The sequence below is a fragment of the Sulfurimonas sp. HSL3-1 genome, assembly GCF_039645995.1.
GTDB classification, from domain to species: Bacteria; Campylobacterota; Campylobacteria; order Campylobacterales; family Sulfurimonadaceae; genus Thiomicrolovo; species Thiomicrolovo diazotrophicus.
In genome coordinates, this window is record NZ_CP147920.1 from 1 (window position 1) to 55,472 (window position 55,472).

Consider the following 55,472-nt stretch of genomic DNA (forward strand, 5'->3'; position numbering starts at 1 on the left):
GCATTAAGCCTCAAATTCTCTGCTATAATTCACATCGTTATTCACATTGTGGAAATTATAGCGAACGGGAGCTGCGATGACGATCGGCGATACGATTCTGGAGATGCTTAAAGAGGAGATCAGCGAGGTCGAATACAACCGCTACGTCAAACAGATGAGCTTTCTGTCCAAAGCGTCGCGCAGCGACCTCGCTGTCTTTGAAGTGCCGAACCCCCTCATCGCGAGCTGGATCAAGAACCGTTACGCCTCCAAGATCGCCCACCTCTTCGAGATCAAAACCGGTACCGGAAGGGAAGTCAATATCCGAGTCAAAAAGGCCAAAGGGGTGGCGGGCAAAAGCGGCCCGGCCGCGACGGTCGCCCCTTCCGAAGGGCCCAAGCACTCCATGCTCAACCCCGCCTACACCTTTGAAAACTTCGTCGCCGGCAGTTCCAACCAGTTCGCCTACGCCGCGGCCAAAAGCGTCAGCGAACGGCCGGGACAGGTCTACAACCCCCTCTTTATCTACGGCGGGGTGGGTCTGGGAAAAACCCACCTGATGCAGGCCATCGGCAATGTCATGCTCCTGCAGGGCAAAACCGTCGTCTACACCTCCGTCGAACAGTTCGTCAACGACTTTACCCGCCACCTGCGCAACCAGACAATGGACCGCTTTAAAGAGAAGTACCGCCAGTGCGACCTGCTGCTGATCGACGACGTCCAGTTCCTCAGTAATAAGATCCAGACGCAGGAGGAGTTTTTTCACACCTTCGAAACCCTGCGCAGCGAGGGCAAACAGATCGTCCTTACCTCCGACAAACCCCCCAAGCGGATCGCCGGGCTTGAAGCGCGGCTGCAGAGCCGCTTCGAATGGGGGCTCGTCGCCGATATCCAGCCGCCGGAGCTGGAGACGAAGATCGCGATCATCAAGAAAAAATGCGAGATCAACCGGGTTATTCTCGGCGACGACGTCGTCAACTATATTGCCACCGTCATCGACAACAACACCCGGGAGATCGAGGGGATACTCTCCAAGCTGCACGCCTACTCCCAGCTTATGCACCAGGAGATCACCCTCGATTTCGCCAAAAACGCCCTGCGCGAACAGCTCCAGGAGAAGAGCGACAACATCTCCATCGACGGGATCATGAAGACCATTGCCAAAGAGCTCAACGTCAAACCGAGCGAGATCCGCTCGAAAAGCCGCAGCCGCAACATCGTCGCCGCCCGCCGCGTCGCCATCTACCTTGCCCGCGAACTCACCCCGATGTCAATGCCGCAGATCGCCCAGTATTTCGGGATGAAAGACCACAGCACCGTCAGCCATACGATGAAAAAAATCCACCAGCTTCTCGAAGAGGATGAGAACTTCAAGGTCAAGATCAACGAACTGCATAATAAAATCACCGCCATGCCGCCGGAGACTGTCTAAAAAAGCACCCTTTATCTATATTTTCTTTGCCAATAAAAAAAGATATAATGTGCCAAGTGAACAAATGTGAAGAAGGCATTCGACTTTATTCACATGGGAAAAGCCCCAAAAGTAGGGATGTTTTCTGCTTTTTCACAAAAAAACGGCAGACTACTATTATCTACTAAAAATTTAAATATATAACAGGAGCTTCGATGCAGTTCGAGATCGCCAAATCCGTGTTGGAAAATATCCTGATCCACACACAGCCGTTTCTGGAGAAAAAAGATCTCTCTCAGATCACATCCCACCTCTACTTCGAAGCGACTGCATCGAACACATTGACCGTCAAAGCCACCGACTATGAAATCGGTCTTGTGATTGAAGCCGGCAATATCAACGTCATCGAACCCGGCATGGCAACGGCCAACGGCAAAAAACTCCTCGACATCGTCCGCATCCTCAGCGACGGCAACGTCAACCTCAATACGAAAGACGGCATGCTCGACATCACCCAGGGACACTCCGACTTCCAGCTCCCCATGTACAATGCCCAGGAGTTCCCGGCTTTTGCCTCTATTGAGAACAAACCCGGTGTCGAGATCGATTCGGGTCTGCTGATCAACTCCCTGAAAAAGATCACCCCTGCCGCCGATACGAACAATCCGAAGTTCGAGCTCAACGGTGCACTCATCGATATCAAATCCGACCAGATCAACTTTGTCGCTACGGATACCCGCCGTCTCGCCATCATCGCCATTCCGCAGACCAACGGCAGCGAACTCTCCCTGATCATTCCCAAAAAAGCGATTATCGAGATCCAGAAACTCTTTACCAGCAATATCGACATCTACTACGATGCCACCCATCTGCTGATCAAATCCGACCAGTACACTTTCTTTACGAAACTGATCAACGGGAAGTTCCCCGACTATAACCGCATTATCCCTGCATCGACACGCTACAACCTCACCCTGCCCAAAAGCGACATCGTCAATGCCATTAAGCAGATCACGACGATCTCGAATGATATGAAACTCACTCTGGAAAGCGGCCGTATCCTCTTTGAAAGCCTTAGTGACGAGAACAACAAGGCTACAACAGAGATCAATGTCGATACCGGGATCGATTCCTCTTTTGTTTTTGCCGTCAACAGCCGTTATATACTTGACTTCCTCGGGCAGATCGATCAGACCCATTTCACCCTCGGACTCAACGAACCCAATATGCCGTTCATGCTGCAAGAAGAGGAGTTCAAAACGATCGTCATGCCGATTGTCATCTGACCTGCGCTTCTCTTTTTTCGCAGGCAGAGCCTGCTCCCCTCTCCTATAAGCCCATAAAATTAATTTATTAGCCCTTTTTAGATAAAATTAAACCCATTTAGCCTACTGGAGCGATCATGGAACAAAATTACGGTGCTGGCAATATTAAAGTCCTCAAAGGACTCGAGGCCGTACGTAAACGTCCGGGGATGTATATCGGTGATACGGGCCATCGCGGTCTGCATCATCTCGTTTACGAAGTCATTGACAACTCCATCGATGAAGCGATGGCCGGCTACTGTGACACGATCAACGTAACGCTTACCAAAGCGGGTACAGCGGTCATCAGCGACAACGGGCGCGGTATTCCGACGGATATGCACCCGACCGAAAACATCTCAGCGGCAACTGTCGTTCTGACCGTTCTGCACGCCGGGGGAAAATTCGACAAGGATACCTACAAGGTCTCGGGCGGTCTGCACGGGGTCGGGGTCTCCGTCGTCAACGCCCTCAGCAGCAATCTGCACATGACAATCTACCGTGACGGCAAAGTCCATGAACAGGATTTCAAGCAGGGGATCCCCCAAGAGGCCCTCGCTATTACGGGCAATACACGCAAACACGGTACGACGATCGAATTCGCCCCGGATCCCTCTATCTTCACCGAAACGGTCATTTTCGAGTACGACTACCTCGCCAAGCGTTTCAAAGAGCTCGCCTACCTCAACCCGAAAATCAAGATCATCTTCAAGGATGAACGTGACGGCAAAGATGAAACCTATCACTTCGAGGGGGGTATCACCCAGTTCGTACAAGACCTCAATAAAAAAGAGCAAGTCGCAGCGCCCTTCGAATACAGTGCCAAAATCGAGGACATCGAAGTCGATATCGCGCTGATGTACAACGAAACCTACGACGAGAAGGTCTACAGCTTCGTTAACAACATCCGCACGCCCAATGGCGGGACGCACGAAGCCGGCTTCCGCGCGGCGCTGACCCGTGCCATCTCCGTCTACAACTCCCAAAACGGCAACGCGAAGGAGAAAGACGTCAAGATCAGCGGAGATGACGTCAAAGAGGGGCTCATCGCCATCATCTCCGCCCGCGTGCCGGAACCGCAGTTCGAAGGGCAGACCAAGGGCAAGCTCGGGAACACCTATGTGCGTCCGCTGGTTCAGAAACTCTCCTATGAGCAGCTGGCGAAGTATTTCGAAGAGAACCCCATCGAGGCCAAGGCGATCGTGCAGAAAGCGCTCCTCGCCGCCAAGGGACGCGAAGCGGCGAAAAAAGCGCGCGACCTGACCCGCCGCAAGGACTCCATGAGCGTTGGCACCCTGCCGGGGAAACTGGCCGACTGCCAGAGTAAAGACGCGACGATCAGCGAACTCTACCTCGTCGAGGGCGACTCCGCGGGCGGTTCGGCCAAGCAGGGGCGCGACCGCGTTTTCCAGGCGATCCTGCCGCTCAAAGGTAAGATCCTCAACGTCGAGAAGGCGCGTCTGGACAAGATCCTCAAATCCGACGAGATCACGAACATGATCACGGCACTGGGCTGCGGGATCGGTGAAGAGTTCGACGAAGAGAAGCTGCGCTACCACAAAATCATCATCATGACCGATGCCGACGTCGACGGTTCGCACATCCAGACCCTGCTGCTGACCTTCTTCTTCCGCTACTTCCCGACCATCGTCGAGAACGGGTATCTTTACCTGGCGCAGCCGCCGCTCTACCGCTACAAGAAGGGCAAGAAAGAGATCTATTTCAAAAACGACCGGGTCATGAACGACTTCCTGATCGAAAACGGCGTCGAGTCTCTTGAGATCGAGGGAATAGGTCATAACGACCTTGTCTCCTATTTCAAGATGGTCGACCACTACAACAGCAGCCTCGAAGCGCTGGAACGCCGCTACTCCCTTGTCAGCCTGATCCGCCACTTTATCGAGAACCCCGATATCATCGGGCTGGATTCGGAGAAAATGTACGCCGAGGTCGAACGTTTCCTCGCCGAACGCGGCAACAACATCCTCTCCAAACTGGTCAGCGAGGATGAAATCCATCTCTTCGTTCAGACGGGAGAGGGGATGGAAGAGCTCCGCATTAACGACGAGCTCTTCAGTGCCCCGCACTTCAACGAGGCGCAATTCGTCTTCGACAAGATGAAAGAGTGGGGCATCGCTATCGGCGGCGATCCGCTCGAGATCCTTGAGGAGATCAAGGAGTATGCGCGTAAAGGCTCTTACATCCAGCGCTACAAAGGGCTTGGTGAAATGAACCCCGAACAGCTGTGGGAGACGACGATGACACCGGAAAACCGCGTGCTGCTTCGCGTCACCATCGAAGATGCCGAAGCGGCGAGCGATGCCTTCAACCTCTTTATGGGCGACGAAGTCGAACCGCGCCGTAACTACATCGAGACCCACGCCAAGGACGTCAAACACCTTGACGTATAACCTATGAGTCTATTCTATCCCGAAGCCAAAGAGCGCGAAAACCGCTTCAAACTTGCCCTGCGAATGGGGCTCCCTGTTTTTGCGTTGGCAGTCATCACCACGGCATCGGTAATGCTGCGCTATTTCAATACGATTCCCAACACCTTTATTATCGTTGCCTTCAGCATGCTGGGCATTATGGTCTACTACCTCTTTTACCTGATCTACCAGGGATTCAACGAGCGGATCACGGATCCGATCAGCCATGCCTTTACCCGGGAGTATTTCAGCACGCTGATGCAAAAAGAGCTGAAAAGAAAGGATTACACTTTCTTTCTGCTCAGCGTCGTCAACCTCGACGACATCAACCATCAGTATGGGTTTGCAAACGGGGACAAAGTGCTCTACAGTGTCGCCAACAGGATCGCCGCCTATCTGAACGAGCAGAAGATGTACCGCGTACCGATCGCCCACTTCAAAGGGGGGGACTTTATCATCGCGCTCGAAGGGACGCAGGAGGAGTACAGCTCAATGATGGAGCTGCTCTGCGTGAAATTCCAGCACTACAGCCTTGAGGAGATCGAAATCGACATTCTCGGCTCAATGACAGATACAAACCATTCGCGTTCCATCGAGAAACTGGTCGACTGGCTGTATGAGCTGCAGGGTGAGAATGCGAAAATGCTCAAAACCGACGGGGAGGAGATCGACCCGGACACGGTGGAGCACCTGGTACTTGAAGCGGTCAACGCACGCTCCTTTTCCTATGCGTACCAGGCCGTGTTCGAGGAGGGGAAACCTCTGCTTTTCGAACAGGCCTTCAAGCTGGTCACGGGGGAGGGAAAACTCGTTCACCAGAAGCGCTTTATGCCGGTGATCAACCGTCTGGGACTGCTGCGCCGTTTTGACGAGATTCAGACCGAAGCGGCGCTGGCCGAAGTTGATAGCCTCGAACCGGGGCAGATGATCGCCGTCGATGTCTCCCCATCCTCGCTGCGAAACCCGCTTTTCCTGGAGCACATTATGATGCTGCTTTCCAATAACGACAAACTCCGCAACCGGCTGGTGTTCGTCATCAGCGAAAGCAACTTCTATCACCAGACGCCGCAGTTCAATACGAGGCTGCAGGCCTTCCGCCGGGCGGGGATCTATATCGCGCTTGACCGCCTGGGCGGGATACACGCTTCGCTGCGCTATCTGCAGGATCTCGATGTGGATTTCGTCCGTTACGAAAGCACGCTCGGGAAAAGCATAACGCAACCGCGGGTCCGTGCGCTGGTCGAGGGGCTGCAGCAGACGGTGAAAACGCTGGGGTACCGCAGCTGGATCCGGATGATCGAAGACGAAGCCGCCTATGATGCCGCAAAGGCGGTCGGGGTCGACATGATCCAGGGGAACTACCTCAGCCCCATTGATACCATCAAGGAGAAATAATGAAATACGGTGAAGAGATTATCGCAAACTTCGATGTGGAGAAGGATCTCGAGATCTGGCCAAACGAGCACAAACGCGACTATGTTATCAAGATGACCCTGCCGGAGTTCAGCTGCCTCTGCCCGCGCAGCGGCTATCCGGATTATGCGACCATCTACCTGGAATATACACCCGATGAATGGGTCGTCGAACTCAAGGCGATCAAACTCTACATCAACTCTTTCCGCGAGCGTCACATCTCCCATGAAAACAGCGCGAACGAGATCTATGGAGTCCTCGAGCGCAAGCTCAAGCCCAAATGGATGAAAATCACGGCGGACTTCAACCCCCGCGGGAATGTTCACACGGTCATCGAGATCGACAGCAGCCGAATAACAAAATAAATCATATAAATAATATTAATATTATCGTGCCATATTATTTAACGATTCTGTGGTAAAATTCTGCCCTATATTCCATGAGGAGACGGGGGAGAAAATGCAAGAGTCATTAGCGGACTTTTTTCAGACGCAGATGGAGCGTCAACTGGCCAAACGCAGCGGCGACGGTGCAGAGGCGATCATGATGGACATGCGGGACGACGGCATCGATTTTTATGCCGTGCTCAAACAGGATAAGCCGCTCTGCTTCTTCTGCCGTGGCATCCGGTACTTCAAATCCCCCGACGGAACCTTTACGATGCAGGCGGCAGACGGCACGGGGCTTCCCATTGATGAGAACGAATACCGCAGCCGTCTGGATTATGCGCTTTCGTGCATCGGCGCCAGTTCCGAAACGGGCGTCGGCGTGCTCGTCAAGAAACATATCAAAACCCTCTGATGCGTACGTTGACACTGATGCGGCATGCGAAGTCCTCCCGGGACGACCCGGCCCTCGGTGATCACGAACGCCCACTCAATTCCCGCGGCAAGAAAGCGGCCAAAACCATGGCGCAGCGCCTTCACGCCGAACACTATACCCCCGATCTTATCCTGGTCTCTTCCGCCCGGCGTACCCGGCAGACGGCGGCGGCATTGCAAAAAGTTTATGACGGGGCGTTAGCCGTTCAAACGGAACCGTTACTGTACGAGGCTTCGTCCGAAACCTACGCCGAGGTGATCCGAAAGGTCGATGACGCCGTCGACGAACTGATGATCATCGGACACAACCCGACCATAGAGTGGATAGCCGAAACCTTGGGCGGAAAAGCCGTCCACATGCCGACCGCGGCCTATATCCGATTCGAGATCCCCTGCAGCTGGTCGGCGTTTCAATTCGAATATTATGAAACCCTCGCCTACGATTATCCCAAATCCGACAGATAATCCTTCAGCCACGCCTTCGCACCTTCCTCATCCGAGAACGCGCCCTCAAGCTGGGCGTCGTAGGCCGCATCCAGAATCGTTTTAAAACGGGGGGAGGGTGATAGCCCGGCGGCGATCAGCGCCTCTCCGTTCAGCAGGGCGCTCCTGGGTGCATTCAGTACGCCCAGTCTCTCCGCCTTGTGCAGCAGCCATACCACGGCATCGCTCGTCTCTGCGGCGGGGTGGCGTCCACGGTAGCAGGCTTCGGCAACGGCGGCGATCGTGTCGATCCGCACGTCCCTTGCCAGGCGCATCACCTCCGCGTCCGGCGCCGCTTCGGCGTAGAGCCGTTCGGGTTGGCCGTGGTACTTTACATAATCAAGCACGTTCAAAACAAGCCGTTTGTCATCGGTGAGTGATGTGAGAAAGGCGTTTGGATCTTGCATACCGATGCAGAGCGGGGCGAACATCATGGCAAGAGGGTCGCTGTTAACGCGGCGGCGGATGACTGCCATCGTATCGAGCGCCCGCAGCACGATGTCCCAGAGATCGGTCGCTACCAGTGCGGCCAGTTCGGGAAAGAACGGGGTAATGTGAAGAAGATGCATCGTCCGCAGGCCGACGGAGGGGGTGTCGGACTTGAGGAGGAGCTTTTTGAACTCTTCGAAGATGCGCTCTTTGGGCAGTTCGGCGAGCATCCCTTGTGCCATCATCGTGTGTGCCAGGCGTATGAGATGCGGGTCCGGGATGAGACGGAAACGGGCGGAGAACTGTACGGCGCGTAGCAGCCGCAGCGGGTCTTCGACGAAGGTGCTTTCGTTGACGCAGCGCAGGGTCTGCGTCTCCAGGTCCCTCTCTCCGCCGTAGGGATCGAGGAGTTCCTTTTTGACCGGATCGTAGCCGATGGCGTTCACGGTGAAATCGCGTCGTTTGGCCGCTGTTTTAAAATCAAACGTCTCAAACGTCGTGACGGCAAATCCCGTATGGCCCGGCCCGGTTTTCGTCTCGACCCGGGGGAGGGAGAGGTCGAGGTCGTAATCGCCCAGGCTCAGTTTGAGAACGCCGAAGGATTTGCCGACGCTGTTGACGCTGCCGAAGGGGGTTAGCAGTGGGATAAGGGCCTCCAGGGAGCCGGCGCCGAAACACTCGATATCGATATCTTTGCTGGGAACCTCCAGCAGCGCATCGCGCACATAGCCGCCGACGAACACGGGGCGCACCCCCTGCGCGGCGAGGGCGTCAATGAGCGGGGCGAGGGCATCGGGGAGTGCGGGCATCGGCTTCATACCGTTATTGTAGCGAAGGCTTTTGCTATAATTGCGGAAACAAAAGGGGAGACCCCCTGTAAAGAGGATACGATGGGTAGAGCGTTTGAGTACCGCCGCGCGGCGAAAGAGAAGCGCTGGGGCAATATGTCCCGGATTTTTCCGAAACTGGCCAAGACGATCACGATGGCGGCCAAAGCGGGGGGACCGGACCCCGATATGAACCCGCAGCTGCGTCTGGCGATTCAGACCGCCAAAGCGCAGAACATGCCCAAGGACAACATCGAAGCGGCGATTAAACGCGCCAGCGGGAAAGACGCTGCCGACATCGCCGAGGTCAACTTTGAGGGCAAGGGGCCGCACGGCGCGCTGATCTTCGTCGAGTGCGCGACGGACAACAACAACCGCAGCGTCGCCAACGTGCGCAGCTACTTCAACAAAAGCGGGGGCGAACTGCTCAAAACCGGTTCGCTCGAGTTCATGTTCGACCGCAAAGCGGTCTTCGAATTTGAAAAAACGGACGCGATGGACCTTGAAGAGATGGAGCTTGAGCTGATCGATGCCGGCCTTGAAGAGCTGGACGAGAACGAGGGGACCGTCTACGTTAACGGCGACTATACCAGTTTCGGTTCACTCCAGGAAGCCCTGGAGGGGATGGGAATCGAAGTGAAAAAAGCCTCCCTGCAGCGCCTTCCGAACAATCCGCAGAGCTTCACCGAAGAGCAGATGGAAGAGGTCGAGAAACTGATCGATAAACTCGAAGAGGATGACGACGTCCAGGCCGTCTACACAAACATCGAATAACCCCCCGCGGGGGCCCTACTGCCTCCCCGCTGACCACCTACTGCCTTTTTTGTAATCATTCTGCTACTGTACCGCGATACGATTTTGGTTATCATAGTTTCAAGAATGCCATTTCCGGTCTGCGGTCCGGAGACGTGTTTTGGCGCAATGTCCGGAAGGACTCGGAAGGATTGCGATGAAAAAACATACCAAGATTCTGGCGACCGTGGGCCCGGCCTGCGAAGACGTCGACACACTGGAACAGATGATCCGTGCGGGCGTCAATGTCTTCCGTCTCAACTTCAGCCACGGGACCCACGACTACCACGAAGCCAATCTCAAACGCATTTACGAAGCGGCGGGCCGCTGCGGTCTGATCGTTGGCGTCCTGCAGGATATCAGCGGACCGAAGGTGCGTATCGGCCTCATCGACGGCATCGTGACGCTCTCCCCCGGCGACAGGATCGAGTTTACGGCCGAAGAGAGTGACGGCGTCTTTATCGAGCCGGGACGCCTGCGCCTCAGCCTCAACCACCCTGAACTGTTGGCCAAGGTCAAGCAGGGGGAGGCGATTTATTTTGCCGACGGCTCCCTGCGCACCACGGTCGTCGCGACGGGCGATACCGTCGTCTGCGAAGTACAGAACAGCGGCCAACTCAGCTCCCGCAAGGGGGTCAACTTCCCCCACACTTCCCTGGGACTGGAGGTCCTGACGGCGAAGGACCGCGAGGATATCGCCTGGGGGGTGAAGAACGGGGTCGATTTCATGGCAATCTCCTTTGTGCAGACGGCAAAGGACATGGAGGACGTACGGGCCGAGGTCGAGCGCCACAACGGTAAGGCCCAGCTGATCGCGAAGATCGAAAAGTTCGACGCCGTCGAAAACATCGATGCGATCCTCGAAGCCAGCGACGGGCTGATGGTGGCGCGGGGGGACCTGGGAATCGAGGTCCCTTTCTACAAGGTACCGACGCTGCAGAAGATGCTCATCCGTAAAGCCAACGAAAAAAGCAAACCCGTCATTACCGCCACGCAGATGCTCCTCTCCATGACCCAGGCCGAACGGGCGACGCGGGCGGAGATCAGCGACGTTGCCAACGCCGTGCTCGACGGTACCGACTGCGTGATGCTCTCCGAGGAGAGTGCCGTGGGCGCCTACCCGGTTAAAGCGGTCGAAACGATGACGGAGACGATCCGCGAGACGGAGAAGATCTACCCGTACCACAAGTTCGCGCAGTTCGAATGTTTCGACGAGATGGACGTGATCGACGAATCGGCGGTCCTGTTGTCGCAGAAGATCGACGCCGAGGCCATTATCGCGCTGACGGCGTCGGGGCAGTCGGCGAAAAAACTGGCGCGCTACCGCCCCGAGAACCCCATTCTGGCCGTGATGCACAGTGACCGCGTAGCGCGGCTTCTGACCCTGGTCTGGGGAGTCGTCCCGGCGTTTCTGACGCGGACGACGAGCGTGGACAAGATGCTGATCGAGGTGGTGCAGAGCGGACTGGCGCGGCAGGTGCTCAACCGCCACGCCATGTACATCGTCACCGCGGGTGATCCCATCGGCGTGCCCGGTACGACAAACGCCATCCGCATACTGCGCGAAAACGAGATGGAGTATTTCGCGTCGGCGGCGCTCAAAAAGCGCTCCAAGAAGATGCCAGAGGGTGCAGCAACCCTCTTTTAATAAAGGACGACCGTTATGAGTGAAACCGCCAACGTTTGCGATATTGTTATTTTCGGAGGGCACGGGGATCTCTCCCTGCGCAAGCTCATTCCCGCCCTTTACCATCTCTGCAGCGACGGCTACGTGGCCCCGACGAGCCGCATCATCGCCACGAGCCGCCACGAGGTGTCGCGCGAGGAACATCTCGCCCTGGTCAAGGAGAAGCTGCAGCTTTTCCTGAAAGAGGGGTGCTTCGAAGAGGCGCACTGGGAGAGCTTTGCCCGGCAGCTGGAGGTCGTCACCGTCGACCTGGGCGTGGAGGAGAGCTACGGCGCTCTTGCTGCAATGCTCGGGGAACAGCCCGACCGCGACCGCGTCAACTACCTCTCGACGGCGCCCACCTTTTTCGGCCCGATCTGCAAAGCGCTCAACCACTGGGGACTGATCACGCCGGTCAGCCGCGTGGTGCTGGAGAAGCCGATCGGTCGGGACCTGGCTTCCTCCCAGGAGATCAACGACGAGGTTGCCCTCTATTTCGAAGAGCAGGCGATCTTCCGGATCGACCACTACCTGGGAAAGGATACCGTTCAGAACATTCTCGCCCTGCGCTTTTCGAACATGCTGTTCATGCCGCTGTGGAACGGGCAGGACATCGACCATATCCAGATTACGGCGGCCGAGAGCGTCGGCCTGGAAGGGCGTCACAGCTACTACGAGGATTACGGCGCCTTCCGGGACATGATCCAGAACCACCTGATGCAGCTGCTCTGCCTCGTGGCGATGGAGCCGCCCTGTTCGCTCGAAGCCGACAGCATCCGTGACGAGAAGGTGAAGGTGCTGCGTTCGCTGCGCCCCTTCGCCTCCAGCGACGTGAGCGAAAAAACGGTCCGCGGCCGCTACACGGCGGGAATCATCAACGCTGAGAAGGTGCCGGGCTACCTGGAGGAGGGGGTTCCCCCCGATTCGACGACCGAGACCTTTGCGGCAGTGCGCGCCGAGGTGGACAACTGGCGCTGGCAGGGGGTGCCTTTTTACCTGCGGACCGGCAAGCGGATGAGCAAGCGCTACACGGAGATCGTCGTGCAGTTCAAGGAGGTCCCCTACCAGATCTTCGCGAACAAGGGGCGCTGCATCTCTCCCAACCGGCTGGTGATCATGCTGCAGCCCGAGGAGAGCATCAAACTCAAGATCATGACGAAGATCCCGGGACTCTCCGAGCAGATGCACCTGCGGGAGATGGCGCTTGATCTTAACATCCCGGAAAACGCGCCGCGCACCCCGGAAGCGTACGAACGGCTGCTGCTCGATGTCATCCGAAACAACGCGACGCTCTTTATGCGGCGCGATGAGGTCGAAGCGGCGTGGCGATGGGCGGACCCCATTCTCGAAGAGTGGGAAGGGGGCGCGGTCGGCCTCAAGAGCTATGCGGCCGGGACCGACGGACCGACGGCGGCCATCGCCATGATCGAGCGTGACGGCAGGAGCTGGTATGAAGAGCACTGAGACCGTTTTTCACATCTACGATTCGCTGCCGACCCTGCACAAGACGCTCGCCTACAAGGTGGCGCGGGACCTCGACGCGGCCATTGCCGCGAAAGGGAGCGCCTCGCTGCTGCTCTCGGGCGGCAATACGCCCCGTCCCTTCCTCGTACAGCTCGCCGCCGAGAATGTCGACTGGAGCCGGGTGACGGTGGGGCTTGTGGACGAACGCTGGGTCGACCCGGAATCGGGGGCGAGCAACGAGAACCTGGTCCGAAGCGAACTGCTCGCCAACGGGGCGGAGGCGGCAACCTTCGTCGGCATGTACCGCCCGGGCGAGACGGCGGCGGAAGCGGTGGTAGGGGTCGAGGCCGCTTACAAGGCTTTTTTTCCCTTTGACGTCGTGGTGCTCGGCATGGGGAGCGACGGCCACACCGCGTCGCTTTTTCCGGGCCGTCCCGAGCTGGAGGGTCTGTTGAACGGTGCCGCCCTCTGCGGGGCTGCCGAGGCCCCGACGGAACCGAAAGAACGGATGTCGCTCTCGCTGCACGCCATCGCCTCCGCCGCACACTGCTACCTGCACATCGAGGGCGGGGCGAAACTGGCCGTCTATGAAGCCGCCCTGGACGGCGACGATGTCGATATAATGCCCGTTCGTGCCGTGCTGAACCACCCCGACATCGCACTGGAAGTCTTTTACGCCTAGGAGGTCATCATGCATCCCGTTATCCTTGAAGTGACCGAGCGGATCCGCACGCGATCCCTCCCGACCCGCGAACGCTACCTGCAGCGGATCGACGCGGCGCATCATGCGCATCACGCCAACCGCGAAGTGCTGGGGTGCAGCAACCTCGCCCACGCCATGGCCGCGGAGTCGAAGGATGAGAAGCACAAACTGGCAGGGACGGTGACGCCCCATATCGGTATCGTGACCGCCTACAACGACATGCTCTCCGCGCATCAGCCCTATGCTACCTACCCCCCGCTGATCAAGCGCGCGCTCATGGATGTCGGCGCGACGGCGCAGGTGGCCGGCGGGGTGCCGGCGATGTGCGACGGGGTGACCCAGTCGCAGCCCGGGATGGAACTCTCCCTTTTCAGTCGCGATACCATTGCGATGGCGACGGGCATCGCCCTGTCGCACAACGTCTTTGACGGCGCACTCTACCTCGGCATCTGCGACAAGATCGTGCCGGGGTTGCTCATCGGGGCGCTGACCTTCGGGCATCTGCCCGCCGTTTTCGTCCCCGCGGGCCCGATGCCCTCGGGGATCAGCAATGCCGAAAAGGCGCTTGTACGCCAGGAGTACGCCCAGGGCAAGGTCGGCAAGGATGCCCTACTGCGGACCGAGGCCGCTTCATACCATAGCAGCGGGACCTGTACCTTCTACGGCACGGCCAATTCCAACCAGATGCTGATGGAAGTGATGGGGCTGCACATTCCCGGCAGCGCCTTCGTCAATACCAACACGCCGCTGCGCGACGCACTGACATCGGCGGCGGCGCAGCGGGTGGCGGCGCTCACCCAGCTGGGAGAGACCTACCTGCCCGTCGGGCGGATGATCGACGAGCGCAGTTTTGTCAATGCCGTCATCGGCCTGATGGCGACGGGGGGATCGACGAACCACACCCTGCACCTCATCGCCATGGCAAAGGCGGCGGGAATCGTGCTGACCTGGGACGACTTCGACGCCCTCTCCGCCGTGACGCCTCTGCTGTGCAAGATGTACCCCAACGGCCAGGCGGACGTCAACCACTTCCGCGACGCGGGCGGCATGGGGCTCGTCATCCGCGAACTGCTCGATGCGGGGCTGCTGCACGAGGAAGTACAGACTGTCATGGGGACGGGGCTGCGCCGCTATACGGAGCGCCCGGTGCTGGAGGAGGGTGCGCTCGCCTTTCACCCTGCGCCGGAGGCCTCGCTCAACCCCGACGTCGTCTCGACGGTGGAAGAGCCCTTCTCCCACGAAGGGGGACTGGCGCTGCTGGAGGGAAACCTCGGCCGCAGCGTCATCAAGATCTCCGCGCTCAAACCGGAACTGATGCACATCGAGGGCGAAGCGCGGGTCTTCGACTCCCAGGAGGCGCTGCTGAGCGCGTTCAAGGCGGGGGAACTTGAACGCGACTTCATCGCCGTCGTCCGTTTTCAGGGACCGGGGGCCAACGGCATGCCGGAGCTGCACGGCCTGATGCCGCCGCTGGGCGTGCTGCAGGACAAAGGGTACAAGGTCGCCATCGTCACCGACGGCCGGATGTCGGGGGCGTCGGGCAAAGTGCCTTCTGCCATCCACATGACCCCCGAAGCGTCCCACGGCGGCCTGCTGGCCAAGGTGCGCGACGGGGACCGTATGGTGCTCGACGTGCATGAAAAGCGGCTGGAGCTGCTGGTCGATGCGGCGGAACTGGCTGCGCGGGAACCCGCCACGCCGTCGCTTCTGCACAACCGTCACGGCATGGGCCGCGAACTCTTCGCCCTGATGCGCCAAAACGTCGGCAGCGCGGAAGAGGGGGCGACGATCTTCGACGCCGTCGGAGAGGAGCGGGCATGACGGCAGCGGAACTTTTTACCATCTCACCGGTCGTCCCGGTCGTCGTGCTTGAAAAGGCGGAAGACGCCGTTCCGCTGGCCGAAGCGTTGCTCGAAGGCGGTGTGGGCATTATGGAAGTGACCCTGCGCAGCGACGCGGCCCTTGCCTCCATCGAGGCCATTGCCAAAGCGGTGCCGCAGATGCGTGTCGGCGCCGGGACTGTTATCGACGCTAACGGCCTGTTACGGGTCCGTGAGGCGGGCGGTGGGTTCTCGTTCAGTCCAGGTATCAGTCCGGAACTGCTGGAAACGAGCGCGACGGAGGGGATTGCTTTCATCCCCGGTGTCGCGACGGCGAGCGAAGTGATGATGGCCATCAACGCCGGCGTCACGGGCTGCAAACTCTTCCCCGCCACCGCCGTCGGGGGCGTCGAATTGCTCAAGGGATTCGCCGGGCCTTTCCCGCAGATGCGTTTCTGCCCCACCGGCGGTGTCGGTCTCTCCAATATGAATGACTTTCTCGCCCTGCCGAACGTCTCATGCGTCGGCGGGAGCTGGATCGTGCCGAAAGCGGATGTGGGTGCGGGGGCGTTCGGGAAGATCACGGCGCTGTGCAAAGAGGCGATTGCGAAAGCGCAACGGTAGCGCTTACTGTCCGATCTGGCGCAGGATCTCCTTCGCTATCCGCTCCATCCGCTCCAGGCTGATATGCGCCTTTTCCAGGAACGCGGGGTTGTACTGCTCCGGGTTTGACCACTCTTTACCCTTGATCTGGCACCTTCGGGCAAGTTTCTCGATGCCGAGGTCGTGCAGGGCAAATCCCAGTTCCGTCCAAAGCACGGTCAGATGCTTCTCCGCAGCGTGGTCGCGTGTGCCGGTGTCGCGCACCTGCCGGATATAGACGGCAGTTTCCCGCGCGGCGGTAATGACGTCTCTCAGCGCTTTGACGGATTGCCGTTTGCGCGCTTCGCCCGCACGGCCCAGGTTGATGAGCCATGACCCGGTATGTTTGAAAATATCCCAGAGTACTCCGGCGCTAATATCCATCTGTTCCCTTTTTATTGGAGTGCAGAGAAGGGTTATGTATTTTGAACCAATTTATTATCGATGCAAGTATTATACAAAGCATTCATGATTGTATTTAAATCTTTAAGTGAATGAAATTTTTTTGTATACATACTTCCATCCCCTTTCGCATATTCATGATCTGCTTCCCAAGAACCTTCCATCTTCATTAGGTTTAAAATAACGATAACTTATCTTTCGAAAGTCTGTCAAATCGCAGATGTATCCAACCGTAACACATTGGAAAATGTTATGCGTAGTGATGAAAAATAGCGCAGTTTTACTAGGTGGAAAACATGAATTTTTGTAATAATAATGTGACAAGGCTGAGACGCTGCAGAGTCGGTAGCGCAGTAGACTTACGCATTTTATTATTAAGGAATTATCAGATGTTCATCACGTCAAAAGAGGTTGAAACCGTCATTGGAAAAGAGCTGGCAGACCGCCTGTGTGAATGGCTTCGTACGAGTTCACCGATCAGCTGTATTGTCGAGCAGGGCGCTGAAAATGCTATACGGTTCAACGTGGACGAGGCTATGGACTTCTCCAAGATCAAGATGCACAGCGATGCACTCAAGCGCGAGTTTTTTCCCCACATTGCGAAGCTCAAACAGTACATGGCCAGCACTCCGGCGCGCCCGGATCTCTCCGCGTAACCCCTCTTTTCCCACCCCTCCGGGCCTGGTATGATTTCAGGCATGAATGAACGAAACGGCAGGGTGGTCTCCCTCATTATCGGTCCCGAAGCAAAATCGGCGCTCGAGAGCGTGCCTTCCGTTACCGCCGTTGCGGGCAGGGGGCTTGCCGGCGACCGCTACTATTTCGGCCGCGGCAGTTTCAACGGGCCGCAGTTCGACCCAGGTGTGCGCGAGGTGACGCTGATCGCCGCCGAGGCAATCGCCGAGTGCAACCGGAGGCTCGGTACGGCACTCTCTGCCGCTGATTTCCGGCGCAACATCGTCACGGAGGGGATCGACTTCGCCGCACTCAAGGGACAGCGGTTCCGTATCGGGGATGTGACGCTGCGGTGGGTGCGGAGCGCGCCGCCCTGCCGCTATCTTTCACGGCTGCTTGGCGAGGACATGATGACAGGTCTCAAGGGAATAGGCGGTATCCGCGCCGTGATCGAAACGGGCGGGACGATCAACGAAGGAGACACGGTCCATGTCCTACCGTGAAAAACTGCGCGCCTTTCCCGACGGGGCGCAGGAGGTGTTATATGAAGGGAAGCGTTACCTGATGCGCAAAGAGACGCACCTGGACGGCAGGCTTATCAAACTCTACGCCGAAGAGCTGGGGGGCAATGACTTCGTGAGCCTGAATTACTACGAAACGTCTTCCGCCCCGCTGCTTAAACCCTGCGAGATGCCCGCCGAAAAAGTGATCGCCTTTATCGAGAATGCAATGTTGCGGTGAGCGCGCCCTTAGAAGGCGTAAGTCACCTGCATGCTGACGCTGGACTGGCTGTGTTTCGATCCGATTTCGTACGGGCCGGAGAGGGTGGCGGAGGTAAACCGCTCTTCGACTTCCGGCGCATAGGCGATGGCAAGGTCGCACGCGAGCGTTTCATTGAGGTGATAGGTTCCCCCCACAGTGAAGTGCTGTTCCACGGTGGCCGGGAACCCGAGCAGGTTGAACATATTCAGTGCCGCGCCGCCGTTGCTCATCCAGTCGAGCTCTTTGATCGGGCTTTTGGCGTAGTTGTATCCCGCTCTGAGCTGTCCCAGTTCGGACGTAAATTCATAGCCGACCATAAAGACGTCTTGATCGCTCCAGCCGAAATCTTTGTACCCTTTGGCGTCGCTCCAGGCGATACGCTTATAGTCGAACGCGGCGGTATGGCCGCCCAGAGTATAGGAGAGCCCCGCACCGTATTCGACGGGCTGTTCCAGTTCCGAGGAGATGCCGGTAACGCCCGCGGACGCAAAGGGGGCCGTCGCATTCGTCAGCTGGTCTTTGTAATCCATCGTGATGGCGGATTTGTAGACGAAGCCCACCTTGGCACCGTTGATGCCGGCTTCGCCGAGGTCGTAAGAAGCCCCAAGGGTGTACCCAAAAGCAATATCCTGCGCGATGCCTGAGCCGACGGTGCTCCCGTTGTTATAGTTGATATCCAACGCCCCGTACTGGATGATTGCCGTCGCGCCGACGCTGAAGCCGTGAGAGGTATACGCCACCGGGACGCCGAACTGCATCAGCTGCAGGTTCGTCACCATCTGCATCGTGGTCCCCGAGGTGTCTTCGCGGTAATCGGTTCCCATGCCCCCGGTACCCCACATCCCGACACCGAGATAGAAGTTGTCATTGATCTTGGCCGCGATCGATACTTCCGGAATGACATTCAGGTCGGCATCGCTCTGCTGGTAGCCCGCACCGCCGTCGTATTTGACATCCGGCATGAAGATCGTGCCGCCGAACGAGACCTCCGTGGCGGGGACTTCGGTAATCATTGCGGGGTTGGCCAGGGCCGATTCCGCCCCGTGGCCGAGTCCGATGCCGATTCCGCCCATGCCGCGCGCTTTGGCCCCGAGACCGATAAGGTGGTCGCCGTTGGTCGCGAATGCGGACGTTGCCCCGAGTGCTGTCACGGCAGCAAGCGCCAGTCGTGTTGATTTGTTCATTTGTTCTCCTAGAAAGCTTTTTAAAAATTCAAAAAAAGAGTGCGATTATCTATCACAATTTTTTGGTTGCATAATAGTCTATTGCTTGCGTAAAATGAATGGGTAATTCTGTCAATAATTTGCCTATTTATATAAAGTAGGGACGTTTTTGTATGAAAACAGCAGTAATTGAAATGGGGTTTAAAAAATAAATTTTTTAAAAATAACAAGGATTTTTACAGATAGGTTTCAATGCCGTAATAGATGTGATACCGATCGCCCTGCGGAAGCGTGCGGTCAAGCTTCCATCAACGCTTTTGCCAGCCGCATCGCGGCGATGACGGCGCCTTCGAGGTAGCCGCCCTCTTCGGCGGAGGTCTCTGTTCCGCAGAAGCGGATGCGTTCCGAAGCCTTCGTTTCCATCCCGTAGCGGGGATGGGCGTCGAGGGGTTCTCGGTCGGCGGGGACGGAGGTATAGGGGTCGCTGCGCCAGTTGTGGTAGCGGAAGAGTTCGTAGTCGCGGGCCGGCGCCCCGAATAGGCGCTCAAGCTGTTCGATGACGCGTTCGGGCTGGGAGTCGTCGGCGGAACGGGTGTGGTAAAAGCCGAAAAGCGCCCCTTTGTTCCGGGTCGAAGCGTCGTGCACTTCGGAGAGGGGGCCGCGGTGGCTGGTGGCGAACCCGCTGAGCCCTCGCTCGCGCCAGAACGGTTCGGCATAGGTGACGATGCACTTGGACGAAAAGCCCATCCAGGTCGGGATAGCGAGCATTTTTTCACGCATCGCTGCCGCCAGCGGCGGTTCGAAGGCGATGGTATCGGCACAGAGGCGCGGCGGGAGCGTGACGATGCAGTGCGAGGCCCGCAGCGCCTCGCCGTCGGTGTGCACGGTGACCCCCTCGCTGTCCGAGCGGATCGTACGCACGGGGGTTTCCAGCCTGATGTCGACGTCGCCAAGGCGTTCGGCCAGGGAGGAGGTCAGCATACCCGCCCCCCCTTCGATCCTGTAGGAGGGGGCGTTTTTCCCGGTGCGGAAGTACTGCACGCCTTCGGGCGCGTCATAGGCGAAGGCGCCCTGGTCATAGTGGCGGAACAGGGTGAGACCCAGGGCATCGATGAGGTGCCTTATGTGGTGCTGGTGGGGCCACACCCAGGTTGGTCCGAGGTCGAAGCGCTCCCCCGCCTCCTCGACCGTGAGGATCCTGCCGCCGATGCGCGGCCGCCCTTCGAGCAGGATGATGCGGTAGCTATCTTGCAGCAGATAGGCCAACAGCAGACCGTTCAGGCCTGCTCCTACGATAATGAGTTCCGGTTTCATGTGCGAAGTATATTCCTTTTAGGATCAACCCAAACGCTTAAAGAGATTCTGCATTGAAAGCTTTATGTTTGCATCATCTTTTGCCCCGGAGGTGTGCACAATCCGTTCCGCTCCGCCCCGCCCGGGACCTCTTGTGTTAAGCAAAATTTCTGCTTTGCGGAGGGCGTGCCGGGCAGGGCTGTGAGGGCTTTCGGCGCCGATAATGTATTTCGTACGGTGACACATCAACCTTACGGATTCACGATTTGGGAAAAGGGTTTCTTGCCTTTAAGTCGCGTCTCCCTATACTTGTGGCTACGAAAAAAGGGGCGCAGAACCCCGAAACAACAAGGAATCGATGATGCAGATGGTCGATATGAGTTCACCGGAGTTCCTCGCCGAACTCGAAAAAACGAAAAAATTCACCGACAAAGTCAACGCCCAGTTCGGATGGGTCTACAACCCGAATCATGACGTCAACGAGGGGGTCCTGATGGGACTGGCTCGTCACAAGATACTGTACGGAAAGCGTTTCTGCCCCTGTTTCATGGTTCTCGAAGACGAGAACGGCAAACACAAAAGTGCCGATGACCGCATCTGCCCCTGCAAACCTGCTATTGAGCAGGAAGTCCCCGAAGAGGGCAAGTGCCACTGCGGCATCTTCTGCACCCCCGAATACGCCTCTTCCCACGACATGTAAGGTTCCGTCCGCCCCGTGCGGATGACACCGCTGCCGCTTTTTTCACGTTGCCGCCGCGATTTGGCTATGATGTGAAAAAGTTTTGCCATGCCTGATCACGCTACCGATAAATATTCCGTACTGAAAGACCGTTTCGGTCACAACGCCTTCCGCCCGCTGCAGGAGGAAGCCGTTGACGCCATCCTCGCCGGACGCGACCTGCTGATGATCCTGCCCACCGGCGGCGGGAAATCGCTCTCTTACCAGCTGCCGGCGCTGCTGATGGAGGGAACGACCGTCGTCATCTCCCCGCTGCTCGCCCTCATGCACGACCAGGTCCAGAGCCTGAAAGCCCAGGGGATGCGCGCGGAGATGCTCTCCTCGATGCAGACGGCGGAGGAGAGCGGCGAGATTGTGCGCCGCCTCTACGCCGGGGAGATCGATTTCCTCTACCTCTCCCCCGAACGCCTCAACACAGAGGGGATGCGCAGCATACTTTCCCAGATCCGGCTCAACTACTTCGTCATTGACGAAGCGCACTGTATCAGCGAGTGGGGGCATGAGTTCCGCGCCGATTACCGCGCCCTGTCGCAGCTGAGGGACTTCTTTCCGGGAATTGCCATCGCTGCATTCACCGCGACGGCGACGGCGCACGTGCGCGAGGACATCCTGCGCCTGCTGCGTCTAAACGATCCCAAAGTCCTGCAGGGGCAGATCTACCGCAACAATCTCCAGATCACCGTGCGCCACCGCATCAAGGACGGGTACGACCAGCTCCGGGACTTTCTTGATGACCATAAGGAGGAGAGCGGGATCGTCTACGCCTTCTCCCGCAAGAGCGTCGAGGCTGTCGCGAACTTCCTGCAACAGAAGGGGTATGCGGCGGCGGCCTACCATGCCGGGATGCCGACGGAGCAGCGCAACGCCGTTTTTCACGACTTCGTGCACGATCAAGTCCGGATCATCGTCGCGACGATCGCCTTCGGGATGGGCATCGACAAGAGCAATATCCGCTACGTTTTTCACATGAGCCTGCCCAAGACCGTCGAGAACTACTATCAGGAGATCGGTCGGGCGGGGCGTGACGGCGACCATGCCGACGTCGTCATGCTCTTCGGGGCCCAGGACCTAATCCAGCAGAAGCGGTTCGTCGAGATGAACGAGGACGAGCAGTACAAGGCGCACCTGATGCAGAAGCTCGGCGCGGTGCACCGCTACGCTTCGGCGGAGACCTGCCGCCACCAGCAGCTCGCCGAGTATTTCGGCGACCGCATCGCGCCCTGCGGGACGCACTGCGATAACTGTCTGGAGCCCGAGTACGACAGGCGCGACATCACGACCGAGGCGCAGATGCTTCTCTCGGCCGTCTACCGTACGGGGCAGCGGTTCGGCAAGAGCTACCTTGTCGACGTCCTGCGCGGCTCGCGGGAGCAGAAGGTACTCGCCAACGGGCATGACGAACTCTCCGTCTACGGGGTCGGCGAGGCCCTGAACAAGAAGCAGTGGCTTGTGCTCATCGACCGGATGCTCGAGATCGGGGCGGTGGACCTGAACGCGCACCACGGCCTCTTTCTGACCCAGGAGGGTCTGGCCGTGCTCAAGGGCGAGGTACCGGTGCTTATCCGTGCCGACCGCCTCAACGTCCGGGCCAAGACCGTGAAAACGGCCGCGCCGGAAAGCTTCGACTACGATACGGAGCTTTTCGAGGCGCTGCGGGCCCTGCGCTTCGAGATCGCCCAGGAGCACGGGGTGCCGCCCTATGTCGTTTTCGGGGACAAAACCCTCAAGGAGATGGCGGCATCGCGGCCGCAGAGCAAGGCAGAGATGCTCGAGGTGGGCGGCGTCGGCGAGGTGAAATTCGAGCGCTACGGGGCGCAGTTTTTGGTGCTGCTGCAGAGCTGACTTTGCATTTTTTTCGATTTTCTGGTACTTTAAAGACCTACTGCCATTATCCTAAATGGCAAAACAGAGCGAAAGAGATGAATGAAACGTTTAGTGATCAAGGTCGGGACCGCCGTCCTGACCGAAAACAATAATATCGCCAAGGAACGGATGCTCAATCTCGTCTCCCTAGTGGCCGAGTTGAAGAAAAAATATGATGTTGTTTTGGTCAGTTCCGGCGCCGTCGCGGCGGGCTACTCGGCGCTCAAACTCGATAAGCGCAAACAGATCGGGAAGAAGGCGCTGGCGGCGGCGGGGCAGCCGATTTTGATGACCAGCTACAAAAAGAAGTTCGACATCTACGACATCGACACCGCGCAGATCCTTCTGACCGAGGATGATTTCGACTCCCGTAAACGCACGAAGATGTTCCAGGAGATCATCGATGCGCATCTTCAAAACGATATTTTGCCCATCGTCAACGAGAACGACATTACGTCGACGCCCGACCAGCTTTTCGGGGACAATGACCAGCTCTCCGCCAACGTCGCCTTTGCGATCGGGGCGGAGCAGCTGATCATCCTCAGCGATATTGAGGGGTACTTTGACAAGAACCCCAAAGAGCATGCGGATGCGCAGCTGCGGAAAAAAGTGACGATCCTCACCCCCGGAGAACTGCTGGATGACGCGACACCCAGCAGTTTTTTCGCCACGGGCGGGATCGTCACCAAACTGAAAGCCGCCGATTTCGTGATGCGGCGCGGCATCGATATGTTTTTGTGTAACGGCTTCGACCTCACCGCCGCCCGCAATTATCTGCTTGACGGCGAACAGACGTCAGGGACCCTCTTTACGACGGAGTAGCCCCTTCTCCCCCGGTGGCGGCGTCAGCAGCACACCGCATGCCGCATCCCCAAATGTCAGACATCTTTTCTCATGAGCGTAACAGAGCGTATAGGCGCAGACCAGGCTGTCTAGAAAATCCTCTTCGGCCTTGAGCGCTTTGCCCCTGAGCGTCCCGAGAGGCGTTTTAAGGCTGTTTGGGATCGTTAGGAGTTCAAACAGGGCCGTTTGCAGTTTCGTCATGGCCTTTAGACGCGCGTCTCTCGGAGCGGACGCTTTGTAGCGCAGGACGTTGCCCTCGTTGAAGAGGGCGAGAATGGTGGCGTGTGGATAGACTTCGAAAAGGGTGCCCTCTTCAAAACCGATCCCTTCCGCCTTGAGCCCTTCGTAGAGGGCAAACCCCGCATAACTTTTAAAACGTTTTTCAAACAGCCGCGTGTTGACGGCGTGGACCCCGAGGCCGTAACGGGCAAAGGTTTTGAGGAAGGCGCGTTCGTTGGGGCGGTGGCCCGTGGCGTTGGGAATGATCATCGGGGCGTCGACACCGACGCGGCAGCCCGGATAGGCGTGGACGACGTCGAGGATCGCTTCGACCGTCTCGGCATAGCAATAAGCGACGAGCCGCGCCTCCGCATCGAGGACGGCGACGCCGCTGGGGTTGCCCTCAGCCCAGGCGAGGTCGATGCCGATGTAAAACGGTACCGCTGTCAGCGGCATGACAGAACCGCTTCCATCCCGGCGGTAAAAGCCGGTTTGCCGCCCCGCGCGGGGTGGCGGACCTTGGTATGGGGGATCTGCAGCCGTTTCAGGGCCTCTTCCGCGCTGTTGCCGACGGCGACGACGGTGACTACGGAGGGGAAAAGGGCAAGGAGGCGGCGCAGGAAGGGGGCCGCGTTGTCGATCTCTTTACTTGTCGGCTTGCGGTTGGAGTCAGGGTCGCCTCTGCTGTGGGGGTGGAAACAGAAGGCGTTCCAGCAAAGTGCGGCGGTGCGGTGCTTTTGCAGCACCTCCCAGACGATTCCCGCACTCTGTTCGCGGGTGTAGGGTTCCTTGGAAACCCGGTAACCGTGCCGCGCCGTAAAGAGGGTGCCCTCCAGCACGCCTTCGGCGACGAGGGCTTCGGAGCTGAAGGGGATGCCCGTCAGGCGGCAGCCGTTGTAGCCGGGGGCTTCCCCGACGAGCAGCAGGGTGGGTTGCAGCGCGCGCATCTGCTGCAGGTAGCACTGCAGGTTGTGACGCTGGGTGTTGGTGCGTTTGGCGGCGTAGAAATTGGCGGCGTCCGCACCGACGACGGCGTCCTGGAGGTGTTTGCCGAAGCGTTTGATGTCAGTGTCGATCTTCACGGCTGCGGACATAGTCGATCACCTCGCCTGCATTGCCGCGGAAGAGGACGGGGATGGGGCTTTTGGCGATCTGGTAGTCATACATGGGGTCGTAATAGTCGCGCAGCAGCATCCTGATCCACGGTTTGTGCTGTTCGGTCTCCCCGCTGCGGAGCTGTTCGGCGAAGGCGCCGGCGAAGAGCTGTTTGATCTGACGGAAACGCTCATCGCCGAGGCGCCTTCTGATGCGGTCTATCCCCGCATTGGCGTCATCGAACCAGTGCCGTTCAGGCTGCTCCGGGAACATGATCCGGTACTCATCCATGGCGTGGGCGACGTACTCGTCGAAGGTGATGTCCACCCGCTCTTCCATCGTGGCGGTAAGGATGATAAGCCCCCCTTCGAGGAAGTTGTCATAGACCGGCTTTGGGATGTAGAGCCGCCCGACGTTATGGCTTTCGTGCTCGATGACGAGGTGGTGGTGCTGCGCCGCCTCGTGGCGGATCAGGGCGTAGGCGAGGCGGTCCTCGAAATCGATCTGGGCGGGCTGCGGCGTGATGTGCCGCCCGAAGGAGGAGCCGCGGTGGTTGGCGAGCGCTTCAAGGTCGACGGCGTTCTCCATCCGGTGGATCAGCAGGGTCTTTCCCGTCCCGGTACGGCCGCTGATGATGAGGGTGTCGGCTTCGCCGCTGATGCGTTCGCTCTCTTCCATCAGGAAGTGGCGGAACGCCTTGTACCCTCCTTTGAGACGGGGCAGGGCGATCCCGGCCTCCTCCAGCCACGCCTGGGCGATCTGGGAGCGCTGGCCGCCCCGGAAACAGTAGAGCCAGGTGTCGGGGTGGGTGTTTATGAAGTCGGCCCAGGCCCGGACCCGCTCCTGTTTGTGGGGACCGACGAGCTGTTTACCGAGGGCCACGGCTTCCGCGTTGCCGGCCTCTTTGTAGCGGATGCCGATGAGACGGCGCTCCTCATCGGTCATCAGCGGGAGGTTGACGGCACCGGGGAAGGCGCCCTTTTCAAACTCGACGGGGGCGCGGACGTCGATGAGGGGGCGGTTCTCCAAGACGATGCTTCGGAAGGCATCGGTGAGCGGGAGGTTCTTGCGTTTTATCGCCTCGATCTCGTCGAGGGAGCCGATCGGGAGGTCAAACGACATCGATCAGGTGCGTTCCGCGTTCAACGGTCTCGCCGATGCTTTCGAGGTGCAGCCCCTCCGCTTCCGCGAGGGCCAGGAAATCGGCGACGGCCTCCTGGCGCACGGCGCAGAGCAGGCCGCCGGAGGTCTGGGCGTCGCAGAGGATATCCTGCTGCTCCGGGGTCATCGGGCCGATCTTGTGGCCGTAGCTCTGGAAGTTGCGGCGGGTGCCGCCCGGGACGCACTCCATGGCGAGGTACTCCTTGACTTTCGGCAGCAGGGGGACGTCGTCAAAGCGGATGACGGCACCGATGCCGCTCCCCTCAACCATCTCGGCGAGGTGGCCCAGAAGCCCGAAACCTGTCACGTCGGTGACGGCGGTGACGCCCTCCATGTGGGCGATGGCGGCGCCGATGGCGTTGAGCGTCGTCATCGCCTCGACGGCCGGGTCGATATCGCCCGGCGCGATCTTGCCCTGCTTCTGCGCGGTGGTGAGGATGCCGATGCCGATCGGCTTGGTCAAAAAGAGCTCGCAGGCCGCTTCGGCGCCGTTGTTGCGCTTGAGATGTTCGTTGTCGACAATGCCGGTGACGGCCAGGCCGAAAATGGGCTCGGGAGAGTCGATGCTGTGGCCGCCGGCGAGGGGGATCCCCGCCGCTTCACAGACGGAACGCCCCCCTTCTATCACCTCGCGGGCGACCTCGTCGGGCAGCTTGGCGATGGGCCAGCCGAAGATGGAGATGGCCATCAGCGGCTTGCCGCCCATGGCGTAGATGTCGCTGATGGCGTTGGTCGCGGCGATGCGCCCGAAGGTGAAGGGGTCGTCGACGATGGGCATGAAGAAGTCCGTCGTGGAGAGGACCGAAGTGCCGTTACCCAGGTCAAAGGCCGCCGCGTCGTCGTTGCTGGCGTTGCCCACCAGCAGGGCGGGGTAGCTGATGTTTTCGCGGGCGCTCTGGAGGATATTATCGAGCTGCTTGGGGGAGATCTTGCAGCCGCAGCCGGCACCGTGGCTGTATTGGGTCAGTCGGATGTCATCCATGCGTGGCCTTTTCGCTTTTTCCGAATCATAGTCCTCTTTCGATAAGAACGCACTTTAGAGGCGCCATGGTATGATGCTGCAAAAGGAACGCTTATGCCGAATGAAACCGTCATTGACATCCCCCACTACGCGACATTGACCCTGCGCCACGTCGTTCTCGATTATAACGGGACGCTCGCCCTGGACGGGGCGCTGACACCGGAGGCGGCTGCGCTGCTGGGGCCGCTTTGCGCGCGTTACGACGTGCATGTGATCACCTCCGACACCTTTGGCACGGTCGCCGAAGCGGTCGCGCCCTACGGCGTCACGGTCAAGGTGCTGCAGAGCAGCGACCATACGGGGGAGAAGGCCGCCTACATCTGGGAACTCGGCGCCCCGCACTGTGCGGCGGTCGGCAACGGCGGCAACGACGCGCAGATGCTCAAAGCGGCGGGGCTCGGTATCGCCCTGGTCGGGGACGAGGGGTGCGCGACGGCGACCCTGATGGCGAGCGACATTGTCTGCAAGCAGATCGGCGAGGCGCTGGGGCTGCTGCTGAACGAGAAACGCCTGATCGCGACACTGCGCCGCTAACGCGCTACAAACCGTCTTTGGGCAGCTGTTTGACGTAGAGGTCGAGCTGCGGGAAGGGGATCTGGATGCCGTGTTTGTTCAGGGCGTTATAGATAAGGATAAGGAAGTCCGAACGCAGGGCGCTTGGGCGGTTCCTGTTGGCCCACTCCACCCAGACGATCAGCTCGAAATCGACGCTGCTGCTGTTCATGTTGACCATCCACACTTCGGGCTGTTTCTCCGGGTCATGCCGGAGATAGGAGAGGCTGCTCTCTTTCAGCTCTTCGAGCACCGCCTTCTTCACCGCATCGACCTCGGTACCATAGGCGACGCCGAAGGGGATGTGGATACGCCGGGTTGCGTCCTCGAGGGTCCAGTTGATGACGTTGTTCTGGATGAAAGAGGAGTTGGGCACGACGATGTCGATGTTGTCGAAGGTCTTGACTGTCGTGGAGCGGATGCGCATGTCGGTCACGCGCCCGCGTAGGACGTCGCTGATCTCGATGGTGTCCCCGATTCGGATCGTACGCTCGAACATCAGGATGATCCCCGCGATAAAGTTGGAGACGACCGTCTGCAGCCCGAAACCGACCCCGATGGAGAGGGCCCCGGCGATGAGGGAGATGGAGGTCATGTCGATGCCGAGGCTTCCCATGGCGATGATGACGGCGACGAAGACGATGAGGTAGTAGCCGATGTTCGACGCGAGGCGCATCGACATCTGGCTCATGTCCGGCCAGCGCCGTGCCAGGCGCGCGATCCAGCGTTTGTAGAACGCGCCGAGGAAGAAGCCCACGACCAGGATTGCCAGCGCCTTGAGGAGGCTGAGGATGCTGATGGGACGTTCGTTAAAGATAAAGAGCGGGGCGGTGAGGGTATCGCCGGCGCGTTTAAGCAGCGCTTTCGTTTCGTGGAGGGTATCGCCGACGACGAGGGCCGTCACCCCGAAGTGCGCCTTGGCGAGGCTGCGCAGCTGCGCGTTCTGGGCGCGGAAGCGGCTGCGCGCGTCCCCGGTGAGGTGCCCTGCGTCCGCCTCCATGCTGTCAAGCAGGGCGAAAAAGGCGTCGTTCTCCTTGGTGATGAGCATGCACAGCGCCAGTTTCGCGGCCGATGCCAGTTTGGTCTGGAGCTGCCCGCTGTAATCGGCATTGGCCTTTTTCAGGTCCGCCGCGAGGCGTTCGCTGCGCGCACTCTCCTCCAGTTCGGCCCCCTCCAGGGCGATTTCGGCGGCAAGCCTTCGCTGCTGGCTTTTTTCGATTTTGGTTTCGGCCGTTTGCATCTCCGAGCGTAGCTCTTTCCCCGTGCAGCGGATCGCTTTGAGGCGTTGCGCGAGGGTCTGCGCGACGGCGGTGCCGTACGCTCCGAGCCGGTCGCGTTTGGCCTCGAGGTTTTGCTGCTGGACCTTGTAGTAGGCGAACTGAAGCTGGTAGGCGCGCAGCCGGAACTTTTCCTCGACGGTGAGCTGTTCGATCGTCTGCTTCAAAAAGGTGAGCTTGGACTGAATGTCGCGCAGCTTGCGTTCCGCGTTCTCCCGCCGGACCGAAGCCGCGGCCGCCGCGGCCAGGGCTTCATAGGCCTGTTCCAGCGTCGGGGACGTTTGCGACAGAAGGGTACTCGGGTCCTCCTCGTCCGCGGGGGTCTGGGCCGCCGCGCGGCGCAGGCGCTCCAGTTCGGTGCGTTCCGCGTCGGCCTGGGCAGGCATCAGGGTGCCCGCCGCCTGTGCCGCATCAATCTGCATGCGCAGTGCTTTGTAGAGGGCGGGTTTGTCGCTGCTCTCGTAGAGGGTGGTGTTGACGTCGGCGGCCTGAAGGGCGCCGATCAGCAGTAAAAAGAGGAGAAGGGTGTGCATCGGCAGGCTCCTGTCAGTGGTGTTGCGTGACCCGGTGCCGATGCCACAGCAGCAGCCCGGCGGAGGTGAGAAGGAGCAGCAGCACCATCAGCATGACGGCATTGGCCGTTCCCGCCGGGCTCTGGGCGAAAGGAAGCCCGCCCGTATTCATCCCGAAAAAGCCGACGACGAGGTTGAGCGGCAGGAAGATCGCCGAGATGACGGTGAGCAGATAGATCAGCCGGTTCATCTTCTCGTTCGTGCGGGCGTTGTGGAAGTTGTAGATGTAGTCGAGCTTGGAGAGCTGGTGCAGCGCCGAGCGCAGGAGGCGGTCGGTGTGCTCGTGCAGGTCGGCATAGTGGTCGACGGGGAAGCGCTCCAGGGGTTCGTAATGCTCCGTCACCTCCGCGAGGACGGTGGTGGTGCGCGCCAGGACCCGCTCGACCCGGAGGATGTCCCGTTTCAGCCCCAGCCACTGCGTCATGAAATCGGTTTCGGCCCTGTCGGCGTAGAGCCGCTCCTCCATGTCCGCGACGCGCTCCAGGTAGCTGTTGAACCCCTTGAGCAGCCGGTCGATCAGCGGGTCGATGACGCGGTGGGGCCCTTCGAAACGGCCTTCAAGGGGTACGAAACTGTTGCGTTCCCTGTCGAACCGGTAGCTGCCCGCCTGTGTCAGGATAAAGCCGGTCGAGACGATCTGAACCTCCTCGCCGATGACCGGCAGGCGCACGATCAGCATGTCGTAGTCGGGATTTTCGTCAAACAGGGAGGGATGGTGTTCGTTGCGGAGGTCTTCGAGGTGCAGCGGGTTGATGGTGACGCTGATGCCGTCCATGGCCGGCTCCTGGGTTGGTATAGTGTCATTGTAGCGCAAACGCGGCTACGTTGCGGGCGCCTCTCCCAGTTTTGCCACCAGCGCATCGTGGATCTTCCCGTTGGTTGCGACGATGATGCGCCGCTCCAGGGTGTAGGGCTCCCCGTCCTCGCGGCTTACCGCCCCGCCGGCTTCGAGAACGATCAGGATCCCCGCCGCGACGTCCCACGGTTTGAGGTTGATCTCGTAAAAGCCCGCGAAGGTGCCTTTGGCCGTGTAGCAGAGGTCCAGGGCCGCGGAGCCGAGGCGGCGGATGTCGCGGGTAAAGGGGAGCATGCTGCGCATGGTGCGCAGCACCCACTCGTAGTCGCCGCCCTGCTCGATCTTGGTGTAGGGGAAACCTGTCGCAATCAGTGCCCGCGGCAGGCTGTCGGCTTCGGCGTCGACACGGATGGGTTCGCCGTTGAGCGTGGCCCCCTTGCCCTTTTCGGCATAGAAGAGCTCCTCGAGGACGGGATTGTAGACGCAGCCGGCCACGGGCTGCTGATCCTCCCAGATGCCGATGGAGATGGCGCAGAAGGGGATGCCGTGCACGAAGTTCGTCGTGCCGTCGATGGGGTCGATGTAGATCGCCTTTTCAGGGTAGGTGATCGTTGCGCTGCTCTCCTCGCCGACAAGGGTATGGTCGGGGAAGGCCTCGGCGAGCCTGGCTTTGAGCAGCTCCTCGACGGCGACGTCGTACTGGGTGACGAGGTCGATGTCGCTCTTGTAGCGCACCTCTTTGGGGGCGTGGTACCCCTTCAGGAAGAGGCTGCCCGCCTCCTGGGCGATGGCTTTCAGTTGGTCGTAGCGCGGCATCTATCGGGCGAAGAAATCCGAGAGGATCGCCTGGGCCTCCTCCTGGATCCTTTTAAGGTGGGTTTCGGAGATAAAACTTTCGGCGTAGATCTTGTAGATGTCCTCCGTGCCCGACGGGCGCATGGCGGCCCAGCCGTTTTCGGTGACGAGCTTCAGCCCGCCCAGGGCGGCGTCGTTGCCGGGGGCGTTGCTGAAACGCTGCACGATCGGCTCGCCGGCGAGGGTGTCGGCGGTGATGTCCTCGGGTGTGATCGCTTTGAGTTTCGCTTTCTGTTCCGGGTCCGCGACGGCGTCGATGCGGGCATAGAAGGATTGCCCGAACTCCGCTTCGAAGCCTTCGTAGATGGCCCCGGGGTCTTTGCCGGTGACGGCGCGGATCTCGGCGGCCAGGAGGTTCATGATGATGCCGTCCTTGTCCGTGCTCCACGGGGTCGAATCCATCCGCAGGAAGCTCGCCCCCGCGCTCTCTTCGCCGCCGAAGGCGAGGTCGCCGCCGTAGAGGCCGCCGACGAACCATTTGAAGCCGACGGGGACCTCATAGAGTTTCGCACCGAGGCTTTTTGCAATGCGGTCGATCATCGAGCTCGAGACGGCCGTTTTGCCGATGCCCATGTCGGTGTCTTTCCATGCTTTGCCTTCGATGAAGGGGATAAAAGAGAGCACGCCTTTTTTCCGGCGGTGGGTGAAGAGGTACCAGATGGCGACGCTGAGGTAGTGGTTGGGGTTCATGAGCCCGCTGTGGGGCGTGACGATGCCGTGGCGGTCGGCGTCGGCGTCGTTGCCGAAGGCGATGTCGTACTTGTCGCGCAGTTTGATCATGGAGGCCATGGCGTAGGGCGACGAGCAGTCCATGCGGATCTTGCCGTCGTGGTCCAGGGTCATAAACGCAAAGCGGGGGTCGACCTTTTCGTTGACAAGGAGGAGGTTCAGGCCGAGCAGCTTGTTGATCTTGCGGTAGACCGGCAGGGCCGTCCCGCCCATCGGGTCGACGCCGATGCGCAGTTTCGCCGCCTTGATGGCCTCGATGTCGACGATCTGCGGCAGGGCCTCGACGTAGGGGGTGATGAAGTCATAGGTCTGCACGTATTCGCCGGACATCGCCGTCTCGAGGCTGAGGGCGTGCACCGCTTCGAGGCGGTGTTCGAGGATCTCGTTGGCCCGTTGCTCGATCACGGCGGTGACATCGGTGTCCGCGGGGCCGCCGTTGGGGGTGTTGTACTTGAAGCCGCCGTCGGTGGGCGGGTTGTGCGACGGGGTGATGACGATGCCGTCGGCTTTTTCCGTATGGGTCTTGTTGTATTCGAGGATGGTGAAGGAGAGTACCGGCGTCGGGGTGAAGACATCCTCCCCGGCGATGCAGACCTGCACCTCGTTGGCGGCGCAGACGCGGATGGCGGTCATCTGGGCCGGGTCGGAGAGGGCGTGGGTGTCGCGGCCGATAAAGAGCGGCCCGGTAATGCCCGCACTTTTGCGGTATTCGCAGACGGCCTGGGTAATGGCGAGAATGTGCTCTTCGTTGAAACTGGCCTTGAGGGAGTTGCCCCGGTGGCCGGAGGTCCCGAATGCGACCCGCTGCGTCGGTTCGGCCGGGTCGGGTTTGAGCTCATAGTATCGGGCGATCAGATCGGTCAGGTCGATCAACTGTGCATCGGTAGCCTGGGTGCCGGCTTCGGGGTGGGCCATAATCATTCTCCTCGGGCATGGTTGCCCATATTATAGTCCCTTTTTTGTTGGCGGGGGTTATTTTTCCGGTTGATTTTTGAACATCGGCGCCACGCTGTCGCGAATGTTATCTTGGTCAAAGTAGAGCGACTGCGACGGGAAGGCGAATGCGAGACCGTTCGCGTCGAGGATCTCCCAGATCTTGAAGATGATCTCCTGTTTGATCCGGAGCCACTCCTCCCAGTCGACGGTGTTGGTGAAGGTATAGATGAGGATGTCCATCGACGAGGCGGAGAGCTCATCGAGGTAGACCATCAGGCTCGTCTTGATGCCGAACTTGTCCTCGACGGAGATGAGGCGCTTTTCGCGTTTTTTTAGCCGGTTGTACATCTCGGTGTCATACTCGCCCGGGACGACGGTATCGGGGTGCTCCAGGAGCATCTGGCGGATTTCGTCGATCGCCTTGGCCAGCGCTGCGCGGTCCGAACCGTAGGTGACGCCGATATGCATCTTGATACGGCGGCCGACCTTGCGGCGGTTGTAGTTTTTCAGCGGGACGTTGGCGAGTTTTTCGTTCGGCACCGTGATGAGCGCGTTGTCGAAGGTGCGGATATCGGTACTGATGAAGCCGATCTCGACGACGGTCCCTTCGACGTCTCCTGCCTGAATCCAGTCCCCCTGGGAGAAGGAGTTGTCCGAGAGGATCTTGAGCAGACCGAAGAAGTTGCTGAGCGTATCCTTCGCCGCCAGGGCGACCGCCAGGCCGCCGATGCCCAGCGAAGCGACGAGGCCGGTAATATTGACGCCGATATGCACCAGGAAGAAAAGAACGGCGGTGATGATGATGGCGATCTTGATGATCGAGAGGATGAGGTTGACCAGTTCGCTGCGCATCTGCCGGTTCTTGAGCCCGGTGCGCTGATGCAGGAAGTGGTAGAAGAAGTTGTCGACCAGCCGGATGACGATGTAACTGAAGGCCGCCAGGTAGACGAAGTAGAAGAGGGTGCTCTCATCCTGGGAGCTGCTCGGATGCTGCAGGATCTCCAGACCGACCTGCAGGCCGTAGGCGAGGATAATGATGAAGAGCGGGCGGCGGATGCTCTCGATGTTGTTGAGCATCATCTCGTCCGTCAGGTCCTCCTTGCGGGTGATGAGGTGTTGCATCAGCCGGTAGACGCGGTAGTAGAGCAGCGCGGCGACGAGCCAGGCGAGCAGCAGGCTGGCCGCAAAGAGCGTGAGGCGGCCGACGTCGGTGTTGACGTAGCGCAGACCCGTGTTGATCTCGGCGGCCACGGCGTTGTCGTTGAGGAGGGCGAGCAGGCTGTCGAGTTTGATGCGCTGCAGCAGCGAGCGATACTGGAGGCTCTGGGGATGAAGTTGGAGGTAGTCCAGCAGCTCCTTGTAGAAAAGGTAGTGGGTCTGCAGTGCCGCTGCGTTCTGGCGCAGGGCATCGGCGATCTCCCCCTCCTCACTCACCTCTGCGGCGGCATGGACATCGGCCTCCACGCCGATCGCCTGAAGCTGGTTGATCTCGTCGCGGACCCGTGCACTCAGCGCCTCCGTATCGAGGGTGGTCCACTCCGCCGCGAGGGAGGCGAAAAAGACAAAGATGCGCTGCTGCAGCTTTAGCGTCTGCACGGCGAGGCGGTCGCGGGTTTCGGCCAGGCTGTTCCCCTGTTCGCGGTTGACGCGGATCTTGGCGGAGAGCCGGTAGAGCTGCGCATCCGCTTCGGAGGGGTGGAAAAAGGGGTTGACGGGGTTTTCAACGCTGTAGGGGGCCGCTTTCAGCGCCGAGATTAAAGCGGCAAAGGCGTCGAGTTTTGCGTCAACCCCCGCCGCTTCCGAGGCATTCGTATCGCTGCGCGGCGCGTAAAGCTCCGCTTCGACGGAGAGGACCTGCTGCCAGAACGGTTCGGCCGCGACGAGCTGAAGGCCGAGCAGCATCAGGACAAAAAAATGTTTCATGCGTATCCCCCTGTTTGATGACGACAGTATAGCGTCCGGGGGTTAAACCGCAGGAAGGGCCTAGTCGAGCCCCAGCTCCTTGAGCAGCGGGTCGAATTTCGAGGAGAGGCCGACGAGGGCGTCATACAGCAGGCCGAAACCCTTGTCTTCGGCGATCCACTCTTCGACGAGTTTCACGCCGTCGCTCTTTTCGGCATCGCTGAGTTCCGGGGAGGCGGCAATATTGTCGCGGATCGCTTCGAGATGTTCGCGGTTTTTATGGCTGGGCATGATCGTCTCCTGTATGGGTGGTTTTAATAATCATAGCGTGAATAGCGTTAAATCTCTACCGTTTCGGGGCAAACACGATTTACGATCACATAAACCTTAATCGTTTCAAAAAATTGGATGATGCGCATTAAAAAGATTTATTTTAATCAAAAAGAATAAATGTCGTTAAATCCCCCCTGGCAGGGCCTTTCTCACTTAACACTTAGGTAACACTCTTCTAATAATATTATGTATTATATTTAAGGAGTGTGTATGAAAAAGGGGCTTTTATTAAGTATCCCGGCGGCACTCACGACGCTGATGGGAGCGGATACCTACTCCCTGGACGCCGTGAGTGTCACCGCGACAAAATTCGAACGTGAAACCAAAGAGGTGCCGCAGAGCGTCGCTGTCGTCGACAACGAGGAGATCGAAGAGCGCAACGTACTCAACGTCAAAGATGCCATTGAAACGATCCCGGGGGTCATCACGATGAGCAAAAACAACGGCTACGACAGCCGGCTCATTATCCGAGGCGCGGGGCTGAAAGCGCGCTACGGCATCCGGGAGATCATGGTCATGCGCGACGGGGTCCCGATGACGGACCCGGACAGTTTCACGCGGATGGACTTTATCGACGTTGACGACATGGAGAGCGTCGAGGTCTTCAAAGGGCCGGGTTCGATCTACGCGGCCAATGCCAGCGGCGGGGTCGTCTTTATCAAGTCCAAATCCGTTTTCGATACGGACAACAACCGTGTTAAGATCGGGTACGGCACCTATGACACCCTCAATGCCAACGTCAAGGGCTCCTTTGCGATCGACGAGAGCAACTATGTCGGCGTCAGCGTCTCCCGTCGCCAGTCCAGCAACAACTGGCGCGACTGGAACGAGTTCGATACGACCCAGGCGAGCCTGAAATACGGCCACCTCTTCGAGGATGACGCTTCGCTGCAGATGGAGTTTGCCTATACCGAAGCGAACCTGCAGCTGCCCCAGTCTCTCAGCGCCGACGAATTCGCCGCCTTCAAAGAGACGGGGGAGACGACGAACACCAACGGCGCGTGGCAGCAGAGCGGCCGCTACTCCGATACCTACTTCTTCAACGTGCAGTACGAGAAGAGCTTCGGCGACCTGACCTTCAAACCGCAGGCGTATTTCACGAAGTGGGGACACTACCACCCGGTTACGGGGCTGATCAACGATGCCCCGGACAACTACGTCGTCGGGACGGACCTCGCTTTTGATGCGAAACATACGCTTTTTAATCGCGACGCCTCCCTCGTCTTCGGCCTGACGGCGCGCAGCGACATCCGCGACAACAGCAAGAAGTACACCTACCGCGACACCATCGACGTCCCGGGACCGAGCACGCGTATTATCAAAGTCACCTCCGATGCGAAAGGGGATCTGGCCGGGGTCGAAGACGGTACGAGCACGCTTTACGGCTTTTACGTGCAGGAGACCTTCGCGCCCGCGGAGCGGCTGCTCGTGGACGTGGGGCTGCGGTACGACCACCTCTCCTTCGATATCGACGGGACGGAGTACCTGGCCTACGACTATGCTGACGGCAACTACACAACAGGCGAGGGCGACTACAGCGTCACCGAGTCCTACGATCTCTTGTCGCCGAAAGTCGGCGCGACGTTCGCGCTCACGGAGACGCTCAACGTTTACGGCCTCATCGCCGCGGCGAACCAGGCGCCGACGGACAGCGAAGTGCGGGCCAACCTCACCTACGGCAGTTCTCCGTCGCTCAAAGCCTCGCTGTCGGTCAACTACGAGATCGGTATGAAGCAGCGCAGCCGCGACTGGAGCATGGATCTGTCGCTCTACTATAATGCCGTGCGCGACGAGATCGTGGCGGTTAAGGGGGCCGACAATACGACCTATTACACCAATGCGGGCAAAACGAAACGCATCGGGGCGGAGCTCAGTCTCGATTACCTCGTCAACGACGTGGTGGACGTCGGTGCCAACGGCGCATGGTTTGATTACAGCTATAGCGATTACGTCGACGGCGGGGTGGATTATTCCGGTAACAGGCAGCGCTACATCCCCGATTACCAGTATTCGCTCTTTGCCGGATACCATGACGGCAGCCTCTCCGCGCGCATCGAGGGGATCAGCTACGGTCCTTTCTACATGGACGACCTCAATACGGAGAAGTACGACGGCTTTACGCTGGTCACGAACCTGAGCCTTGCCTACACCTCCGGGCACCACCGTTACCAGTTCAACGTCAACAACCTCTTCGACCAGCGCTACGCGACGGAAGTGGATAAAACGACCGGCTACGGCGGCCCGAAGTACTACTACACGCCGGGCATGCCGCAGTTCGCGATGCTGACCTATACCTATACGTTCTAAAAGGAGGAGCAGATGGTCGATCATATGACGCGGAGGAGAAACGACCTGCTGGGCTGGCCGCTGGTAGCGGCTCTGTTTAAAAACAGGCGCGTACTTTTCATCGTGCGGACGGCGGCTGCGCTGCTTTTCGTCTCCGCGATAGGGTTCGGCCTGCGCTATCCGGCCGTGGCGGAGAACCCCTATACCACGGCCGTTTTCTGGTCGCTGTTCTGGCCCTTTTTCATGATCGTCAGCATCGTGCTGATCGGGCCGGGATTCTGCGGGGTCTGCCCCCACGGGGTGATCGGCCGTTTCTTTTCGAAAATCGGTGCGCAAAAGGAGGCGCCGGCGTGGCTGAAGCATCGCGGCATCGGGCTGGGCATCCTGATCGCGGCCTACTGGGTGCCGGTCTACCTTTTTCCGGGCGCGCTTAAGACCCCATGGGTCGCCGCGGCACTCTTTGCCGGGCTGACGCTGCTGGCACTCTTCGTCTTCTCCCGTTACAAGGATATGGCCTACTGCACCTACCTCTGCCCGATCGGCAGCGTGACCAAAAGCTACGGGAAACTGGGGGCGGTCCGTTTGCAGACCTACCGCGACGCCTGCGACTCGTGCACGACCTTTGACTGCGCGAAAGCCTGTGAGACAGGGTTGCAGCCCTACCTCTTCGAGAAGAAAAACTCCATGCGCGACTGTACGCTCTGCATGGATTGCGCGCAGGCTTGCGAGGCGGTATCACTGCAGCTGGTGAAACCTTCCAAAGGGATGTTCGGCGAGGTCAACGACCGCCACACCATCCACACCTATGTTTATATCCTGCTGCTGGCGATCATTACCATCACCATGCATTTCCACCACGGGCTCGGGCATTCGCCGGTAAAGACGCAGACACCGTGGTACGCGGCGGGGCAGTGGCTCGCATCGTTCCTGCCCGCGGGCGTGGACTGGGTCGGTTTTGCGGCACTCGTCATGGCGCTGGGCGTCACCGGCGCGCTCGTGCTCGGCGGCTATGCCGTCGCCGCGGCGCTGGCGAACAAGCCCTTTAAGAGCTTCCTGCACCGCAACAGCTACGCCCTGGCCCCGATGATGATCATCGGGTCGCTCTCGCACGTGGGGTCGTTCTTCTTCCTGGAGTACGCCTCCGACCTCGCCAACGCCTGGTACTGGTTGACCGGTAGTACGGAGACGATGAAGCCGCTGGCCTCCATGCGCGACGGCTGGGTCCACCTCTTCTCGCTTTTCGGCTATGTCGGGGCCCTCTGGAGCGCCGTCATCCTCTACAGCCGCCTGGGCATGTACGAGTTTTCCACGGCCAAACGTCTGGCGGCCTTTGCCGCTTCGGGGGCGACGATCTGGTTCTATATCGGGCTGCTGGTGCTCTCAGTGGTAGTCAGGAGTCACTGACCGGGGCTGAAAACCTTATGAACGCGTCTCGTCCGCGTTGAGCTCCGCTTTCAGGGCGGAGACGAAGACCTTGTAGGTGTTCCGGTCGAAGAGGTAGGGCTTGGCGGCAAAGAGGGTCTCGAAGAGGATCTTCCACAGCGTCGAGAAGTTGTCGTCCGTCCGGGCGTTGCAGAGGCTTTGCTGCATCTGCCGCTCGAGGACGGCGAGTCCTCTGGCGTGTTCGGCGTAGGCTTTGAGGATGTCGGGGGCGACCCCGACGCTCTCGAAGGCGGCGACCAGGTTGACGATGGCCGCGTCTTTATGGGTGAAGTCCGCCTCCCCCGTCGGCAGGAGGATGCCCGTCTCCATCAGCCGCCGAACGACGGCGGCGTCCAGCTCGAACGCCTCGACAAACTCCGCCTCCGTATAGTGTTCCGCGTCGGCGGGGACACGGCTGAGGGTATTCATCAGCGGTTCGATCATCGACAACGAGCTCGAAAGCGACCGGTTCGGGTTGCCCAGCGCCGCCTTGATCTGCTCGATGCTGCTTCCCACCTCCTCTTTCATATACCGGATGTAGCGCAGCCGCTCCACATGTTCGTCGTTATAGCGGTGGACGTTGGGTTTGAGCTTTCGCGCCTCGGGCAGCAGCCCCTCTTTGATGTAGTAGAGGATGGTCGATTTGGGCACTCCGGTCTTGGCGACGACTTCCGAGATCTTATACTCCACCGTGTTCCTTGTTCAAGAAAGTTTAAGCATTATAGCATAGAATTCAAAACGTAAAGTATAACTTGACGATTTACAAAACAAGGGGGTCATTATGCCTCGTACAATACCTTGGTGGGCCGGCGGCATCCTGATGAGCCTGCTCTTCTTTTTCACCTTTTCCGAATGGGGAGCGGGGCGGCCGATCGGCGCCTCGACGGGCATGGCCTATCTCTCCGAGGTGCTGTTCGGCCTTGATGCCGACAGGCATGAATACACGGCCCTGATCGAGACGTCGGGCGCCTGGGAGGGGGTGATGCTGATCGGCGTCTTTTTCGGCGGCCTCTTCATGTCGCTCTTCGTGACGAAGACCTTTCACATCAGCACCATCCCGACGCTGTGGAAAGCGCGCAAAAACAGCTCGGTCCCTTCACGGATGGCCTGGAGTTTTATTGCCGGTTTCCTCCTCGTCTACGGGGCGCGGCTCGCCGGCGGCTGCAACGCGGGGCATATCCTCTCGGGGGGGAGCCAGACCGCCGTCAGCGGGATGATCTTTACCGTCGTCGCCCTGGGCACCGGGATGATCACCGGCCGCTTCTTCTATAAACGGAAAAAGAGCTGCGCATGACGGAGCGCATCACCCATATGTTCGACGTTGTCGCGGCGCAGGGGCACGGTTCCGTCTGGACGGTGCTCTTCATCGGCTTCTGTTTCGGGGCGGTTATCCTCTGGTCCCGGCTCGACAAGTTCGAGAAAATGGCGGGCTTTATGATCTTCGAGGACACCCTGGCACCCCGCATGGCAATGATGACAGTAGCCCTTTCGGGTGTAGGCTTTTATGCGCTCGTACAGGGCGGCGTTGCGGAGTACCAGGTGAAACCGACCCTGCTGGGCGGGCTGCTGGTCGGCGCGGTGCTGTTCGGCATGGGGCTCGTGATCCTCGGTAAATGCCCCTCGGCCTTTTTCGTCTCCGTCTCCGAAGGGCGCGTCGATGCGCTGGTGGGTGTGATCGGCGGCATGGTCGGCGGCGCGGTGTTCACCCTCACCTTCCCCCGGATCAAGCAGCTCATGGGGCCGGACCTGGGAGCCATCCGGCTCAGCGACGTGCTGGGCGGCTATGAACTGACCATAGTACTGCTGCTGAGCCTGACGCTTTTCGTCGTCGCCCTGCTGATCCCGACCGTCGACTACCACGATCCGGCCGATGAGAACCCAAAGCGTTAAGTGCGACTTAACGCTTTTTCAACTAGAATTGTCGCAAAGGAGAAGAAGATGGCATACATAGCACTACCCGAATTCGAGGAGATGTCCCCGGCAATCCAGGAGAAGGCGCGCCCCATCCTGGAGAAGACAGGCAGCCTCGGCGAGATTTTCAAACTGCTGGCACTGGACGAGAAGGTCTATTTCGCCACCGACATGATGGTGCAGAACTTCCTGCTGGAGCCGACGGAGCTCTCCTATGACGTCAAAGAGGCGATCGCCCTGCTCATCTCCAAGGAGAACAGCTGCAAGATGTGCGTCGACGTGCACAAAAACATCGCGAAGATGCTGGGACTGAGCGAGGACCGCATCACCCAGATCCTCGAGGGGATCGATAGCATCAGCACCGATGAGAAAGAGAAGGCGCTGCTGCGCTTCTGCGTCCGCGCGTCGAAGAAAGACAACTACAAGATGCAGCAGGAGGATATCGACGCCCTCAAGACGCTGGGCTACAGCGACGTGCAGATCATCGAAGCCGTCGCGATCACCGGGTATTTCAACTACATCAATACCCTCTCCAACGTTTTCGGTCTGGGGCAGTGAAACGGTTCCCGGCCCTTCTGGCGCTTCTGGCCGTCCTGGCATCGGCCCAGGAGTACAAGGCCGTTTTCGACTGTAGCTCTTCGAACCCGCGCTATATCCTTTCGCGATTCAACCTCATTGAGAAGACCAAACAGATGATCGAGGCGCAGGGCGATACGGTCCGTTTCGCCGTGACGATGCACGGCGGCTGCGCGAAGGTGGCGTCCGAGAGCGCCGATTACCTCGTCCCCGAGGAGGAGGTGCTCTATATCACGAAAGCGCAGGAGAGTCTTGAACGCCTCTCCAAAGCCAAAGAGGTGGAGCTGGTCGTCTGCGCCATCGCTTTGGAGGGCAACGGGATCGACCGCGAAGACGTGCTGCCCTACCTGCGCATTTCGAAAAACAGCTACATCGACACCATCGCTTACCAGAACCAAGGCTACGCCCTGATGCCGCTGAAGTAGCGGCGGTGTTTATTAAGCGTTCGCACAATCCATTTAAGATTTGATGTGTAAAAGCGACCCCGTGAGAGAGGACGGGCGCGTCTCCCGGCATCGGCAGGCGAAGGTCTGCCGCGCCGGCCAAGAAAAGGAGGGTAAATGATTCGAGTGCTTTTTCTGTTGCTCGCGGTTTCGGCGCTGGCCTGGGCGGGCTGGAAGCGCAGCGGTGACACGGTCATCGATACGACGGCAAAACTGCAGTGGCAGGATAATGCCATGGCGGCCAAGAAAGATACGGTCTGGAAAGATGCGCGCAGCTACTGCGCGAACCTGGAGCTTGAGGGGTTCCGTGATTGGCGGTTGCCGACGCGGGCGGAACTCGAAACGCTCCGCAAAGCTACTGCCGCCAAGAAGGTGGGGTTGAAAAACACGGTCTCCAACGCCTACTGGACATCGGAGATCTACCGCAAAATGCCCGTGAATGCCTGGGCTGTCTACTGGGGGAACGGCCACATGTTCGATACGGACCGCTGCGACGAAGCGCATGTGCGCTGCGTCCGCAAGCGCTGACGTGTCTTAGCGGTTCGGGCCGCCCATTCCGCCACCGCTGCATTTCATCCCTTTGCCCATTCCCTGGCCACCGGGGCGCTGCTGCATCTGGTTCATCTGGTGGTTTTTGAATTCGGTGGGATCGATTGTACCGTCCCCGTTGGTATCGACGTCGCCGAAGGCGGGTGCATTGGCGGCGTTACGCATCATCTTGCCGCTTTCGGCCTGCTTGGCCATCCGCGCCTGCTGGGCGTTCTCGAACTCGGTCTGGGTGATCGCACCGTCGCCGTTTGCGTCAAAGTCGTTGAAGGAGGACATCATTCTGCCCTGCATTCCGCTTTGCATACCGCCCGACATTTTGTTCTGGGCTTTGCCCATGCCCTGACCCATACCGGCGGGACGCTGCTGCATCCGGTTCATCTGATGGTTTCTGAATTCGGCGGGATCGATCATGCCGTCCCCGTTGGCATCGATGTCGCCGAAGGCGGGTGCATTGGCGGCGTTACGCATCATCTTGCCGCTTTCGGCCTGCTTGGCCATCCGCGCCTGCTGGGTGTTTTCGAACTCGGTCTGGCTGATCATGCCGTCGCCGTTCGCGTCAAAATCGTTGAATGAGGACATCATTCCCTGTGCGGCGAACAGGGTTCCTCCGAGCAGCAGTGCCGCCGCGAGACTCATACGTTTCATCTAATTCTCCTTTGGGTGCGTTCTAGTAATAATGATACTCCAATGTGAGTAAACCGTGAGTCACTTCACAGCGGCACGTCGAAAAGGAGGACCTTCGCGTCGTGCACGGCAACGAGATCATGGACATTGTCATCCATTATCTGCAGTTCGTCCCGGGCACCGAGGCGCAGTTCCTCCACGGTGACCTCCCCCTCGATGACAAAGAGCAGCCGGGCGTGACCCGGTGCGACCGTCGGCAGCGCCAGGGTCCGGCCCGCATCGATGTCGCTGACATGAATGGCGGCGTCCTGCTTAATGCGGATCGAATTCTCCCGGCCGTCACCGCTGACGAGGAGGGTCCAGCGGTTGGGGTGATAAAAGGCGTTGAAATCGCGCTGTTCGTACCGGGGGCTGCCGCCCTCCTCGTCGGGGTATATCCAGATCTGGAAGAGGGCGGTCTTTTCCGTTTCGGAGGCGAATTCGGAGTGGGCGATGCCCGCGCCCGCGCTCATGTACTGGATCTCCCCGGCGCGGATGACGCCCGCGTTCCCTACGGAGTCGCGGTGCTTCAGCGCGCCTTGCGTGACGATGGAGACGATCTCCATATTGCGGTGAGGGTGGGTGCCGAACCCCTGCCCGGCTTCAATGACGTCGTCGTTGATCACCCGCAGGGCCCCGAAACCCATCCGTGTGGGGTTGTAGTAGTCGGCAAACGAAAAACTAAAGCGGCTGTGAAGCCATCCGTGTTCGGCGACGCCCCTATCAGAGGCGCGGTGGACAAACATTCTTGACATAATGGTCTCCTTTGAATTTATTTCGGCAAAAAGCGCCGGCAGCGGCAGAAACAGCATCTGAAGAAATGTGCGGCGTTTCATGGCATTCTCCGGTGTTGACGCGTCGGGCAAAGGTCCTATTGCGCTTTTTCCAGCTTGCGCAGCAGGCGCGACAGGGTATGAAGCTCTTCGGTCTCCAGCGCGGCACCGTACCACGCCGCCAGGTTGCGGACGTGCTCCGGGAAGTGGGCCGCGATCAGGCTCTGCCCCGCTTCGGTGATCTCCACCATGCGGATGCGCCGGTCCGTTTCGCTTGGGTAGACTCGGACCCACCCTTTGCTTTCAAGGTTCTTGATGACGACGGTGATGTTGCCCGGCGTACTGAGGATCAGTTCGGTGATCTGGCCGACCCGCAGCGTACCGAGATGGTAAAGGGCTTCGAGAATGGCGAACTGCGCCATCGTCATCCCCTGGTCGGCGATGGTCGCCGTCTCCTTCGCACGGAGCTTGTTGAAGGCGCGCGACAGTTCGATATGCGTCCGCAGTACGGCGTCTTCGAGCGTACCGTAGTGTTGTGTGCGTTTCATGGCGTCTCCTTTACAGAGCGTATAGGAGCATTATATTACTAATTAGTAATAATGTCAACGGCGACCGCTGCAATGCAAAGCGTTCCCCCCGGGGAGGAGGGTTTACGGCAGGGCTTGCAGGGTTTCGAAGAGGGTGTAGGGGGTGGTTCCGAGCTGTCCGGCGGCGTCGCGCATGGTGGTCTGCGGTGTGGCGATGACGCCCTGCTCTTCGAGATAGGCGAGCGCCTTTTCCAGGTCGATATGCCCCGCCTCGGCGAGCGATCCGATGCTTCTGCGTCCCATACCGCTGAGCGGCGCGACGCTCTGCTGCGCCTGCGCGCGCGGCAGCATGGTGTCATAGACCTTCTGCGCGGAGACGCCGTTTTCAACCGCAATCTGCTCCAGGGTCTGCTGGCCGTTTTTCGCACGGAAACCGGCGTCGCGCAGCCGCTTGAGCGCCGTAGGCGTATCGATACCGTTCTGGGGCGCGAGGAGGGCGACGGTGGCCTCTTCGGCATGGCCGAACGGCGGGGCGCCTACCTGCCGTTCCCAGTAATCCTTGATCGCCGTATTGAGGTTGACGATGCTCTGCATCGGCGGCAGGTGGAACATGGTGGCACCGACGAAAAAGAGGTTGAGCAGTACGGCGGCGAGGAACTCTTTTTTCAGCGGGTTCAGACGGTGCGCATGGGTCTTGAGGTAACTGACCAGCGGTTTCCAGTTGTAGTAGATGTGCCAGACACCGGCGGTCAGAAAGAGGAACATCGAGGTGATGTGCAAGTCGGTGTATTGGGTCTTGCTCAGTCCCAGCAGCGTCCAGTCGGTCCAGAACGCGATCTTCCCTTTCGGGGTGAAAAAGAGCATGATGCCCGTGTAGCTCATCACGAGAAACGAAAGCCCGAGGGTCAGCGAGACCGTTTTTTTGAGCGAGAATTTATCTTCCATTGGTTGTCCCTTTTGCGCGCTAGGCGCGCGGTTCAATGTCCGTGTTTTTCGGTGCCGAACGTTGCCTTCAGTCCGGCGATCAGCGCTGTTTTTTCCTCCGGAGTGAGTCGCGCCTCTGGGTGGGTCGGCAGGTAGACGAGCGGTGGCATCTCATTCTCTTCGACCTCTTCCGCGGCTTCATCGCCGTCGTTTTTCTTCTGCACGCCCCAGAGGGAGACGTTGAAATGTTCACGCCCCTCTTCAACATCGTGGGCGACGAGCCAGGAGACGGGGGCGACGTGGCTGTACCAGGGCCAGACGGTTTCATTGGAGTGGCAGTCGGCACAGGCGCGCTTAAAGAGCGTGCGGGTCTGCGGCGTGTCCCACGCCGGTTCGGCCACAACCGGAGGATTAGTATGGTCGTGGCCGAAGGGAATGATCTGGATGGCCGTGACGAAAGCCAGGGCACCGATAAGCAGTTCCGTTTTCATCAACATTCCTTTTCACACAGTATATTGTAACTCTTTCTTCGCTTCGATCCGCCGGTAGAGGATCGGCAGGATGATCAGGGTAAGCAGGGTCGAGCTGATTAGCCCGGTGATCACAACGACGGCGAGGGGCTTCTGGATTTCCGAACCGGGACCGGTGGCAAAGAGCATCGGCACCAGCCCGAAGGCGGCGATGAGCGCCGTCATCAGGACCGGGCGAAGGCGCCGTCTGGCCCCCTCGATCACCGCGTTCTCCAGGGGCATCGTTTTGATCAGTTCGTTGAAATAGCTGACCATAACGACCCCGTTGAGTACGGCGATCCCCAGCAGGGCGATAAAGCCGACCGATGCCGGGACGGAGAGGTAGTGGCCGCTCGCCATCAGTCCCGCGATCCCCCCTGTCAACGCCAAAGGGATCATCGCGAAGACGGCCGCGGCCTGCCGCAGGGAGCGGAAGGTGAAGAAGAGGATCATAAAGATCACCGCCAGGGCGATGGGCACGACGACGGAGAGGCGCGCCATGGTGCGCTGCTGGTTTTTGAACTCCCCGCCGTACTCGAGGCGGTACCCTGCCGGGAGGGCCACCTCCTGCTCGATTTTCGCGGCGATCGACGCCACGTAGGTCGTGAGGTCTGTCCCGCTGACGTTGGTCTGGATGGAGACGAAGCGCTGGGCTCCCTCGTGCTTGATCTCGACGCTCCCCTCCGTGCGCTCAATGTGCGCGATATTGGAGAAGGCGATGCGCTCGCCCGCCGGGGTCGTGAGGTAGATCGACGAGAGCGGCAGGTCGTTTTGCGCGTAATCGCCGCGGATGAGGATGGAGAACTGCTTCATCCCTTCGTAGATCTTGCCCGCCTCGGCGCCCATCACGGCGATGGCGAGGATCTGCGCCGCTTCGTCAAGGTTGAGGCCGTACTTGGTGAGCTGTTTCTTGTCGAACACGACCTGTTGGTAGCTGACCCCCTCGTTCTGGCGCATGTAGACGTCCTCGCTCCCCTCGGTCGATTTCAGAAGGTCGGCGATATTCGTCCCCAGGGTGTTGAGGGTCTCGATGTCGTCGCCGAAGAGCTTGACGACGACGTCGCCGCGCGCACCGGTGAGCATCTCGGAGGTGCGCATCTCGATGGGCTGGGTGAAGCCGTACTCGATCCCGGTGATCCCTTCAAGCACCGTGCGCATCTGCGCGCGGAGCCAGTCGGTGTCGGGTTTACGCCACTCGGACTTGGGATGCAGCACGAGGAAGGTATCGGTGTCGTTTAGCCCCATGGGGTCGAGTCCGATTTCGTCCGAGCCGCTGCGGGAGATGATGGATTTGATCTCGGGCACCGCGGCCATGAGCTGCTGCTGGATCTGGGTGTTGAGCATGATCCCCGCCGGGATATTGATGGCGGGGTCGGACTCGACACCGATGACGATATTGCCTTCGTCCATCGTCGGCATAAAGGTCTTGCCGACGCTGCCGAACATGTAAACGGAGAGCGGCACGAGCAGCACCAGCAGGAGGTAGATCGGTTTTTCGAACCGGAAGGCGCGGATGAGCGTCGGGATGTAGATCTCCTCGAGCTTGCGCACGAGCCAGGTCGGTTCGTCGTGGGCCTTTTTGATGCTCATCCCGGCAATGACGGGGATGAGGTAGAGGGCGAAGAGGATGGAGGAGGCGAGGGTAAAGACGATGCTCAGCGCCACCGGGGCGAAGAGTTTGCCCTCGAGCCCCTGCAGCATCAGCAGCGGCGAGAAGATCGTGATAATGATGACGACGCCCGAGACGATGGGGAGGCTCACCTCTTTGGCCGCCAAGTAGATAAGGCGGCTGCGCGGTTCATGGGCGTATTTGGGGTGCCCCAGCCAGGCGACGATGTTTTCGACCATAACGACGGCGGAGTCGACGATCATCCCGATGGCGATGGCGATCCCGCCGAGGCTCATCAGGTTGGCGCTGATGCCGAAGAGGTGCATCAGGATGAAGGCGCTCAGAATCGCCATCGGCAGGATCAGCGCAACCGTGAGCGCGGAGATGATGTCGCCGAGCATCAGCAGCAGGATGACGATGATGAGCACGACGGCTTCCATCAGTGCCTTTTGGACGGTGTTGACGGCTTTGCCGACGAGATCGCTGCGGTCATAGAAGACGTCCAGCTTCGTGCCCTCGGGCAGGTTCTTTTCCAGGGCGGCCAGGCGCGTTTTGACGGCGGACACGGTGCGGGAGGCGTCGGCGCCTTTGAGGCCGAGCACGAGCCCTTCGACCGCTTCGCCTTTGCCATTCTTGGTGACGTAACCGTATCGGGTGACGGCCCCGACGCTGACATCGGCGACGTCGCCGACGTAGACGGTGCTGCCCTCGCGCTGGGCGAGGACGAGCTCTCGGATGCTTTCGATGCCGGTCTGTTTCCCCAGCACGCGGACGATCATCGCTTCGTCGCCCTGCTCGATCCGTCCGGCGCCGTAGTTGGCGTTGTTGCGTTCGATCACCTCGATGAGTTGGGAGACGGGGATGCCGTAGGCGGAGAGGCGGGCAAAATCGGGCTTGACGATGAAGCTTTTCACGAGGCCGCCCAGCGCATTGACGTCGGCGACGCCGGGAACGCTGCGCAGGGCCGGACGGATCGTCCAGTCAAGCAGGGTACGCTTCTCCATCAGGCTGAGGGTCTCGGACTCGATCGTGAACATCAGGATCTCGCCCAGCGGAGTTGTAATGGGGGCGATGCCCCCGCCGATGTTCTCGGGAAGCTCCTTCTTGACGGCCGTAAAACGCTGGTAGACGCGGTCGCGGGCCCAGTAGAGGTCGGTCCCCTCCTCAAAGTCGATCGTGATGTCGGCCAGCGCGTACTTGGAGATGGAGCGGACCATCGTCTGGTGGGGGATGCCCTGCATCTCCAGTTCGACGGGGATGGTGATCTGCTGCTCCACTTCGCTCGGGGTCATGCCCGGGGCCTTGATGATGATCTTCACCTGGGTCGAGGAGACGTCGGGGAAGGCGTCGATGACGAGCTTCCCGTAGGAGAGCACACCGTAGACGGCGACGGCGGCGGCCAGCAGGAGGATGATGATGCGCTGCGAGAGCGCGAAACGCAGCAACGCGTCCATCATTCACCCCCGGCGGCGGCGCTGCGCAGCGCCAGCACGGAGGAGGCGGCAACGCGGTCCTCCGCGCTCAAAGCGCCGGTGACGTAGCAGAACCCCTCGCGGCGCGAAAGCACGGTGACGGCGAGCGGTTCGAAGCCGTCACTGCGCTTGGCGAAGACGACGCTGCGTCCGTCGAGCTCGGTAACGGAAGCGGCCGGCACTTTCCACGCCTTCGCGGTGCGCGAGAGCGCGATGTTCATACTGGCGCCGCCCCGTTCGCCGCATTCGTCGCCCTCGTGAAGGTCGATGGTGCGGGTCTGCGAGACGGGGTCGATCTGCGGCGCCTTGGCGAAGACCGTGAAGTGCTTGCCGTCGGCGCTCAGCTTCTCCCCCAGGGCGAGGGTATCGGCGGTCTCCCACGGCATGTCGATCTCGAAGTGGCACTCCGTCGTGTCGATAAGCTGCGCCAGGACGGCGCCTTCGGCAACGTAACCGCCCTTTTGCGCGTTCATCGAGGCGATGCTTCCCGTCGCCGGGGCGGAAATGGTCAGGACCGGGTCGGGCTTGTGCTGCGCGGCAATGCGCTTGAGCTGCGAAGGTGTCAGGCCGTAGGCGAGCAGGACGTCGCGCTGGAAAGCGGCAGAGGCGTCGAGTTTCTGACGACGGTTGCGGCTCTCGGTCAGCTGCTTGGAGGCGACGACCCCTTTGCTCGCCAGCGGCTCGAGGCGTTTGACCTCTTTGTCGTAGTACTCCAGCTCCAGCAGGGTCGCGATGTACTCAGACTGCATATCAAGGAGTTTCGGGCTTTTGAGCGTAAAAAGCGTCTGCCCTTTTTTCACATGGGCAAAGGGTTTGACGGCGACGCGGGTCACGAACCCGTCGGTGTTGGCGCTGACGGTAAAGCGGGATGCGGGCGGATAGGTGTAGGTGCCGAGGTAGTTGCCGAGGGGGAGCTGTTCCTGGGCTTTGGGCGCGCTCAGGGCTACCTGCAGAGTGCCGGGGTCGATCCGGTCGGCCGCGGCGAGCGGCAGCATGAGGGTGAAGAGTATGGGCATAATGTATTTCATTTTTTATCCTTGGTAGCGGGGGTGATGCCGAGATCGGCAAAGAGGCCTGCTTCGGCCTTCAGCGCATTCGCGCGGAGCTGGACCCCCTCCATGAGCAGGGCGAAGAGCATCTTCTGGCTGTCGATGTATTCGAGGTAGCTCGCCTCGGAGCCCATAAAGCGCTCCTCCAGCAAAACGGTCGTCTCGTATGCCTCGGGGATCATCTCGTCGTTCAGCCGTTTCAGGTTCTGCTGCCGGGTCTGCTGGGCCGCGTTAAACGCGGCGACCCGTGCGGCGAGCTCGCTGCGCATGGCGCGCAGTTCGGCGCCGGCGGCGAGGGCGTCGCGGTGGGCGGCCTCGCGGTCGTTGGCGCGGCGGCTTCCCAGGCCGAGGGGGAGGGAGACGTGGAGGTTGGCGCGCTGAACGTCCATCTCGTCGTCATAGCCCGCGGCGAGCGTTACCTCCTGCAGCCAGCTGTTGCGATAGGAAGCGAGGGCTTTCGCACTGCCGTGGCGGTTTTCGAGCTGCCGCAGCAGCGGGGCGTCGGCGAGCAGGGTCTCCGGGGGGAGGGCGATGGTGTCGGGGAGGTCGTGGCACAGCAGGCTCTCGGCTTCCGTCTGCGCCGTGGAGCTCAGGAGGCGGAAGCTCTCTTCGTAGCGGCTGTTGAGGTCGTCGATCTGCAGGGTCAGGGTTTCGACGTTCAGCCGGCTGCGCAGCCAGGCGCTGCGGTCGAACTCGCCCCCTTCCATCCCGGTGCGGATCAGTGTCTCCATCTGCACACCGCGGGTTTTGGCGTCTTCGAGCAGCCAGAGCTCCTCTTGGAGGGTGCAGGCATCGATATAGTAGGCATAGACGCGGTTTTGCAGGCGTGCCGTTTCAAGTGCGGCGGTCATCTCGCTGCCGGTGCCGAAGAGCCGTTCCAGTCTGCCGGTATCGGCGGTGCGGAAAGGTTTTTCAACGCTGACGTGGTACTCCATGGCATTTTTTGACATGGACTTGGCGTCGGCATAGCCCGCCTGCGCGTTGAGGGCGGGACCGTCGGTCAGGAGTTCGCTGCGCCGCTGCAGGCTGTTCGCCTGCGCGGCGAACTGCCGCGCCTTCGCTGCGTCGGAGTGCGCGGCGGCATCGAGGAACTCCTGCAGTGAGACCGGGGCCGCCGAGAGCGACACGGCGGCACAGAGGGCCAGAAGTCGTAGGGGTGTCATTTATGTTACCTTTTATGTGGGCCGGCACAAGAGGGTGCGTGCCCATGGGAATTTTAAAGTGTGTCGGAAAAAAAGTTAGGCTAAAGGGGGCTTGGAGGGGACGGGTGAAATATAGGAGTGGAGCTGCTGCGCTGCGGTGTGGCTCCGGAGGGCAACGGGCCGGTCGGCGGCGGGAAGGGGCGATGCCTCCGGGATGCTCATCAGGGAGTGGATGTGTTCGTGGATCTTGGTGGGCAGATCAAGCGCGCCGGTGCTGCTTTGCGCGAGGCAAAGTTCGTATTGGGTGTCGGTATCCACATCCGCCATGACGTAGTCGTGGACCACGAAGAAGGAGAAGGCCGACAGCAGAACCGAGAGCAGGAGCTGGCGCAGTGTTTTCATTTCGCAGGATTCTAGCCAAACAAGCCTGTCCAAAACTGAAGATTCGCACTTAGGCAAAATCTTTAGGCCCCGCCTCCACCGCGGGTATCGGGGTACGCTTCGGGCGTTTTGCAGAAGGTCTCGCCGAGCACGCAGCACCCTTCCGATACGCCGAGCACTTTGAGGGCGCCGTCAAAGGCCCAGTAGTGGTTGTAGCTGCCTTTGCGCAGGGTGGTAAAGGTCGCGGCAAGGTCATCGGCCTCCGCCGCCGCTGCCAGAGCGATATTGACATTAAGGTCATTGACGTCGGTGACTTCGACCATGCAGCCCGTCTCCAGGGCGTCCCGGTCGCTTTGCACACCCTTGGCGTAGAGTTCGTCATAGAGGGATTGGACAGCGGCGTTGGGGAAGATGCCTGAACCGTAGGCCTGCAGCTCTTCCGCGCTGTAGTGCGCATGCTCGCCGTCGATATCGGTGATATTGATGTCGTAGGCCTGCAGCAGGCTTGCGATAGCGGCCTGGTGCTGGCTCTCGGACATCATTGCGATATTGTAGAACTCCCTGTGCGGCCATTCCGCGTGCAAAGCGAGGTAGAGCTCTTTGGCCATCTTCTCCTCGTTCCACATAAACGCCAGCGTCCCTCTGAGGGTACTGTTGAGCTCGGAGAGCAGCGGCGTGCCGTCACCTTCGCCAAGCTGTCGGTTCATCGCGTCGGCTTCGGCCTGGGTCATCGTCTGCAGCCCGAGCTCGTTTCTGACGAGGTAGCGTTCGCGCTTCGTGGCGTTGAACTCTCCTGAGCCGTACTCTCCGATCCGCGCGGCGATCTGCGCTTGCAGGCTCTGCATGATTTTCAGCGTCAGGGTGGAGGGGTCGCTGACGTTGTGCTCGACACAGTATTTGTAGAGCTCGTCGCTGATGGCGGCAATGGTGCTGTCGCCGGAGGGCGTCGCATTGTAAAGGCGCGTTTCGCTCAGGTTGAAATCGTTCTGCAGCATTGTCGCGATCTGAGCCTTGTGCGCCAGGGAGGAGACGAGGGTGAGGGCGAGTCCCTGCGGCGTCTGCAGTTTCAGTTCCGGCGCGGGGAGGTCGCCGGCGTCGATCATGCCGTTGCGGTTGATGTCGATGACACCCCCCAGGCTGGTGACGGGGTAGACCGGATCATTGGCGAAGCGATAGCGGCCGCCTGAGAGCATCGTCGCCTGTTGTCCCGAGGCATCGGTGACAAGCGCGTAGAGCATCGGGCCGCGTTCGGCGGTGACCTCGGTCGCGCTGCCGCCGCTGGCGCTGCCGCAGCCGCCGAGCCAGAGGGCCGCGGCTCCGGCGCAAAAAGCATAAACGAGGGGTTTCATGTGCAATCCTTGGAAGCTGAAATCGTCGTGCCAGTGTACGCAAAGAGTGTTAGGGGTGTGTTAGACAGCGCCTCAGCGCGCCGTCTCCCAGGCCACGAAGGCCCAGTTGAAAGGGCGGGGGTGCCGGTTGGTTTTGGAGACGACCTTGTCGTAGTAGTGGTGCGCCTTCTCCTCCTCGTCGCCGGTGAGGCTGCCGAGGCTCCAGCGCAGGGAGGTGACGAAGGCCTCGGCGCTGCCGCTGTTGATGCTGCCCTGTTCGGTCTCGATGTAGTCGATGCGCGGCAGCAGCCCTTTTTGGTAGAGGATCAGCGGAATATACCAGAAATCGGGCTTCGGGGTGATCTGCCTGCCGATGAACTCGAGGATCTCCAGATCGACGTAGCTGCCGCCGGCCTTGTAGGTGAGGTAGCAGGCCTTTGCGGCGTGGCGCGTCATTTTTGAGAGGGCAGTTTCGATGTCGCTGACTTCCAGGCTGCGCGACGCGACGGCGATGTCAGCCTCGGGCAGCGCGCTCCAGTCATCTTCCCAGCTCAGTTGGTACGTCTCGATGTTGGTGATCCCTTCGCGTTCGGCGTAGAGGCGCAGCTGTTCGAGCATCTGTTCGGCGTAGTCAACGGCGATGACCTTCTTGACCTTTTTGGCCAGGGCGAGGGCCAGGGTGCCCGGGCCGCAGCCGATATCGAGTACGACGTCGTCGGGGTCCAGTTCCATCTTGGAGAGGAAGGTGTCGACGTAGGGGCTGTTGACCATGCGCGGCGCCATGTCCGCGGCCTTGGCGTTCCATTCGTCCGCACTTTTGCCTTTGAAGTCGGTAGCGAGTTTGTGGGCCTTGTACATCCCGGCGAAATCGATGGGGTCTAAAAACATGGTTAACTCCTTGGTTGGGGGGTGATGGGGTAAAAAACCGGGTAGCCCGGGTGGCCGTCGATGCGGAAATCCTTCACGATGTCCTGCGCCTGCGGCGACGTCAGAAAACGCAGCAGGGCCTTGGCACGGGCGTGACGGGCGGCGCCAAGCTGCCCTTCGCTGCCGATGGCCGCCAGGTAGGGGCGCATAAGGGCGGGGTCGTCAAAATAGAAGCCCAGGATCTGCGGGTGGTGCTGTTTTTGCATCAAAAAGGGGATGACGCCGTAAAGCGTATACCCCTTCATCTCCGCCGTTTCACGGAGGAAGCCGCGTTTGGCGGGGGTAAAACGGAGCTGCCCCGGCGGCATGCGCCACCCCTGTTTCGTGCGCAGCGCGTTGAACACTTCGAAGGTGCCGCCGCTCGCATGGAGGAGGAAGGGGGCCTCCGAGGCACCGAGCTTCGCCAGCGCCTCTTGCAGGTTCCTGGCACCGGTGAGCCCGGCGGGGTCGCTGCGGTGGCCCAGGAGCATCTGCGCGTTGCGCGTCCAGGGGGTGAGCCGCTCGAAGAGGCCGTCCGCGGCGAGGTCGGTGATGGTGTCGCTGGCGTGCATCGTCACCAGGTCGACGGCGTGTTCCCTGCAATAGGCATCAAGCTCCGATTTTGGGCCGCTGACGACGACGTTGACAGGGATGCCATGGGCGGCCTCAAAGGCGGCGGCGACCTGTTGCCACATGCCGCTCATGGTCATCCCGCCGATAACGGCGACGCGCAGCGGTGGCGCCGGTTCCGCGTGAAGGAGTCCCGCCGAAAGCAGCAGCATAATGAAGAGGCGGCGCATCAGAAGCTGTACGTGAGTCTGCCGTAGAACTCCCGCCCCGGTTCCGGATAGCCGTCATCGTAATAGTTGAGCTTGTCCGCCATGTTTTTGACCCCCAGCGTGAGGGCGAGGGAGGCGACCGGCAGGTAGGTCACTTTCGCGTCGATCGTCTGTACGTCGCCCAGTTTCTCATAGCTGCTGTCGGCCAGCTGCCCGTAGGCGCCGCTCTGGCCGTGGAGGGTGACGAGGCCGCTCAGGTTCGGGGCGAAAAAGACGCGGGTGAAGACATTGTATTCGCGCGTCGGCACGCCGATGGGCTTGTCGGAAGAGGCGCTGCCGATTTTCAGGAAGGTGGCATTCGCCCCCGCTTCGTAAGTGTCCGCGATATAGGAGAGGGCGAGCTCGGCCCCCGAACGGTAGAAGGTGCCGATGTTCTGGTTCTGCGTGCGGTCGACGCCGTCAAAGGTGTCGTAGTAGACGGCCTGGATGTAATCCTCCGTCACCAGGTAGAAACCGGCCGCCTCCGCGATCCACGCATCGTTGAAGACGCCCTTGTAGGCGAGTTCGCTGTGGGTCGTCATCTCCGGTTTCAGTTCGCCGTTGGGCACACCGTAGCCGAGCTTATAGGAGTAGCGCTCTTTCATCGAGGGGAAATAGGTCTTCCGGGCGGCGCTGAGACGGAGGGTCTGCTTGGGGGCGAGCTCCGCGATGAAGGCCGCCTGCGGGTTCCAGGCCGATTCGCCTTTTTTGTCGTCGATCGTCGGGTCGCTGATGTGGTCGGAGGATTTGACGTCGTAGCCGACACCCGCGACCAGGGTGAAGCGCTCCGCAAAGCGGTAGCTGTCCTCCAGG

55 protein-coding genes (1 of these 55 running past the window's edge) are annotated in these 55,472 nt (G+C 59.9%); 27 read left to right on the plus strand and 28 right to left on the minus strand.

Annotation, left to right across the window (positions count from 1 at the left end; genetic code table 11):
• The first annotated feature begins 76 nt into the window (after nt 1-76).
• The 7 genes from dnaA (at nt 77) to WCY31_RS00035 (ending at nt 7,822) form a co-directional block, all read left to right on the plus strand.
• The gene (dnaA, locus tag WCY31_RS00005; RefSeq protein ID WP_345970179.1) at nt 77-1,411 is read left to right on the plus strand and encodes a chromosomal replication initiator protein DnaA; all 1,335 of its coding nucleotides are present in this window, start codon (nt 77-79) and stop codon (nt 1,409-1,411) included.
• Nucleotides 1,412-1,605: 194 nt separating this feature from the next.
• A complete protein-coding gene (gene dnaN / locus WCY31_RS00010; RefSeq protein ID WP_345970180.1) occupies nt 1,606-2,676 on the plus strand; it encodes a DNA polymerase III subunit beta in 1,071 nt (356 codons plus the stop codon).
• Between the two features lie 116 nt (nt 2,677-2,792).
• Nucleotides 2,793-5,105, plus strand: a complete 2,313-nt coding sequence (gyrB, locus tag WCY31_RS00015; protein WP_345970181.1) for a DNA topoisomerase (ATP-hydrolyzing) subunit B — start codon at nt 2,793-2,795, stop codon at nt 5,103-5,105.
• Nucleotides 5,106-5,108: 3 nt separating this feature from the next.
• Complete coding sequence (locus tag WCY31_RS00020; RefSeq protein WP_345970182.1) at nt 5,109-6,518, plus strand: GGDEF domain-containing protein; 1,410 nt, start codon at nt 5,109-5,111, stop codon at nt 6,516-6,518.
• A complete protein-coding gene (queF, locus tag WCY31_RS00025) occupies nt 6,518-6,901 on the plus strand; it encodes a preQ(1) synthase (protein WP_345970183.1) in 384 nt (127 codons plus the stop codon). The genes WCY31_RS00020 and queF overlap by 1 nt, the downstream gene beginning before the upstream one ends.
• A gap of 94 nt (nt 6,902-6,995) precedes the next feature.
• A complete protein-coding gene (locus WCY31_RS00030; RefSeq protein WP_231019532.1) occupies nt 6,996-7,337 on the plus strand; it encodes a hypothetical protein in 342 nt (113 codons plus the stop codon).
• On the plus strand, nt 7,337-7,822 hold the full coding sequence (locus tag WCY31_RS00035; protein WP_345972698.1) for a histidine phosphatase family protein: 486 nt from the start codon (nt 7,337-7,339) through the stop codon (nt 7,820-7,822). The genes WCY31_RS00030 and WCY31_RS00035 overlap by 1 nt, the downstream gene beginning before the upstream one ends.
• On the opposite strand, the gene WCY31_RS00040 is transcribed toward WCY31_RS00035, so the two are convergent.
• Entirely contained in the window at nt 7,801-9,087 is a 1,287-nt protein-coding gene (locus tag WCY31_RS00040; protein ID WP_345972699.1) for a hypothetical protein, read from the minus strand. The genes WCY31_RS00035 and WCY31_RS00040 overlap by 22 nt on opposite strands.
• Before the next feature lie 72 nt (nt 9,088-9,159).
• Here WCY31_RS00040 and WCY31_RS00045 point away from each other — a divergent pair, with 72 nt between their 5' ends.
• The 6 genes from WCY31_RS00045 to eda all read left to right on the plus strand — a co-directional run bounded on the left by WCY31_RS00045 (nt 9,160) and on the right by eda (nt 16,165).
• On the plus strand, nt 9,160-9,870 hold the full coding sequence (locus WCY31_RS00045) for a YebC/PmpR family DNA-binding transcriptional regulator (RefSeq protein ID WP_231019536.1): 711 nt from the start codon (nt 9,160-9,162) through the stop codon (nt 9,868-9,870).
• 175 nt (nt 9,871-10,045) lie between these two features.
• Entirely contained in the window at nt 10,046-11,536 is a 1,491-nt protein-coding gene (pyk, locus tag WCY31_RS00050) for a pyruvate kinase (RefSeq protein WP_345972700.1), read from the plus strand.
• A 15-nt stretch (nt 11,537-11,551) separates the two neighbouring features.
• Complete coding sequence (gene zwf, locus WCY31_RS00055; protein ID WP_345970187.1) at nt 11,552-13,018, plus strand: glucose-6-phosphate dehydrogenase; 1,467 nt, start codon at nt 11,552-11,554, stop codon at nt 13,016-13,018.
• The gene (pgl, locus tag WCY31_RS00060) at nt 13,005-13,700 is read left to right on the plus strand and encodes a 6-phosphogluconolactonase (protein WP_345972701.1); all 696 of its coding nucleotides are present in this window, start codon (nt 13,005-13,007) and stop codon (nt 13,698-13,700) included. The genes zwf and pgl overlap by 14 nt, the downstream gene beginning before the upstream one ends.
• 9 nt (nt 13,701-13,709) lie before the next feature.
• Complete coding sequence (edd, locus tag WCY31_RS00065) at nt 13,710-15,542, plus strand: phosphogluconate dehydratase (RefSeq protein ID WP_345972702.1); 1,833 nt, start codon at nt 13,710-13,712, stop codon at nt 15,540-15,542.
• Entirely contained in the window at nt 15,539-16,165 is a 627-nt protein-coding gene (eda, locus tag WCY31_RS00070; RefSeq protein ID WP_345972703.1) for a bifunctional 4-hydroxy-2-oxoglutarate aldolase/2-dehydro-3-deoxy-phosphogluconate aldolase, read from the plus strand. Before edd ends, eda begins: the two co-directional genes overlap by 4 nt.
• 3 nt (nt 16,166-16,168) lie before the next feature.
• On the opposite strand, the gene WCY31_RS00075 is transcribed toward eda, so the two are convergent.
• Nucleotides 16,169-16,567, minus strand: coding sequence for a hypothetical protein (locus tag WCY31_RS00075; protein ID WP_345972704.1), 399 nt, complete (start codon nt 16,565-16,567; stop codon nt 16,169-16,171).
• A gap of 407 nt (nt 16,568-16,974) precedes the next feature.
• Between WCY31_RS00075 and WCY31_RS00080 the strand changes: the two genes are divergently transcribed.
• The 3 genes from WCY31_RS00080 to WCY31_RS00090 are packed head-to-tail and all read left to right on the plus strand — an operon-like array spanning nt 16,975 to nt 18,001.
• On the plus strand, nt 16,975-17,241 hold the full coding sequence (locus WCY31_RS00080) for a hypothetical protein (RefSeq protein ID WP_345970193.1): 267 nt from the start codon (nt 16,975-16,977) through the stop codon (nt 17,239-17,241).
• 42 nt (nt 17,242-17,283) lie between these two features.
• Nucleotides 17,284-17,763, plus strand: a complete 480-nt coding sequence (locus WCY31_RS00085; protein WP_345972705.1) for an MOSC domain-containing protein — start codon at nt 17,284-17,286, stop codon at nt 17,761-17,763.
• Nucleotides 17,750-18,001, plus strand: a complete 252-nt coding sequence (locus WCY31_RS00090) for a peptide methionine sulfoxide reductase (protein WP_345972706.1) — start codon at nt 17,750-17,752, stop codon at nt 17,999-18,001. The genes WCY31_RS00085 and WCY31_RS00090 overlap by 14 nt, the downstream gene beginning before the upstream one ends.
• A gap of 8 nt (nt 18,002-18,009) precedes the next feature.
• Here the strand turns inward: WCY31_RS00090 and WCY31_RS00095 are convergent, their stop codons facing one another.
• Both WCY31_RS00095 and WCY31_RS00100 read right to left on the minus strand, forming a co-directional pair.
• Nucleotides 18,010-19,206, minus strand: coding sequence for an OmpP1/FadL family transporter (locus WCY31_RS00095; RefSeq protein ID WP_345972707.1), 1,197 nt, complete (start codon nt 19,204-19,206; stop codon nt 18,010-18,012).
• Between the two features lie 276 nt (nt 19,207-19,482).
• Nucleotides 19,483-20,499 (minus strand): NAD(P)/FAD-dependent oxidoreductase, encoded by a 1,017-nt coding sequence (locus WCY31_RS00100; protein WP_345972708.1) that lies wholly within the window; start codon nt 20,497-20,499, stop codon nt 19,483-19,485.
• 337 nt (nt 20,500-20,836) lie between these two features.
• On the opposite strand from WCY31_RS00100, the gene WCY31_RS00105 reads away from it, so the two are divergent.
• From WCY31_RS00105 to proB, 3 genes are all read left to right on the plus strand, one after another.
• Nucleotides 20,837-21,178 carry a ferredoxin-thioredoxin reductase catalytic domain-containing protein gene (locus WCY31_RS00105; RefSeq protein WP_345970198.1) on the plus strand — a complete coding sequence of 114 codons (342 nt, stop codon included), beginning with the start codon at nt 20,837-20,839 and terminating at the stop codon, nt 21,176-21,178.
• An 87-nt stretch (nt 21,179-21,265) separates the two neighbouring features.
• The gene (recQ, locus tag WCY31_RS00110; RefSeq protein WP_345972709.1) at nt 21,266-23,059 is read left to right on the plus strand and encodes a DNA helicase RecQ; all 1,794 of its coding nucleotides are present in this window, start codon (nt 21,266-21,268) and stop codon (nt 23,057-23,059) included.
• Between the two features lie 81 nt (nt 23,060-23,140).
• Complete coding sequence (gene proB / locus WCY31_RS00115; RefSeq protein ID WP_345972710.1) at nt 23,141-23,902, plus strand: glutamate 5-kinase; 762 nt, start codon at nt 23,141-23,143, stop codon at nt 23,900-23,902.
• Here proB and WCY31_RS00120 read toward each other — a convergent pair.
• The 4 genes from WCY31_RS00120 to selD are packed head-to-tail and all read right to left on the minus strand — an operon-like array spanning nt 23,876 to nt 27,380.
• A complete protein-coding gene (locus tag WCY31_RS00120; protein ID WP_345972711.1) occupies nt 23,876-24,598 on the minus strand; it encodes a DUF429 domain-containing protein in 723 nt (240 codons plus the stop codon). The genes proB and WCY31_RS00120 overlap by 27 nt on opposite strands.
• Nucleotides 24,589-25,236: a uracil-DNA glycosylase gene (locus tag WCY31_RS00125; RefSeq protein WP_345972712.1), complete on the minus strand. Its 648-nt coding sequence runs from the start codon at nt 25,234-25,236 to the stop codon at nt 24,589-24,591. Before WCY31_RS00125 ends, WCY31_RS00120 begins: the two co-directional genes overlap by 10 nt.
• Nucleotides 25,208-26,359: a tRNA 2-selenouridine(34) synthase MnmH gene (gene mnmH / locus WCY31_RS00130; RefSeq protein WP_345972713.1), complete on the minus strand. Its 1,152-nt coding sequence runs from the start codon at nt 26,357-26,359 to the stop codon at nt 25,208-25,210. The genes WCY31_RS00125 and mnmH overlap by 29 nt, the downstream gene beginning before the upstream one ends.
• Nucleotides 26,349-27,380, minus strand: coding sequence for a selenide, water dikinase SelD (gene selD / locus WCY31_RS00135; protein WP_345970202.1), 1,032 nt, complete (start codon nt 27,378-27,380; stop codon nt 26,349-26,351). Before selD ends, mnmH begins: the two co-directional genes overlap by 11 nt.
• Before the next feature lie 93 nt (nt 27,381-27,473).
• On the opposite strand from selD, the gene WCY31_RS00140 reads away from it, so the two are divergent.
• Nucleotides 27,474-27,953, plus strand: coding sequence for a haloacid dehalogenase (locus WCY31_RS00140; RefSeq protein ID WP_345970203.1), 480 nt, complete (start codon nt 27,474-27,476; stop codon nt 27,951-27,953).
• Nucleotides 27,954-27,957: 4 nt separating this feature from the next.
• Here the strand turns inward: WCY31_RS00140 and WCY31_RS00145 are convergent, their stop codons facing one another.
• The 6 genes from WCY31_RS00145 to WCY31_RS00170 are packed head-to-tail and all read right to left on the minus strand — an operon-like array spanning nt 27,958 to nt 35,329.
• A complete protein-coding gene (locus WCY31_RS00145) occupies nt 27,958-29,781 on the minus strand; it encodes a mechanosensitive ion channel domain-containing protein (RefSeq protein ID WP_345970204.1) in 1,824 nt (607 codons plus the stop codon).
• A 13-nt stretch (nt 29,782-29,794) separates the two neighbouring features.
• On the minus strand, nt 29,795-30,595 hold the full coding sequence (locus WCY31_RS00150; RefSeq protein WP_345972714.1) for a CorA family divalent cation transporter: 801 nt from the start codon (nt 30,593-30,595) through the stop codon (nt 29,795-29,797).
• A gap of 45 nt (nt 30,596-30,640) precedes the next feature.
• Nucleotides 30,641-31,432 (minus strand): inositol monophosphatase family protein, encoded by a 792-nt coding sequence (locus WCY31_RS00155; RefSeq protein WP_345972715.1) that lies wholly within the window; start codon nt 31,430-31,432, stop codon nt 30,641-30,643.
• Nucleotides 31,433-33,115, minus strand: coding sequence for a phosphoglucomutase (alpha-D-glucose-1,6-bisphosphate-dependent) (gene pgm / locus WCY31_RS00160; RefSeq protein ID WP_345972716.1), 1,683 nt, complete (start codon nt 33,113-33,115; stop codon nt 31,433-31,435).
• Nucleotides 33,116-33,172: 57 nt separating this feature from the next.
• The gene (locus tag WCY31_RS00165; protein ID WP_345972717.1) at nt 33,173-35,059 is read right to left on the minus strand and encodes a mechanosensitive ion channel family protein; all 1,887 of its coding nucleotides are present in this window, start codon (nt 35,057-35,059) and stop codon (nt 33,173-33,175) included.
• Nucleotides 35,060-35,119: 60 nt separating this feature from the next.
• Nucleotides 35,120-35,329 (minus strand): hypothetical protein, encoded by a 210-nt coding sequence (locus WCY31_RS00170; RefSeq protein ID WP_345970209.1) that lies wholly within the window; start codon nt 35,327-35,329, stop codon nt 35,120-35,122.
• Nucleotides 35,330-35,581: 252 nt separating this feature from the next.
• Here WCY31_RS00170 and WCY31_RS00175 point away from each other — a divergent pair, with 252 nt between their 5' ends.
• Together WCY31_RS00175 and WCY31_RS00180 are read left to right on the plus strand one after the other, a co-directional pair.
• Nucleotides 35,582-37,678 carry a TonB-dependent receptor gene (locus WCY31_RS00175; RefSeq protein WP_345972718.1) on the plus strand — a complete coding sequence of 699 codons (2,097 nt, stop codon included), beginning with the start codon at nt 35,582-35,584 and terminating at the stop codon, nt 37,676-37,678.
• Nucleotides 37,679-37,690: 12 nt separating this feature from the next.
• On the plus strand, nt 37,691-39,061 hold the full coding sequence (locus WCY31_RS00180; protein ID WP_345972719.1) for a 4Fe-4S binding protein: 1,371 nt from the start codon (nt 37,691-37,693) through the stop codon (nt 39,059-39,061).
• Between the two features lie 15 nt (nt 39,062-39,076).
• On the opposite strand, the gene WCY31_RS00185 is transcribed toward WCY31_RS00180, so the two are convergent.
• Nucleotides 39,077-39,769 carry a MerR family transcriptional regulator gene (locus tag WCY31_RS00185; protein ID WP_345972720.1) on the minus strand — a complete coding sequence of 231 codons (693 nt, stop codon included), beginning with the start codon at nt 39,767-39,769 and terminating at the stop codon, nt 39,077-39,079.
• Nucleotides 39,770-39,860: 91 nt separating this feature from the next.
• Here WCY31_RS00185 and WCY31_RS00190 point away from each other — a divergent pair, with 91 nt between their 5' ends.
• From WCY31_RS00190 to WCY31_RS00210, 5 genes are all read left to right on the plus strand, one after another.
• Nucleotides 39,861-40,373: a YeeE/YedE thiosulfate transporter family protein gene (locus tag WCY31_RS00190; RefSeq protein ID WP_345972721.1), complete on the plus strand. Its 513-nt coding sequence runs from the start codon at nt 39,861-39,863 to the stop codon at nt 40,371-40,373.
• Nucleotides 40,370-40,969: a YeeE/YedE thiosulfate transporter family protein gene (locus tag WCY31_RS00195; protein WP_345972722.1), complete on the plus strand. Its 600-nt coding sequence runs from the start codon at nt 40,370-40,372 to the stop codon at nt 40,967-40,969. The genes WCY31_RS00190 and WCY31_RS00195 overlap by 4 nt, the downstream gene beginning before the upstream one ends.
• Before the next feature lie 48 nt (nt 40,970-41,017).
• A complete protein-coding gene (locus WCY31_RS00200; protein WP_345972723.1) occupies nt 41,018-41,548 on the plus strand; it encodes a carboxymuconolactone decarboxylase family protein in 531 nt (176 codons plus the stop codon).
• Nucleotides 41,545-41,991 carry a DsrE family protein gene (locus WCY31_RS00205; protein WP_345972724.1) on the plus strand — a complete coding sequence of 149 codons (447 nt, stop codon included), beginning with the start codon at nt 41,545-41,547 and terminating at the stop codon, nt 41,989-41,991. Before WCY31_RS00200 ends, WCY31_RS00205 begins: the two co-directional genes overlap by 4 nt.
• Before the next feature lie 135 nt (nt 41,992-42,126).
• A complete protein-coding gene (locus WCY31_RS00210; RefSeq protein ID WP_345972725.1) occupies nt 42,127-42,537 on the plus strand; it encodes a DUF1566 domain-containing protein in 411 nt (136 codons plus the stop codon).
• Between the two features lie 6 nt (nt 42,538-42,543).
• On the opposite strand, the gene WCY31_RS00215 is transcribed toward WCY31_RS00210, so the two are convergent.
• From WCY31_RS00215 to WCY31_RS00275, 13 genes are all read right to left on the minus strand, one after another.
• On the minus strand, nt 42,544-43,203 hold the full coding sequence (locus WCY31_RS00215) for an EF-hand domain-containing protein (RefSeq protein ID WP_345972726.1): 660 nt from the start codon (nt 43,201-43,203) through the stop codon (nt 42,544-42,546).
• 65 nt (nt 43,204-43,268) lie between these two features.
• Nucleotides 43,269-43,976, minus strand: coding sequence for a pirin family protein (locus WCY31_RS00220; protein ID WP_345972727.1), 708 nt, complete (start codon nt 43,974-43,976; stop codon nt 43,269-43,271).
• A gap of 116 nt (nt 43,977-44,092) precedes the next feature.
• Nucleotides 44,093-44,542: a MarR family transcriptional regulator gene (locus WCY31_RS00225; RefSeq protein ID WP_345972728.1), complete on the minus strand. Its 450-nt coding sequence runs from the start codon at nt 44,540-44,542 to the stop codon at nt 44,093-44,095.
• Between the two features lie 102 nt (nt 44,543-44,644).
• The gene (locus tag WCY31_RS00230; RefSeq protein ID WP_345972729.1) at nt 44,645-45,466 is read right to left on the minus strand and encodes a DUF4405 domain-containing protein; all 822 of its coding nucleotides are present in this window, start codon (nt 45,464-45,466) and stop codon (nt 44,645-44,647) included.
• A gap of 32 nt (nt 45,467-45,498) precedes the next feature.
• Nucleotides 45,499-45,936 carry a heme-binding domain-containing protein gene (locus tag WCY31_RS00235; protein WP_345972730.1) on the minus strand — a complete coding sequence of 146 codons (438 nt, stop codon included), beginning with the start codon at nt 45,934-45,936 and terminating at the stop codon, nt 45,499-45,501.
• A gap of 12 nt (nt 45,937-45,948) precedes the next feature.
• Entirely contained in the window at nt 45,949-49,020 is a 3,072-nt protein-coding gene (locus WCY31_RS00240) for a CusA/CzcA family heavy metal efflux RND transporter (protein ID WP_345972731.1), read from the minus strand.
• Nucleotides 49,017-50,063, minus strand: coding sequence for an efflux RND transporter periplasmic adaptor subunit (locus WCY31_RS00245; RefSeq protein WP_345970225.1), 1,047 nt, complete (start codon nt 50,061-50,063; stop codon nt 49,017-49,019). The genes WCY31_RS00240 and WCY31_RS00245 overlap by 4 nt, the downstream gene beginning before the upstream one ends.
• The gene (locus WCY31_RS00250) at nt 50,060-51,247 is read right to left on the minus strand and encodes a TolC family protein (protein ID WP_345972732.1); all 1,188 of its coding nucleotides are present in this window, start codon (nt 51,245-51,247) and stop codon (nt 50,060-50,062) included. The genes WCY31_RS00245 and WCY31_RS00250 overlap by 4 nt, the downstream gene beginning before the upstream one ends.
• Before the next feature lie 75 nt (nt 51,248-51,322).
• The gene (locus WCY31_RS00255) at nt 51,323-51,628 is read right to left on the minus strand and encodes a hypothetical protein (RefSeq protein ID WP_345970227.1); all 306 of its coding nucleotides are present in this window, start codon (nt 51,626-51,628) and stop codon (nt 51,323-51,325) included.
• Between the two features lie 62 nt (nt 51,629-51,690).
• Nucleotides 51,691-52,956 (minus strand): DUF2202 domain-containing protein, encoded by a 1,266-nt coding sequence (locus WCY31_RS00260; RefSeq protein WP_345972733.1) that lies wholly within the window; start codon nt 52,954-52,956, stop codon nt 51,691-51,693.
• A gap of 72 nt (nt 52,957-53,028) precedes the next feature.
• Nucleotides 53,029-53,823, minus strand: coding sequence for a class I SAM-dependent methyltransferase (locus WCY31_RS00265; RefSeq protein WP_345972734.1), 795 nt, complete (start codon nt 53,821-53,823; stop codon nt 53,029-53,031).
• A gap of 2 nt (nt 53,824-53,825) precedes the next feature.
• Nucleotides 53,826-54,641, minus strand: a complete 816-nt coding sequence (locus WCY31_RS00270) for a substrate-binding domain-containing protein (protein WP_345972735.1) — start codon at nt 54,639-54,641, stop codon at nt 53,826-53,828.
• Nucleotides 54,641-55,472, minus strand: the 3' portion of a protein-coding gene (locus WCY31_RS00275; protein ID WP_345972736.1) for a TonB-dependent receptor. The gene runs 1,139 nt beyond the window's last position; only the last 832 of its 1,971 coding nucleotides appear in the window; the start codon falls outside the window, past its right edge — the gene reads right to left on this strand; it ends in the stop codon at nt 54,641-54,643. Before WCY31_RS00275 ends, WCY31_RS00270 begins: the two co-directional genes overlap by 1 nt.

Excerpts from the sequence above, each read along its gene's own strand:
- dnaA (WP_345970179.1), top strand. The coding sequence starts at position 77 with ATGACGATCGGCGATACGATTCTGGAGATGCTTAAAGAGGAGATCAGC.
- dnaN (WP_345970180.1), top strand. The coding sequence starts at position 1,606 with ATGCAGTTCGAGATCGCCAAATCCGTGTTGGAAAATATCCTGATCCAC.
- gyrB (WP_345970181.1), top strand. The coding sequence starts at position 2,793 with ATGGAACAAAATTACGGTGCTGGCAATATTAAAGTCCTCAAAGGACTC.
- WCY31_RS00020 (WP_345970182.1), top strand. The coding sequence starts at position 5,109 with ATGAGTCTATTCTATCCCGAAGCCAAAGAGCGCGAAAACCGCTTCAAA.
- queF (WP_345970183.1), top strand. The coding sequence starts at position 6,518 with ATGAAATACGGTGAAGAGATTATCGCAAACTTCGATGTGGAGAAGGAT.
- WCY31_RS00030 (WP_231019532.1), top strand. The coding sequence starts at position 6,996 with ATGCAAGAGTCATTAGCGGACTTTTTTCAGACGCAGATGGAGCGTCAA.
- WCY31_RS00035 (WP_345972698.1), top strand. The coding sequence starts at position 7,337 with ATGCGTACGTTGACACTGATGCGGCATGCGAAGTCCTCCCGGGACGAC.
- WCY31_RS00040 (WP_345972699.1), bottom strand. The coding sequence starts at position 9,087 with ATGAAGCCGATGCCCGCACTCCCCGATGCCCTCGCCCCGCTCATTGAC.
- WCY31_RS00045 (WP_231019536.1), top strand. The coding sequence starts at position 9,160 with ATGGGTAGAGCGTTTGAGTACCGCCGCGCGGCGAAAGAGAAGCGCTGG.
- pyk (WP_345972700.1), top strand. The coding sequence starts at position 10,046 with ATGAAAAAACATACCAAGATTCTGGCGACCGTGGGCCCGGCCTGCGAA.
- zwf (WP_345970187.1), top strand. The coding sequence starts at position 11,552 with ATGAGTGAAACCGCCAACGTTTGCGATATTGTTATTTTCGGAGGGCAC.
- pgl (WP_345972701.1), top strand. The coding sequence starts at position 13,005 with ATGAAGAGCACTGAGACCGTTTTTCACATCTACGATTCGCTGCCGACC.
- edd (WP_345972702.1), top strand. The coding sequence starts at position 13,710 with ATGCATCCCGTTATCCTTGAAGTGACCGAGCGGATCCGCACGCGATCC.
- eda (WP_345972703.1), top strand. The coding sequence starts at position 15,539 with ATGACGGCAGCGGAACTTTTTACCATCTCACCGGTCGTCCCGGTCGTC.
- WCY31_RS00075 (WP_345972704.1), bottom strand. The coding sequence starts at position 16,567 with ATGGATATTAGCGCCGGAGTACTCTGGGATATTTTCAAACATACCGGG.
- WCY31_RS00080 (WP_345970193.1), top strand. The coding sequence starts at position 16,975 with ATGTTCATCACGTCAAAAGAGGTTGAAACCGTCATTGGAAAAGAGCTG.
- WCY31_RS00085 (WP_345972705.1), top strand. The coding sequence starts at position 17,284 with ATGAATGAACGAAACGGCAGGGTGGTCTCCCTCATTATCGGTCCCGAA.
- WCY31_RS00090 (WP_345972706.1), top strand. The coding sequence starts at position 17,750 with ATGTCCTACCGTGAAAAACTGCGCGCCTTTCCCGACGGGGCGCAGGAG.
- WCY31_RS00095 (WP_345972707.1), bottom strand. The coding sequence starts at position 19,206 with ATGAACAAATCAACACGACTGGCGCTTGCTGCCGTGACAGCACTCGGG.
- WCY31_RS00100 (WP_345972708.1), bottom strand. The coding sequence starts at position 20,499 with ATGAAACCGGAACTCATTATCGTAGGAGCAGGCCTGAACGGTCTGCTG.
- WCY31_RS00105 (WP_345970198.1), top strand. The coding sequence starts at position 20,837 with ATGATGCAGATGGTCGATATGAGTTCACCGGAGTTCCTCGCCGAACTC.
- recQ (WP_345972709.1), top strand. The coding sequence starts at position 21,266 with ATGCCTGATCACGCTACCGATAAATATTCCGTACTGAAAGACCGTTTC.
- proB (WP_345972710.1), top strand. The coding sequence starts at position 23,141 with ATGAAACGTTTAGTGATCAAGGTCGGGACCGCCGTCCTGACCGAAAAC.
- WCY31_RS00120 (WP_345972711.1), bottom strand. The coding sequence starts at position 24,598 with ATGCCGCTGACAGCGGTACCGTTTTACATCGGCATCGACCTCGCCTGG.
- WCY31_RS00125 (WP_345972712.1), bottom strand. The coding sequence starts at position 25,236 with ATGTCCGCAGCCGTGAAGATCGACACTGACATCAAACGCTTCGGCAAA.
- mnmH (WP_345972713.1), bottom strand. The coding sequence starts at position 26,359 with ATGTCGTTTGACCTCCCGATCGGCTCCCTCGACGAGATCGAGGCGATA.
- selD (WP_345970202.1), bottom strand. The coding sequence starts at position 27,380 with ATGGATGACATCCGACTGACCCAATACAGCCACGGTGCCGGCTGCGGC.
- WCY31_RS00140 (WP_345970203.1), top strand. The coding sequence starts at position 27,474 with ATGCCGAATGAAACCGTCATTGACATCCCCCACTACGCGACATTGACC.
- WCY31_RS00145 (WP_345970204.1), bottom strand. The coding sequence starts at position 29,781 with ATGCACACCCTTCTCCTCTTTTTACTGCTGATCGGCGCCCTTCAGGCC.
- WCY31_RS00150 (WP_345972714.1), bottom strand. The coding sequence starts at position 30,595 with ATGGACGGCATCAGCGTCACCATCAACCCGCTGCACCTCGAAGACCTC.
- WCY31_RS00155 (WP_345972715.1), bottom strand. The coding sequence starts at position 31,432 with ATGCCGCGCTACGACCAACTGAAAGCCATCGCCCAGGAGGCGGGCAGC.
- pgm (WP_345972716.1), bottom strand. The coding sequence starts at position 33,115 with ATGGCCCACCCCGAAGCCGGCACCCAGGCTACCGATGCACAGTTGATC.
- WCY31_RS00165 (WP_345972717.1), bottom strand. The coding sequence starts at position 35,059 with ATGAAACATTTTTTTGTCCTGATGCTGCTCGGCCTTCAGCTCGTCGCG.
- WCY31_RS00170 (WP_345970209.1), bottom strand. The coding sequence starts at position 35,329 with ATGCCCAGCCATAAAAACCGCGAACATCTCGAAGCGATCCGCGACAAT.
- WCY31_RS00175 (WP_345972718.1), top strand. The coding sequence starts at position 35,582 with ATGAAAAAGGGGCTTTTATTAAGTATCCCGGCGGCACTCACGACGCTG.
- WCY31_RS00180 (WP_345972719.1), top strand. The coding sequence starts at position 37,691 with ATGGTCGATCATATGACGCGGAGGAGAAACGACCTGCTGGGCTGGCCG.
- WCY31_RS00190 (WP_345972721.1), top strand. The coding sequence starts at position 39,861 with ATGCCTCGTACAATACCTTGGTGGGCCGGCGGCATCCTGATGAGCCTG.
- WCY31_RS00195 (WP_345972722.1), top strand. The coding sequence starts at position 40,370 with ATGACGGAGCGCATCACCCATATGTTCGACGTTGTCGCGGCGCAGGGG.
- WCY31_RS00200 (WP_345972723.1), top strand. The coding sequence starts at position 41,018 with ATGGCATACATAGCACTACCCGAATTCGAGGAGATGTCCCCGGCAATC.
- WCY31_RS00210 (WP_345972725.1), top strand. The coding sequence starts at position 42,127 with ATGATTCGAGTGCTTTTTCTGTTGCTCGCGGTTTCGGCGCTGGCCTGG.
- WCY31_RS00215 (WP_345972726.1), bottom strand. The coding sequence starts at position 43,203 with ATGAAACGTATGAGTCTCGCGGCGGCACTGCTGCTCGGAGGAACCCTG.
- WCY31_RS00220 (WP_345972727.1), bottom strand. The coding sequence starts at position 43,976 with ATGTCAAGAATGTTTGTCCACCGCGCCTCTGATAGGGGCGTCGCCGAA.
- WCY31_RS00225 (WP_345972728.1), bottom strand. The coding sequence starts at position 44,542 with ATGAAACGCACACAACACTACGGTACGCTCGAAGACGCCGTACTGCGG.
- WCY31_RS00230 (WP_345972729.1), bottom strand. The coding sequence starts at position 45,466 with ATGGAAGATAAATTCTCGCTCAAAAAAACGGTCTCGCTGACCCTCGGG.
- WCY31_RS00235 (WP_345972730.1), bottom strand. The coding sequence starts at position 45,936 with ATGAAAACGGAACTGCTTATCGGTGCCCTGGCTTTCGTCACGGCCATC.
- WCY31_RS00240 (WP_345972731.1), bottom strand. The coding sequence starts at position 49,020 with ATGATGGACGCGTTGCTGCGTTTCGCGCTCTCGCAGCGCATCATCATC.
- WCY31_RS00245 (WP_345970225.1), bottom strand. The coding sequence starts at position 50,063 with ATGAAATACATTATGCCCATACTCTTCACCCTCATGCTGCCGCTCGCC.
- WCY31_RS00250 (WP_345972732.1), bottom strand. The coding sequence starts at position 51,247 with ATGACACCCCTACGACTTCTGGCCCTCTGTGCCGCCGTGTCGCTCTCG.
- WCY31_RS00255 (WP_345970227.1), bottom strand. The coding sequence starts at position 51,628 with ATGAAAACACTGCGCCAGCTCCTGCTCTCGGTTCTGCTGTCGGCCTTC.
- WCY31_RS00260 (WP_345972733.1), bottom strand. The coding sequence starts at position 52,956 with ATGAAACCCCTCGTTTATGCTTTTTGCGCCGGAGCCGCGGCCCTCTGG.
- WCY31_RS00265 (WP_345972734.1), bottom strand. The coding sequence starts at position 53,823 with ATGTTTTTAGACCCCATCGATTTCGCCGGGATGTACAAGGCCCACAAA.
- WCY31_RS00270 (WP_345972735.1), bottom strand. The coding sequence starts at position 54,641 with ATGCGCCGCCTCTTCATTATGCTGCTGCTTTCGGCGGGACTCCTTCAC.